57 protein-coding genes and 1 pseudogene (2 of these 58 cut by a window edge) are annotated in these 55,470 nt (G+C 69.9%); 31 read left to right on the plus strand and 27 right to left on the minus strand.

Annotated features, from left to right (window positions below):
• The 6 genes from AB0N06_RS06860 to AB0N06_RS06885 all read right to left on the minus strand — a co-directional run.
• Nucleotides 1-101, minus strand: the 5' end (the start) of a protein-coding gene (locus AB0N06_RS06860; protein ID WP_366133631.1) for an acyl-CoA dehydrogenase family protein. Its footprint begins 1,096 nt before the window's first position; 101 of the gene's 1,197 nt are visible here — the first part of the coding sequence; it begins with the start codon at nt 99-101; its stop codon lies off the left edge, out of view.
• Nucleotides 98-2,257 (minus strand): biotin carboxylase N-terminal domain-containing protein, encoded by a 2,160-nt coding sequence (locus tag AB0N06_RS06865; protein WP_366133632.1) that lies wholly within the window; start codon nt 2,255-2,257, stop codon nt 98-100. The genes AB0N06_RS06860 and AB0N06_RS06865 overlap by 4 nt, the downstream gene beginning before the upstream one ends.
• An 8-nt stretch (nt 2,258-2,265) precedes the next feature.
• On the minus strand, nt 2,266-3,864 hold the full coding sequence (locus AB0N06_RS06870) for a carboxyl transferase domain-containing protein (protein ID WP_366133633.1): 1,599 nt from the start codon (nt 3,862-3,864) through the stop codon (nt 2,266-2,268).
• The gene (locus AB0N06_RS06875; protein ID WP_366133712.1) at nt 3,861-5,513 is read right to left on the minus strand and encodes an acyclic terpene utilization AtuA family protein; all 1,653 of its coding nucleotides are present in this window, start codon (nt 5,511-5,513) and stop codon (nt 3,861-3,863) included. The genes AB0N06_RS06870 and AB0N06_RS06875 overlap by 4 nt, the downstream gene beginning before the upstream one ends.
• A 59-nt stretch (nt 5,514-5,572) precedes the next feature.
• The gene (locus tag AB0N06_RS06880) at nt 5,573-6,367 is read right to left on the minus strand and encodes a TIGR03084 family metal-binding protein (protein WP_366133634.1); all 795 of its coding nucleotides are present in this window, start codon (nt 6,365-6,367) and stop codon (nt 5,573-5,575) included.
• A 251-nt stretch (nt 6,368-6,618) separates the two neighbouring features.
• Complete coding sequence (locus tag AB0N06_RS06885) at nt 6,619-8,187, minus strand: LamG domain-containing protein (protein ID WP_366133713.1); 1,569 nt, start codon at nt 8,185-8,187, stop codon at nt 6,619-6,621.
• Nucleotides 8,188-8,948: 761 nt separating this feature from the next.
• Between AB0N06_RS06885 and AB0N06_RS06890 the strand changes: the two genes are divergently transcribed.
• The 4 genes and pseudogenes from AB0N06_RS06890 to AB0N06_RS06905 all read left to right on the plus strand — a co-directional run bounded on the left by AB0N06_RS06890 (nt 8,949) and on the right by AB0N06_RS06905 (nt 13,271).
• Nucleotides 8,949-9,338, plus strand: a complete 390-nt coding sequence (locus tag AB0N06_RS06890; RefSeq protein WP_366133635.1) for a hypothetical protein — start codon at nt 8,949-8,951, stop codon at nt 9,336-9,338.
• Nucleotides 9,339-9,619: 281 nt separating this feature from the next.
• Nucleotides 9,620-10,543, plus strand: a pseudogene (locus tag AB0N06_RS06895) (site-specific integrase); the annotation flags it as partial.
• Nucleotides 10,544-10,639: 96 nt separating this feature from the next.
• Entirely contained in the window at nt 10,640-10,975 is a 336-nt protein-coding gene (locus AB0N06_RS06900) for a helix-turn-helix transcriptional regulator (protein ID WP_351153276.1), read from the plus strand.
• A gap of 1,174 nt (nt 10,976-12,149) precedes the next feature.
• Entirely contained in the window at nt 12,150-13,271 is a 1,122-nt protein-coding gene (locus AB0N06_RS06905; protein WP_366133636.1) for a hypothetical protein, read from the plus strand.
• 66 nt (nt 13,272-13,337) lie between these two features.
• Here AB0N06_RS06905 and AB0N06_RS06910 read toward each other — a convergent pair whose 3' ends face one another.
• The 3 genes from AB0N06_RS06910 to AB0N06_RS06920 are packed head-to-tail and all read right to left on the minus strand — an operon-like array spanning nt 13,338 to nt 15,715.
• On the minus strand, nt 13,338-14,132 hold the full coding sequence (locus AB0N06_RS06910) for a MerR family transcriptional regulator (RefSeq protein WP_366133637.1): 795 nt from the start codon (nt 14,130-14,132) through the stop codon (nt 13,338-13,340).
• A 15-nt stretch (nt 14,133-14,147) separates the two neighbouring features.
• Nucleotides 14,148-14,909, minus strand: coding sequence for an ABC transporter permease (locus AB0N06_RS06915; protein WP_366133638.1), 762 nt, complete (start codon nt 14,907-14,909; stop codon nt 14,148-14,150).
• On the minus strand, nt 14,906-15,715 hold the full coding sequence (locus AB0N06_RS06920) for an ATP-binding cassette domain-containing protein (protein WP_366133639.1): 810 nt from the start codon (nt 15,713-15,715) through the stop codon (nt 14,906-14,908). Before AB0N06_RS06920 ends, AB0N06_RS06915 begins: the two co-directional genes overlap by 4 nt.
• A 226-nt stretch (nt 15,716-15,941) precedes the next feature.
• On the opposite strand from AB0N06_RS06920, the gene AB0N06_RS06925 reads away from it, so the two are divergent.
• On the plus strand, nt 15,942-16,337 hold the full coding sequence (locus AB0N06_RS06925; protein ID WP_366133714.1) for an NUDIX domain-containing protein: 396 nt from the start codon (nt 15,942-15,944) through the stop codon (nt 16,335-16,337).
• Between the two features lie 72 nt (nt 16,338-16,409).
• Here AB0N06_RS06925 and AB0N06_RS06930 read toward each other — a convergent pair whose 3' ends face one another.
• Nucleotides 16,410-17,378, minus strand: coding sequence for an EamA family transporter (locus AB0N06_RS06930; protein ID WP_366133640.1), 969 nt, complete (start codon nt 17,376-17,378; stop codon nt 16,410-16,412).
• 146 nt (nt 17,379-17,524) lie between these two features.
• On the opposite strand from AB0N06_RS06930, the gene AB0N06_RS06935 reads away from it, so the two are divergent.
• The gene (locus AB0N06_RS06935; protein ID WP_366133641.1) at nt 17,525-18,415 is read left to right on the plus strand and encodes a LysR family transcriptional regulator; all 891 of its coding nucleotides are present in this window, start codon (nt 17,525-17,527) and stop codon (nt 18,413-18,415) included.
• Between the two features lie 93 nt (nt 18,416-18,508).
• Here the strand turns inward: AB0N06_RS06935 and AB0N06_RS06940 are convergent, their stop codons facing one another.
• Complete coding sequence (locus AB0N06_RS06940; protein ID WP_366133642.1) at nt 18,509-21,334, minus strand: FAD-binding and (Fe-S)-binding domain-containing protein; 2,826 nt, start codon at nt 21,332-21,334, stop codon at nt 18,509-18,511.
• A 270-nt stretch (nt 21,335-21,604) separates the two neighbouring features.
• On the opposite strand from AB0N06_RS06940, the gene AB0N06_RS06945 reads away from it, so the two are divergent.
• The 6 genes from AB0N06_RS06945 (at nt 21,605) to serC (ending at nt 26,886) form a co-directional block, all read left to right on the plus strand.
• Nucleotides 21,605-23,083 carry an ATP-binding protein gene (locus AB0N06_RS06945; RefSeq protein ID WP_366133643.1) on the plus strand — a complete coding sequence of 493 codons (1,479 nt, stop codon included), beginning with the start codon at nt 21,605-21,607 and terminating at the stop codon, nt 23,081-23,083.
• On the plus strand, nt 23,080-23,517 hold the full coding sequence (locus AB0N06_RS06950; RefSeq protein ID WP_358856753.1) for a roadblock/LC7 domain-containing protein: 438 nt from the start codon (nt 23,080-23,082) through the stop codon (nt 23,515-23,517). Before AB0N06_RS06945 ends, AB0N06_RS06950 begins: the two co-directional genes overlap by 4 nt.
• The gene (locus AB0N06_RS06955; RefSeq protein ID WP_366133644.1) at nt 23,514-23,876 is read left to right on the plus strand and encodes a DUF742 domain-containing protein; all 363 of its coding nucleotides are present in this window, start codon (nt 23,514-23,516) and stop codon (nt 23,874-23,876) included. Before AB0N06_RS06950 ends, AB0N06_RS06955 begins: the two co-directional genes overlap by 4 nt.
• The gene (locus AB0N06_RS06960) at nt 23,857-24,468 is read left to right on the plus strand and encodes an ATP/GTP-binding protein (RefSeq protein WP_366133645.1); all 612 of its coding nucleotides are present in this window, start codon (nt 23,857-23,859) and stop codon (nt 24,466-24,468) included. The genes AB0N06_RS06955 and AB0N06_RS06960 overlap by 20 nt, the downstream gene beginning before the upstream one ends.
• Entirely contained in the window at nt 24,465-25,673 is a 1,209-nt protein-coding gene (locus tag AB0N06_RS06965; RefSeq protein WP_366133646.1) for a cytochrome P450, read from the plus strand. Before AB0N06_RS06960 ends, AB0N06_RS06965 begins: the two co-directional genes overlap by 4 nt.
• Before the next feature lie 94 nt (nt 25,674-25,767).
• A complete protein-coding gene (serC, locus tag AB0N06_RS06970; RefSeq protein WP_366133647.1) occupies nt 25,768-26,886 on the plus strand; it encodes a phosphoserine transaminase in 1,119 nt (372 codons plus the stop codon).
• A gap of 249 nt (nt 26,887-27,135) precedes the next feature.
• Here the strand turns inward: serC and AB0N06_RS06975 are convergent, their stop codons facing one another.
• From AB0N06_RS06975 to AB0N06_RS06985, 3 genes are all read right to left on the minus strand, one after another.
• Entirely contained in the window at nt 27,136-27,600 is a 465-nt protein-coding gene (locus tag AB0N06_RS06975) for a hypothetical protein (protein WP_366133648.1), read from the minus strand.
• 159 nt (nt 27,601-27,759) lie between these two features.
• Complete coding sequence (locus AB0N06_RS06980; RefSeq protein WP_366133649.1) at nt 27,760-29,571, minus strand: alpha/beta hydrolase; 1,812 nt, start codon at nt 29,569-29,571, stop codon at nt 27,760-27,762.
• Between the two features lie 9 nt (nt 29,572-29,580).
• Complete coding sequence (locus AB0N06_RS06985) at nt 29,581-30,042, minus strand: hypothetical protein (protein ID WP_366133650.1); 462 nt, start codon at nt 30,040-30,042, stop codon at nt 29,581-29,583.
• Between the two features lie 190 nt (nt 30,043-30,232).
• Between AB0N06_RS06985 and AB0N06_RS06990 the strand changes: the two genes are divergently transcribed.
• A complete protein-coding gene (locus AB0N06_RS06990; RefSeq protein WP_366133651.1) occupies nt 30,233-30,736 on the plus strand; it encodes a DinB family protein in 504 nt (167 codons plus the stop codon).
• A 107-nt stretch (nt 30,737-30,843) separates the two neighbouring features.
• On the plus strand, nt 30,844-31,455 hold the full coding sequence (locus tag AB0N06_RS06995) for a Uma2 family endonuclease (protein WP_366133652.1): 612 nt from the start codon (nt 30,844-30,846) through the stop codon (nt 31,453-31,455).
• Here the strand turns inward: AB0N06_RS06995 and AB0N06_RS07000 are convergent.
• Together AB0N06_RS07000 and AB0N06_RS07005 are read right to left on the minus strand one after the other, a co-directional pair.
• Entirely contained in the window at nt 31,430-31,957 is a 528-nt protein-coding gene (locus AB0N06_RS07000; RefSeq protein WP_366133653.1) for a GNAT family N-acetyltransferase, read from the minus strand. The genes AB0N06_RS06995 and AB0N06_RS07000 overlap by 26 nt on opposite strands.
• Before the next feature lie 69 nt (nt 31,958-32,026).
• Nucleotides 32,027-33,031, minus strand: a complete 1,005-nt coding sequence (locus AB0N06_RS07005; protein WP_366133654.1) for a WD40 repeat domain-containing protein — start codon at nt 33,029-33,031, stop codon at nt 32,027-32,029.
• Nucleotides 33,032-33,089: 58 nt separating this feature from the next.
• Here AB0N06_RS07005 and AB0N06_RS07010 point away from each other — a divergent pair, with 58 nt between their 5' ends.
• Entirely contained in the window at nt 33,090-33,785 is a 696-nt protein-coding gene (locus AB0N06_RS07010; RefSeq protein ID WP_366133655.1) for a GDSL-type esterase/lipase family protein, read from the plus strand.
• Between the two features lie 21 nt (nt 33,786-33,806).
• Here AB0N06_RS07010 and AB0N06_RS07015 read toward each other — a convergent pair whose 3' ends face one another.
• Both AB0N06_RS07015 and AB0N06_RS07020 read right to left on the minus strand, forming a co-directional pair.
• Entirely contained in the window at nt 33,807-34,424 is a 618-nt protein-coding gene (locus tag AB0N06_RS07015) for an XRE family transcriptional regulator (RefSeq protein ID WP_366133656.1), read from the minus strand.
• A 36-nt stretch (nt 34,425-34,460) separates the two neighbouring features.
• A complete protein-coding gene (locus AB0N06_RS07020; RefSeq protein WP_366133657.1) occupies nt 34,461-35,099 on the minus strand; it encodes a TetR/AcrR family transcriptional regulator in 639 nt (212 codons plus the stop codon).
• A gap of 306 nt (nt 35,100-35,405) precedes the next feature.
• Between AB0N06_RS07020 and AB0N06_RS07025 the strand changes: the two genes are divergently transcribed.
• The gene (locus AB0N06_RS07025) at nt 35,406-35,957 is read left to right on the plus strand and encodes a DinB family protein (protein WP_366133658.1); all 552 of its coding nucleotides are present in this window, start codon (nt 35,406-35,408) and stop codon (nt 35,955-35,957) included.
• Between the two features lie 115 nt (nt 35,958-36,072).
• On the opposite strand, the gene AB0N06_RS07030 is transcribed toward AB0N06_RS07025, so the two are convergent.
• Entirely contained in the window at nt 36,073-36,321 is a 249-nt protein-coding gene (locus AB0N06_RS07030) for a hypothetical protein (RefSeq protein ID WP_366133659.1), read from the minus strand.
• A gap of 42 nt (nt 36,322-36,363) precedes the next feature.
• Here AB0N06_RS07030 and AB0N06_RS07035 point away from each other — a divergent pair, with 42 nt between their 5' ends.
• The 8 genes from AB0N06_RS07035 (at nt 36,364) to AB0N06_RS07070 (ending at nt 44,681) form a co-directional block, all read left to right on the plus strand.
• Entirely contained in the window at nt 36,364-37,614 is a 1,251-nt protein-coding gene (locus AB0N06_RS07035; RefSeq protein ID WP_366133660.1) for an MFS transporter, read from the plus strand.
• 133 nt (nt 37,615-37,747) lie between these two features.
• Nucleotides 37,748-38,095: a site-specific integrase gene (locus tag AB0N06_RS07040; RefSeq protein ID WP_366133661.1), complete on the plus strand. Its 348-nt coding sequence runs from the start codon at nt 37,748-37,750 to the stop codon at nt 38,093-38,095.
• 65 nt (nt 38,096-38,160) lie between these two features.
• Complete coding sequence (locus AB0N06_RS07045; RefSeq protein ID WP_366133662.1) at nt 38,161-39,282, plus strand: tyrosine-type recombinase/integrase; 1,122 nt, start codon at nt 38,161-38,163, stop codon at nt 39,280-39,282.
• Nucleotides 39,282-39,623 (plus strand): helix-turn-helix transcriptional regulator, encoded by a 342-nt coding sequence (locus AB0N06_RS07050; RefSeq protein ID WP_366133715.1) that lies wholly within the window; start codon nt 39,282-39,284, stop codon nt 39,621-39,623. The genes AB0N06_RS07045 and AB0N06_RS07050 overlap by 1 nt, the downstream gene beginning before the upstream one ends.
• Nucleotides 39,620-42,106, plus strand: coding sequence for a site-specific integrase (locus tag AB0N06_RS07055; RefSeq protein ID WP_366133663.1), 2,487 nt, complete (start codon nt 39,620-39,622; stop codon nt 42,104-42,106). The genes AB0N06_RS07050 and AB0N06_RS07055 overlap by 4 nt, the downstream gene beginning before the upstream one ends.
• Before the next feature lie 461 nt (nt 42,107-42,567).
• A complete protein-coding gene (locus tag AB0N06_RS07060; RefSeq protein WP_366133664.1) occupies nt 42,568-42,726 on the plus strand; it encodes a hypothetical protein in 159 nt (52 codons plus the stop codon).
• Nucleotides 42,727-42,877: 151 nt separating this feature from the next.
• Nucleotides 42,878-43,777 (plus strand): NAD(+) diphosphatase, encoded by a 900-nt coding sequence (nudC, locus tag AB0N06_RS07065; protein WP_124286798.1) that lies wholly within the window; start codon nt 42,878-42,880, stop codon nt 43,775-43,777.
• Nucleotides 43,778-44,486: 709 nt separating this feature from the next.
• Nucleotides 44,487-44,681 (plus strand): hypothetical protein, encoded by a 195-nt coding sequence (locus tag AB0N06_RS07070; protein ID WP_366133665.1) that lies wholly within the window; start codon nt 44,487-44,489, stop codon nt 44,679-44,681.
• Nucleotides 44,682-44,935: 254 nt separating this feature from the next.
• On the opposite strand, the gene AB0N06_RS07075 is transcribed toward AB0N06_RS07070, so the two are convergent.
• The 7 genes from AB0N06_RS07075 to AB0N06_RS07105 all read right to left on the minus strand — a co-directional run bounded on the left by AB0N06_RS07075 (nt 44,936) and on the right by AB0N06_RS07105 (nt 50,208).
• Nucleotides 44,936-45,157, minus strand: a complete 222-nt coding sequence (locus AB0N06_RS07075; RefSeq protein WP_366133666.1) for an alkylphosphonate utilization protein — start codon at nt 45,155-45,157, stop codon at nt 44,936-44,938.
• A 131-nt stretch (nt 45,158-45,288) separates the two neighbouring features.
• Complete coding sequence (locus AB0N06_RS07080; RefSeq protein WP_366133667.1) at nt 45,289-45,714, minus strand: ATP-binding protein; 426 nt, start codon at nt 45,712-45,714, stop codon at nt 45,289-45,291.
• Entirely contained in the window at nt 45,711-47,447 is a 1,737-nt protein-coding gene (locus AB0N06_RS07085; protein WP_366133668.1) for a SulP family inorganic anion transporter, read from the minus strand. Before AB0N06_RS07085 ends, AB0N06_RS07080 begins: the two co-directional genes overlap by 4 nt.
• Complete coding sequence (locus AB0N06_RS07090) at nt 47,444-47,785, minus strand: metalloregulator ArsR/SmtB family transcription factor (RefSeq protein ID WP_366133669.1); 342 nt, start codon at nt 47,783-47,785, stop codon at nt 47,444-47,446. The genes AB0N06_RS07085 and AB0N06_RS07090 overlap by 4 nt, the downstream gene beginning before the upstream one ends.
• Before the next feature lie 294 nt (nt 47,786-48,079).
• On the minus strand, nt 48,080-48,376 hold the full coding sequence (locus AB0N06_RS07095) for a sulfurtransferase TusA family protein (RefSeq protein WP_366133670.1): 297 nt from the start codon (nt 48,374-48,376) through the stop codon (nt 48,080-48,082).
• The gene (locus tag AB0N06_RS07100) at nt 48,373-49,038 is read right to left on the minus strand and encodes a class I SAM-dependent methyltransferase (RefSeq protein WP_366133671.1); all 666 of its coding nucleotides are present in this window, start codon (nt 49,036-49,038) and stop codon (nt 48,373-48,375) included. The genes AB0N06_RS07095 and AB0N06_RS07100 overlap by 4 nt, the downstream gene beginning before the upstream one ends.
• Nucleotides 49,039-49,233: 195 nt before the next feature.
• The gene (locus AB0N06_RS07105; protein WP_366133672.1) at nt 49,234-50,208 is read right to left on the minus strand and encodes a hypothetical protein; all 975 of its coding nucleotides are present in this window, start codon (nt 50,206-50,208) and stop codon (nt 49,234-49,236) included.
• Between the two features lie 191 nt (nt 50,209-50,399).
• On the opposite strand from AB0N06_RS07105, the gene AB0N06_RS07110 reads away from it, so the two are divergent.
• The gene (locus tag AB0N06_RS07110) at nt 50,400-50,678 is read left to right on the plus strand and encodes a type II toxin-antitoxin system Phd/YefM family antitoxin (RefSeq protein ID WP_037692976.1); all 279 of its coding nucleotides are present in this window, start codon (nt 50,400-50,402) and stop codon (nt 50,676-50,678) included.
• 4 nt (nt 50,679-50,682) lie between these two features.
• Nucleotides 50,683-50,961 carry a type II toxin-antitoxin system RelE/ParE family toxin gene (locus tag AB0N06_RS07115; RefSeq protein WP_366133673.1) on the plus strand — a complete coding sequence of 93 codons (279 nt, stop codon included), beginning with the start codon at nt 50,683-50,685 and terminating at the stop codon, nt 50,959-50,961.
• On the opposite strand, the gene AB0N06_RS07120 is transcribed toward AB0N06_RS07115, so the two are convergent.
• On the minus strand, nt 50,946-51,395 hold the full coding sequence (locus tag AB0N06_RS07120) for a hypothetical protein (protein ID WP_366133674.1): 450 nt from the start codon (nt 51,393-51,395) through the stop codon (nt 50,946-50,948). The two genes, AB0N06_RS07115 and AB0N06_RS07120, sit on opposite strands and share 16 nt — an antisense overlap.
• A 117-nt stretch (nt 51,396-51,512) precedes the next feature.
• Between AB0N06_RS07120 and AB0N06_RS07125 the strand changes: the two genes are divergently transcribed.
• From AB0N06_RS07125 to AB0N06_RS07145, 5 genes are all read left to right on the plus strand, one after another.
• The gene (locus AB0N06_RS07125) at nt 51,513-52,289 is read left to right on the plus strand and encodes a helix-turn-helix transcriptional regulator (RefSeq protein WP_366133675.1); all 777 of its coding nucleotides are present in this window, start codon (nt 51,513-51,515) and stop codon (nt 52,287-52,289) included.
• The gene (locus AB0N06_RS07130) at nt 52,286-52,474 is read left to right on the plus strand and encodes a DUF397 domain-containing protein (protein WP_366133676.1); all 189 of its coding nucleotides are present in this window, start codon (nt 52,286-52,288) and stop codon (nt 52,472-52,474) included. Before AB0N06_RS07125 ends, AB0N06_RS07130 begins: the two co-directional genes overlap by 4 nt.
• Nucleotides 52,475-52,481: 7 nt before the next feature.
• Complete coding sequence (locus AB0N06_RS07135) at nt 52,482-53,084, plus strand: hypothetical protein (RefSeq protein ID WP_366133677.1); 603 nt, start codon at nt 52,482-52,484, stop codon at nt 53,082-53,084.
• Between the two features lie 72 nt (nt 53,085-53,156).
• Complete coding sequence (locus AB0N06_RS07140) at nt 53,157-54,437, plus strand: ATP-binding protein (protein ID WP_366133678.1); 1,281 nt, start codon at nt 53,157-53,159, stop codon at nt 54,435-54,437.
• Nucleotides 54,434-55,470, plus strand: the 5' portion of a protein-coding gene (locus tag AB0N06_RS07145; protein WP_366133679.1) for a tetratricopeptide repeat protein. 28 nt of this gene lie beyond the right edge of the window; only the first 1,037 of its 1,065 coding nucleotides appear in the window; the start codon lies at nt 54,434-54,436; its stop codon lies beyond the right edge, outside the window. Before AB0N06_RS07140 ends, AB0N06_RS07145 begins: the two co-directional genes overlap by 4 nt.

Below are 55,470 nucleotides of genomic sequence, written 5' to 3' on the forward strand. Positions count from 1 at the left end.
CGCACGACGGACGTCATGTAGTCACGCCCGTACCGCTTTCCGAGTGCGGCGACGGCGGCGCGCAGGGCTTGCTGCTCTTCGGTTTCGAGGACGGTACTCATGGGGTCGGTTCCTCCTGTACGACGGCGAGCAGGGCGCCGACCTCCACCTGGAGGCCGGGTGCGGCGTGCAGTGCGGTGAGGGTGCCGGAGGCGGGGGCGAGAATGCGGTGTTCCATCTTCATCGCCTCCAGCCAGATCAGCGGTTGCCCCGCCTCGACCGCCGCGCCCGCCACGAGTCCGTCCGCGAGCCGGACGACGGTGCCGGGCATGGGGGCGAGCAGGGAGCCGGGGTCGGTGCGGTCGGTGGGTTCGGTGAAGCGGGGCAGGGCGGTGAAGGTGTACGAGCCGGTGGCGCCGTCCACGTACACCCGGTCCTGGTGGGCGGAGAGGCGGAAACGGTGGGTGACGCCGTCGTCCGTCTCGACGGTGACGTGGTCGGGGGTGACGGTGAGGATCCGGGCGCCGGGGGCTTCGATCGCGCCGCCGCGGGTGGTGCGGTAGGCGACCTCGTGTTCGGTGCCGTCGGGTTCGCTGCGGTAGCGCCTGGTCTGGGGTTGCGAGGGGACATTGCGCCAAGCTCCGAAGCGGGAGCCCGGGTACGGGGTGGACGCCGCCGGGGGGCGTGGGGGGTTGGCACCGGTGTGTGGCTTCCACGGGGTGCCGGGGGAACCCGGGTACGGGGTGGACGCCGCCGGGAGGCGTGGGGGGGTGGCGCCGGTGTGTGGCTTCCACGGGGTGCCGGGGGAACCCGGGTACGGGGTGGACGCCGCCGGGAGGCGTGGGGGGTTGGCACCGGTGTGTGGCTTCCATGGGGTGCCGGGGGCGCGGTGGCGGGTGGCGTCGGCGGCGGTTGCGGCGAGGGCGGCGAGGCTCCGGTCCGTGGCGTCGTCGGGGGTGGCCGTGAGGGCGTCCAGATGGCGGTCGTAGAAGCCGGTGTCGAGGCGGGCGGCGGTGAAGTCGGGGTGGCGCAGGGACCGTACGAGCAGGTCGCGGTTGGTGACCGGTCCGTGGATGCGGGTGCGTTCCAGGGCGCGGGCGAGGAGCCGTACGGCCTGGGTGCGCGTGGGGGCGTGAGCGATGACCTTGGCGAGCATCGGGTCGTAGTGCACGCCGATGGTGTCGCCGCCGGTGTAACCGGTGTCCAGGCGCAGTCCGGGTTCGTCCGGTACGTCGAGGGTGTGCAGCGGCCCGGTCCGGGGCTGCCAGTCGCGGGCGGGGTCCTCGGCGTAGAGCCGGGCCTCGACGGCGTGCCCGTGCGGAGCGGGGGGCGCGGGGGCCGGGAGGGGTTCGCCTTCGGCGACGGAGAGCTGCAGGGCGACGAGGTCGAGGCCGAAGACGGCTTCGGTGACGGGGTGTTCGACCTGGAGGCGGGTGTTCATCTCCAGGAAGCAGGGGCGCCCGTCGGCGGTGACGAGGAACTCGACGGTGCCCGCGCCGCGGTAGCCGACGGCTCGGGCGGCGGCGGTCGCCGCGTCGTGCAACCGGGTGCGCAGCGCCTCGTCGAGGCCGGGTGCGGGTGCTTCCTCGATGACCTTCTGGTGGCGGCGCTGGAGCGAGCAGTCGCGGGTGCCGAGCGCCCATACGGTGCCGTGCTCGTCGGCCATGATCTGGACCTCGACGTGACGGCCGCGCTCGACGTACGGCTCGGCGAAGATTTCCCCGTCCCCGAAGGCATTCGCCGCCTCGGCCGCGGCAGCCGCCATCTCGCCGGGCAGCGCGCTCAGTTCCCGTACGACCCGCATCCCGCGCCCGCCGCCACCGGCCGCGGCCTTCAGCAGCAGCGGCAGATCGTCCGCGGTCGCCTTCGCCGGGTCGACGGGGGCGAGCAGCGGCACTCCGGCGGCGGCCATCAGCTCCTTGGCGCGGGTCTTGGACGCCATCATCTCGATGGCCTTGGCCGGCGGACCGACCCAGAGGAGGCCGGCGTCCTGCACGGCCCGGGCGAACCCGGCGTTCTCGGAGAGGAACCCGTAGCCGGGGTGCACGGCGTCGGCGCCCGTGGCGAGCGCGGCACGTACGACGAGATCGCCGCGCAGATACGTGTCGGCGGGGACGGTCCCCGGCAGCCGTACGGCCGCGTCCGCTTCCCTGACATGCAGCGCGTCGGCATCGGCGTCGGAGTGCACGGCGACGGTGGCGATGCCCAGGGCGCGGCAGGTCCGGAAGATCCGGCAGGCGATCTCGCCCCGATTGGCGACGAGCAGGGTGCTGATCATGGTCGTCCTCACATCCGGAAGATGCCGAAGCCGCCGCGGGCGCCATCGACCGGGGCGGTGTGGATCGCGGACAGGCAGATCCCGAGGACGGTCCTGGTGTCGCGCGGGTCGATGACCCCGTCGTCGTACAGCCGCCCGGAGAGGAACATCGGCAGCGACTCGGACTCGATCTGCTGCTCCACCATGGCGCGCAGCCCGGCGTCGGCCTCGTCGTCGTAGGGCCGTCCCTTCGCGGCGGCGGAGGCGCGGGCGACGATGGAGAGCACGCCCGCGAGTTGCTGCGGTCCCATGACGGCGGATTTGCTGCCCGGCCAGGCGAAGAGGAAGCGGGGGTCGTAGGCGCGCCCGCACATGCCGTAGTGCCCGGCCCCGTACGAGGCGCCCATCAGGACGGACAGGTGCGGGACCCTGGAGTTGGACACCGCGTTGATCATCATCGCGCCGTGCTTGATGATGCCGCCCTGCTCGTACTCCTTGCCGACCATGTAGCCGGTGGTGTTGTGAAGGAAGAGGAGGGGGATGTCGCGCTGGTTGGCGAGCTGGATGAACTGGGCGGCCTTCTGCGACTCCTCGCTGAACAGGACGCCCTGGGCGTTGGCGAGGATGCCGACGGGGTAGCCGTGCAGTCGGGCCCAGCCGGTGACGAGGCTCGTCCCGTACAGCGGTTTGAACGCGTCGAAGTCCGAGCCGTCGACGAGCCGGGCGATGACCTCGCGTGGGTCGAACGGGACCTTCAGGTCGTCGGGCACGATGCCGAGGAGCTCCTCCTCGTCGTACTTCGGCGGTTCGGCGGGTCCCGGATCGGCGTGTGCCTTGCGCCAGTTGAGCCGGGCGACGATCCGCCGCGCCTGGCGGAGCGCGTCGTGCTCGTCGACGGCGAAATGATCGGCGAGCCCGGAGGTGCGGGCGTGCATGTCGGCGCCGCCGAGGGACTCGTCGTCGCTCTCCTCGCCGGTCGCCATCTTCACGAGCGGCGGTCCGCCGAGGAAGACCTTGGACTGCTCCTTGATCATGACGGTGTGGTCGGACATGCCGGGGACGTACGCCCCGCCGGCGGTCGAGTTCCCGAACACGACCGCCACGGTCGGGATTCCGGCGGCGGAGAGCCGGGTGAGGTCGCGGAAGAGTGCGCCGCCGGGGATGAAGATCTCCTTCTGGGACGGCAGGTCCGCCCCGCCCGACTCGACCAGGCTGATGCAGGGCAGCCGGTTGGCGAAGGCGATCTCGTTGGCGCGCAGGGCCTTCTTCAGGGTCCAGGGGTTGGAGGCGCCACCGCGTACGGTGGGGTCGTTGGCGGTGATCAGGCACTCCACACCCTCGACGACGCCGATGCCGGTCACGAGCGAGGCGCCCACCGCGTACTCGCTGCCCCAGGCGGCGAGCGGCGACAGTTCCAGGAACGGGGTGTCGGGGTCGACGAGCAGCTCGATCCGTTCCCGGGCGAGGAGCTTGCCGCGCCTGCGGTGCCGCTCGATGTACTTCTCGCCGCCGCCCGCGAGGGCCTTGGCATGCTCGGTGTCGAGGTCGGCGAGCTTGGCGAGCATGGCGGTGCGGTTGGCGGCGTATTCGGGGCTCGCGGTGTCGAGCCCGGTGGCCAGGACGGTCATGCGTGCGCCTCCGGTGCGTCGGTGGATTCGAGCAGGCTCACGGGGACGGGGAGGTGCCGGGACCGCAGCCACTCCCCCACCGCCTTGGCCTGCGGATCGAAACGGGCCTGCGCGGCGACGCCTTCGCCGAGGAGGCCGTGGACGACGAAGTTCAGGGCGCGGAGGTTCGTCAGGACGTGCCGCACAACGGTCAACCCGGCGGTCTCCGGGAGCAGTTCCTGGAACCGCTCGACGGTGAGTTCATGCGCGAGCCAGCGCCAGGCGTCGTCGGTTCGGACCCAGACGCCGACGTTGGCGTCCCCGCCCTTGTCGCCGCTGCGGGCGCCCGCGATGCGGCCGAGCGGGGCGAGCCGGGTGATCCCGGTGGGCAGCGGCTCCGGAAGAGCGGGCTCGTCCACGCCCTCGAGTTCCCTCACCTGTACCGGTGTTGCCATGTCCTCCCGCCGCCCGTCCGGCAGTACGGCGACGTGGTCGACCTCTCCCGCCGGTACGTACCTCGCCTCGAACACCCCGTAGGGCGCGCCCTTGCCGGGCGGGGCGGTGACATGGAAGCCCGGGTAGCTGCCGAGGGCCAGTTCGATCGCGGCCCCGGAGACGGTGCGTCCCACCGTCTCCGGGTCCTGGTCGCGGACGACGAGACGGAGCAGGGCGCCGGCGGTCTCCTCGGTGTCGGCGTCGGCCCTGTCGGTCCGGGCCAGCTCCCACCGCACCTCGTCGGGTTCCGTACCGCTCCGGGTGAGTGCCTGCGCGAACTGGTCCTGCACCAGCTGTGCCTTGGCCTCGATGTCGAGTCCGGTGAGCACGAAGACGACCTCGTTGCGCCAGCCGCCGAGCCGGTTGAGCCCGACCTTGAGCGTGGGCGGCGGAGCCTCGCCACGCACTCCGGAGATCCGTACGCGGTCCGGTCCGTCCTGGGTCAGCCGTACGGTGTCGAGCCGGGCGGTCACGTCCGGTCCGGCGTACCGGGCGCCTTGGGTCTCGTACAGCAGTTGGGCGGTGACGGTCCCGGTGTCGACGAAGCCGCCCGTGCCGTCGTGCTTGGTGATGACGGACGTCCCGTCGGCGTGGATCTCGGCGAGCGGGAAGCCGGGCCGGCGGATGTCGTGGCCGCGGAAGAAAGAGTAGTTCCCGCCGGTCGCCTGGGTGCCGCACTCCAGCACATGCCCGGCGACGACGGCACCGGCGAGCGCGTCGTGGTCGTCGGGTTCCCAGCCGAAGTGGGCCGTGGCGGGACCCGTGACGAGGGCGGCGTCGGTGACCCGGCCGGTGACGACGACATCGGCCCCGGCGCGCAGGCAGGCGGCGATGCCCGCGCCCCCGAGGTACGCGTTGGCGGTGAGGAACCCATCGGGGACGGGCAGGCTGTCGCCCTCGACATGCGCGACGCACACCGGCACGCCCACCTTGTCCGCCAACTCCCGGACCGCTTCGGCCAGTCCGGCCGGGTTGAGCCCTCCGGCGTTGGCGACGATCTTCACCCCGCGCTCGTGCGCGAGCCCGAGACCCTCTTCGAGCTGGCGCAGGAAGGTGGTGGCGTACCCGCGGTTCGGGTCCTTGATTCGGCTCCACCCGAGGATGAGCATGGTCAGTTCGGCGAGATAGTCGCCGGTGAGGACGTCGAGGGGGCCGCCGGTGAGCATCTCGCGCATGGCGTCGAAGCGGTCGCCGTAGAAGCCGGAGGCGTTCCCGATCCGCAGCGGCGCGGCGGTCACCGCGCTCCGCCCTTGGGTGCGCGACCGGGACCGGGCGGCCCGGCGAAGGCCTGTGCGATGTCGAGCCACTGGTCGGCGTCGGCGCCGACAGCGCGCACGGCCAGGTCGTCGCGGTGGGCGCGCTGGGTGGCGAGCAGACAGAAGTCGTACAGCGGACCGGTGACGCGCTGCGTGGCACCCTCGGGTCCGTAGGCGATCAACTCTCCGCCGGGCGCGACCAGTTCGACCCGGAACTCTTCGCCGGGCGGCTTGATCCCTCGCGCGAGGAACGCGTAGTCACGGGCCCGCACCCCGATCCGGGCGACATGCCGCAGCCGGGCGGTCGGGGCGCGCACGGCGCCGAGGGCGTCGGCGATGTCCTGTCCGTGCGCCCAGGTCTCCATGAGTCGCGCGGTTGCCATGGACGCGACGCTCATGGGCGGGCCGTACCACGGGATGCGGGCGCCGGGCGGGGCGTCGCGCAGGGCGCGCGCGAGCCGTTCACGCCCGTCGCGCCAGCGCGCGAGCAGCGCGGCCGGCTCCGCGGCAACGATCTCCTCGGCAGCCTGATCGACAAAGCTGTCGGGGGACGCCTGGGCCTTGGCCGCCTCCACCGCGAAGGCGTCCGGATCGGCGACGGCGAGCAGGGCGACCTCGTCGGTCCAGGTCAGATGGGCGATCTGATGGGCGACGGTCCAGCCTGCGGCGGGGGTCGGCCCGGCCCATTGCCCGGCACTCAACTCTCCTACCAACAGGTCGAGTTCGTCACTCTCGCTGCGCAGATCGTCGAGCACGGCTGCGGCGTCGGACACGGTGCGCTCCCCTCGGGGCGTGGCGGTGTGCCGAGGAGCATGTCAGCGGACCAGGAAACAAGCAAGCATGCTTGCATTGTTTGATCCTCTTCATGCACTTAACTCAGTCGGGTGGCCAGGGGCCTGGTAGTCCGGCTCGCCCTTCCGTCCCACCCGGTGCCCAGCCCCCTCTCGCCTGGCCGCGAGGAGGGCCGCTCGCCCCGTGTCACGTCGATCGGCGCGCGAGCGGCCCTCGGAGGGATTGCCGTCTGCTAGCACAAGCAGGGATCGGTGCCCCAACCCAGCCCGAGGATGTCCTTGTCCCTCAGGGCGCCGGCGTACGCCTGGATCTCGTCGACGTCGCCGTGCAGGTACTCGCCCCAACCGTTTGCGGTGTGGGCGCGCCCCACCTGCAACGGGCCGGTGCTGTGCCAGCCGTTGGGAAAGTTCGCGGTCGCCTGCGCGTTGGTGTGCCCGTCGAGGTAGAGCCTGATCTTGTCGGTCGCGTCGTCGTAGACCACGGCCAGCCGGTGACCCTGGCCCTCGCCGCCGTCCGCCGCCTGGATCCGGGACACCACCGTCTCGGCCGCGCCCGCCTCGTCCTTTTCCGGCACGACCAACTGCCAGGCGTGCGTCGACGGCTCGTAACGCACCTTGAAGGCATCGGTGTGCTCACCGGCCTGGGACAACACGGTCATCGGGTGGGCCGGTTCGGAGTCCGCCAGCCGTACGACCACCCCGAGGGTGAAGCTGTCCCCGGTGTCCAGGACCGGCCCGTCGGTGGCGGCGTGTCCGCCCTCGCCATCCAGCCTCAGATGCCCGTCACCGACCAGCGCGGGCGGCACGTAGGGGCAGTCGGGATCGAGCTCAGGGATGCAGGAGCTTTCAGAGGCCCGGTGGATCGTCGCCCCCGGGGCGAGCCGAAGGGGCGCGCCACCTTTCTGCTCGGGGCTGGCGCCGCCCGTAGTGGTTTCCAGTGACCAGCGCCCGAGCAGCTTGGGCGTCCGGCGTGCGAGCTCGGCCGCCTCGTCCGGCACCACGACCCGGTCGTGGACCCGGACGTCACCGATGTCGCCGTGCCAGCGATCGCGGTAGACGGATCCGGTCCGTACGCGGCCGATCTGGAACGCGCCGGTCGCCTCGGCAGGTGCGGCCTCGACCTTGGTGCCGACCTCGTAGCCGTTGACGTACAGCTGGGCTCGGCCGGTCTCGGCGTCGTAGAGCCCCAGCAGATGGGCCCACTCACCGGTTTCCGGAGCGCCGCCCGACACCTGCGCGTCACCGATGGCGAACGACCAGGCGGCACCGGAGCCGCCGCTGCGCAGTCCGAGGGCGAAGCCGGCCCCCCTGCCCGTGTCCTGACTGGCGACCGTCATGGTGCGGTCGGTCTGGGCGGGGCGCACCCAGGCGCTGACGGCAAAGGTCCTGCGGGTGTCGACGGCCGGGGCGCCCGGGGTGAGGAAGCCGTGGCTGCTGCCGTCGAGGCCGGCCGTGGAGTTGACGCGGGTGCCCTCGGGTGCCGGACTGCCGAAGGTCACACCGGTACCGGCGCGGGCGGCGGTGCCGACCTCGGCCGCGGCGGTCGTGGATCCCGCCGCGTCGTCCAGTTTCCAGTGGGCCACGGGGGCGCGGCCGGACTTCACCATGAAGGAGTACGTGGTCGTCCCGCTGCTGCGTCCCGACCGGTCGATCGCACGGACGCTCAGGCGGTCCGGAGCGGGCCTCAGCGGCAGGAAGCGGATGGTGGCGGGCCCGCCCATCTCGTCGGGACGCGCGGTCGCGTACGTGTCACCGAGGAAGTTGTAGCGGTACTCGACGACGTCCGGCGACGGGGATACCATGGTGAAGCTGCCGTAGACGCCGACGCCGTCCTGGAACTGGTCCTCCGGGTAGTCCGGCGAGGTGACGACTGCTTTCGCCGGGCTCTCGTCGTCATACACGAACTGGCAGACCGATCCCTCGGCGTCGGAGCTCCACGCGGAGCTCGCGGTGCCGTCGTTCGCGCGGACGTGCCAGGAGACGACGGTGTTCGCCGGGATGTCCTGCGGCATACGCCAGATCTGCCGGACCCCCGACAGCGTCGCGGGCGTGGTGTACGTGCGGCGCTGCTCGACCCCGGCGGAGTCCGTCCACCAGGCCTCGAAGTCGCCCTTGACCAGGTTGGCCTCGGCAGGCTGGTTGTCCTCCTCCGGGTCGTACAGCACAGCGGTGAGCGTGGGCGGTTCCGCGACGTAGACCTTCTCGTCACCGGCCGCGCACGCCTCGCTGCCCGTCTGCAGATCCTGGACGAGCGGCTGCTTCGGCGGCAGATTGTCCGCCGCGTACGCCGGGCCGGACGCGGACGCCACGACCGCCGCCACACAGCATCCCACCGCCAGCCCTCTGCCACCCAGCCTTCTATTTTCGGACAAGTGTCCCCCCTCTATGTGAACTTGATGCCCATGGATCACACGAGCCACCGGAGGCTAACAGGGGCCGCTGACACCGCCGCAGCGGTTTTCCCGCCGGGATGCCGGGGTCTCAGTCCAGTACCGGCAGCAACCGATGTGCAGTTGACAGACCATCCCCGGCCGGGCCGGGACCCGGCTGCTAGCCTCCGCCGATGACTGACGAACCTCGCACCGCGAGCGTGCGTTTCGACGACAACAGGCTTGTCCTGGAGCGGTATCGGGACGAGAACGGCATCTACTACGCCTTCCCGGACGACGGCCGGACCGCCGCCGGACCATCGGTCGCCCTGTCCCTGACCGAGGCGCTGCACGCCCGGGTCCGTCCGGTCGGCACCGCGGAGAGGGTCCTGCGCGCCTGGTCGCAAGGGTCGCTCACGCAGGGCGCGGCCGCCCTGGACGACCCGACCGCGGCCGCGCCGACCCGGGTCCGCGGCGGGGCGATCGTCATCCGTGACCGGCGGATGCTGCTCATCAGCCTCGACGAGGGCGGCCGGACCCGGTACGAGATAACTGGAGTACGGGCGGGTTCCCTGAGGGGCTGATCCGCGCGTCGTTCCATTTCAGCTGGCAGGAGGGTCGATGGGCTCCTGCATCGGCCTCTCAGGATGTTGGGCCGTTCTCCTGAATTTCAGGACTCTCTGCTGTAATTTCAACGTCCGTGGCAGATCCCGGGACTCGAGTGCTCTCCCTCGTACCGCCTCTCAGCGAACCGTCGACCGCAGAGGCGGAGTTGCTGGGAGGCGAGCCAGGGCTGAGCGATGTGCTGTTGCTGCAGCGCCGGTACGCAGGCGGGGCGGACGAGGAAGACGAGCAGCTGTTCTTCATGGACGCGCTGGTCGAGTACCAGTGGGCGCGAGATGTGGCGGGTCTGGCGTCCTCCACCCTGGACGGGCTGACGAAGCCAGTGATCGAGGTGTGCGACCACTACGGTGTCGTGCCGTGGCGGCTGACGCCCCGCCACGTCGACGGGTACTTCGCCGGAGTCGGCAAACGCCAGGCACCGACGGTGCGATCGAAGCTGAACAGGATCGACCACTTCTTCGCATTCCTGGAGCAACGCTACGCGCACGAGATCTTCCAGCGGTTCGGGGCGGCGGTCGAGTCGCCGGTCGATCCGTTCAACCGACACGCACACCGCGGTGATTTCGGCCTGCGGGTGCCACCGTCGGCCCGGGCGGTCAACGAGTTCTTCGCCCGTTGGCGGCGGGAGCTGGCGCACGCCCGCAAGGAGGCGGTGGCGTGCAGGGACTACGTGATGGCGAAGTTGATCTACATCTCCGGGGTGCGGGCTTCGGAGCTGTGCCAGATGCGCATGAAGGACCTGCACTGGGAGGCCGGCGACTTCGGGCGGTTCGTCGTCCAGGGCAAGGGCGCCCGAGGGTCGGGGCCGCGGCAGCGAGAGGCGTTTCTGTTCGCCGAGGGACGTGAGTTGCTGTGGTGGTACGTGGAGGAAGTCCGCGGGTTGTTCTCGGACGACCCGGAGCACCCTGAGTCGCCGGTGTGGCCTTCTGAGCGCCTGGCGCGAGATCTCGGCGGCATGCCGAACCCCGTCGGCCCGGCGGTGACAACATCGACGCTACGGAAGGCACTGGTGAGAGCCTCGGAGGCCCACCTGGCAGGTCCGGTCGAGCGGATCTTTCCTCATCTGCTTCGGCATGCTTGTGCCACACACCGTTACGAGGCGGGGATGTCGCTGTGGGAGGTGCAGAAGTTGCTCGGCCATGACTGGACGACGACCACGGTTCGGTACATTTTGTCAGCTCAGAGCGATCCAGAGATGGCCAGCCGACGTTCGTCGGCGCGGGCCGCACAGCGACTGCGCGTGGACACGGGGGGGTCTGTCGTGAAGTGGAACCTGCGGTGGGCGGCGGCCAACCGAGGCATCTGGAGGCCCAGTGACCTGATGCCCGTGTTCAAAGAAGTCGGTTTCACTCCGTCGATGTCGAAGGTGTCCGCGCTCTGGTCGGGCACACCGGTAACGGTGCGGTTGGACGACCTGGACCTGATCTGCGCTGCTCTTCAGTGCACGGTCGCGGACCTGCTCGTCGCCGAACCTGTAGCCGGGAAGACGCCGGTGGCCCAGGACGAGGGACTCGCGACGGCCGCAGGTGAGTCGCCCAGGCCAGTGCCGCGCCGGTCCACCGGGGCGGGGCGGCCCCGGTCACTCCCACCGAACTGAGGTGGCCCCAAGACGAAAGCGCCCCAAGCGCCTGCCCTCGCTGGGGCAGTGCGCCGGCTGCCTCGGCTGGGGGCTGCGGGTCCAGTCACCGTTCTGCTCCCCCTGCCACCAGTGGCGCTCCAAACGGAACCATCCGGAGGGCGAGTGCAGACGGTGTAAGCGGCTGTGGCGCATCAACGATGAAGGCTTCTGCCGGGCGTGTGTCGTAGCTGTCACCGAGTACGACGCGGCCTGGTACTTCGAACCCGCAAGGGCCGCAGAGCAGCCGGCATGGACCCAGCTCGCGTTCTGTCTGCCCGCTTCCGTCCGTCGGCCTGCCTTGCCCACCGGTACCTACCGCCTGCAGACTGACGGCCGCTACCACGCACCTGGCTGGGCACGCGCTCAGCGCCCCACCCTCGTCGGGGACGATGAGCGGATCTGCCCGCCGGCAGTGCGTGGACAGGTGGCCCTGTTCCCTGCGCCGTACCGGCTGCTGGAGCGCCACGCCGTCGCGATTCGCAGCCGATTCCAAGACGATCTGATCCGACTCAAACCGCTGGTCGGTCAAGTGCAGGCCGAGCACTGCCTGGGGCGTGCCTGGCGCGTCAGTGCCGTGAACATGTTGGCCCTTGCGCTGGCGGCGCGCGATGCCGCCGGTCAGGGCGTGGTTGACGCCGCGATCCTTGACGCCCTGCCTCACCGGCCCGTCGGAGTCACCCGGGTCCTGAACAAAGTCGGCTGGCTTGCCCCCGGCCTAGACCGCGAGGTGGTCCTGCTGCCGCACGCCCAGCGGGCCCGCCCCCAATCTGAGCCACGAAGTTGCGATCACTGCCTTTCGTGGGGCCGAAACCAGATATGCGATGCCTGTAGAAACTGGCGTCGTGTATACGCTGACCAGCAAGGATGTTGCGGTCGGTGTGGCGCCGGGCCGCTTCCCCTGCGGAACGGTCGATGCCGCGACTGCACTCGACAGCGCCTTCGCCTGGGTCCTGACACCGACGCCTCTACCTGGCGACAACTACGTTTTGCCGGACCGTCCCTGGCGAACGGCAGCGCGGCCCGTCGCGAGCACCTCGCGGATCGCCCGCAGCTCAGTTCGCCAGCCGTACTTGAAGGTCAGGCGACCCTCTTTGAGGTCGAGCGGGACTGGCGCCCGCTGGCCGGAGCCCTGCTGCCGGCCCCGCTACCGCCGGTGAAGGCCCTGCTGTCGGACTTCGCCCGATACACCACCGAGAACCGCTGGCACCAGAAGGTCCACGAGCCGATGGCTCGGGTACTGCGAGTGGCCGCCACTTGGCTGGGCGCCGACACCGTCTTTCGCGAGGATGAGCTCCGGGCGCTGCACCGCGTGGCCGGCGGCAAGGGTCGTATTCGCGGGCTTCTCGCCTTCCTGGACCAACGCGAACAGCTCGTCACCTCGCCGCCGCGGCGCAACCGCCACGAGGCTTTCGTCCAGCGCACCATCGCTGCCTTTCCTCCACGAATCAGCGACGAACTCGGCACGTGGGTCGGGGTCTTGCGTGGCGCCAGCAGGTCCCACCACCGCGTCACCGACTACGCCACTATGCGCCGCTACCTCGTCTACCTGGCCGCGCCACTCGCTGACTGGACCACCCGCTACACCACCTTGCGTCAGGTGACGGAGGCTGACGTCACGGCCGCTGTCACCGCGGTCAAAGGCCCACGCGCCCACGAGCGCGCTGTGGCGATCCGGTCGCTCTTTCGAGCCCTGAAACACGCCAAGCTCGTCTTCGCCGACCCCACCCGTGGCCTCCGCATCACCCGTCAGGAACTGCTGCCCACAACCCTGGCCCCCGACCGGCTGGCCGGGCTCTTGGAGACCAGCTCCAACCCGGCTACCCGTCTGGTTCTCGCCCTGGTCGCCCTCCACGCAACCAGCGGCACCGACCTGCGCAACCTCGACCTCTCCGACGTGCTGCTCACCCGACGGCAACTTCTGATCCGCCGCCTCCACGGCCGTCACGTCGTCCACCTCGACGACACCACAGATGCCCTACTGCATGCCTGGCTCCGCTACCGCCATCAGCGTTGGCCACGCACCGTCAACGCGCACCTCCTGGTCACTCAACAGACCGCCAGCGCGACCGATCCTGTCTCCGCTGACTACGTCTACAGGCGCTTCGGTCCCGCCGGTCTGACTCTGCGCGCAGTTCGCGCCGACAGAATCCTGGACGAGGCCCGCGAGACCGAAGATCCCGTCCACCTCGTCCGTGTCTTCGGAATCTCCATCACCACTGCCATGAAGTACATCCACGCTGCCCACCCCCACCGCCTCGGCCCTGTTCCTCACTGAGGCAGACGGCCGCCCCCGGGAAGCACGTGCCCCCAAATAGCGTCACTCCAGGGCGCTGACCTGCCTTCACGATGGCGGCAGCTCAGTGTTGAGTCTGTCGGCAGGAACTCGCTCGATGCGGGTCCAGCCCCGCCAGCCTCGCTCCTCCAGGATCGCCAACAGCGACGCGGCGTGCGGTGAGGACTCGACCATGGTTGAGTCCAGCAGGTCGACAAACTGATCGTCGATGCCGTCATCGGCACCCACCTCGCCGACCTCCACAGCGCGAACCATCAAGCGCTCCATGATGTCGGCGACCTCGACTACCCGCGGATCGTCGGCCGGCCAGTCGAGTGCCCCGCTGAGAAGGCTGTAAAGCTTCACCATGTCGGGGTCGTCCAGCTCCTCGTGCTTCTTGGCGATCACGGCGTCGATCGAGTCCGGCACCTGCGCGGCGATCATGATCCAGGCGTCCCGCTCCATCTCGATGTAGCGCTCCTCGACTCCGAGACCGCGCAGCCGGTCGAGGTAGTCCACAACACTCTGCGGAAGCGCCAGGTGCTCTCCGGCGGCGAGCCTGGCGAGTCGGCTGCGAGTGTCCTGCAGCCGCCGGATCTCGGCACGCAGGGCCTTGTCGATCTCCTGGACGCCGCCAGTGAACTCCTCCGGGCCGGCGTCGAGGAGTTCCTGAACCCGAGCCAGCGGCACGCCGGCGTCTGCGAGGGTGCGGATCCGGATCAGTCGCACGACCGCGGCAGCGTCGTAGGTCCGGTATCCGGACCGGTCGCGCTCGGGCTCCGGCAGCAACCCGATCCGGTGGTAGTGACGTACCGCCCGCACCGTCACCCCGGCGTACGCCGCAAGCTGGCTGATGGTGAGCATGGGTCTCAGCCTGCCTCAGGCGATCTTCCGGCGATAGGCGGCCATCGCGAAGAGGTACGCCACGACGAGGATGCCGACGCACCACGCGAGGGCGGTCCAGATGTCGTCCCCGACCGGCTGCTGGGCGAACAGGTTGCGGATCGTGTTGACGATCGACGTCACCGGCTGATGTTCGGCGAACCAGCGCACCGGGCCGGGCATCGTCTTTGTGGGCACGAACGCCGAACTGACGAACGGCAGGAAGATGAGAGGGTAGGCGAAGGCGCCAGCGCCCTCGACCGACGACGCAGAAAGCCCGGGGATCACGGCGAGCCAGGTCAGCGCCAGGGTGAACAGGAGCAGGATGCCGGTGATCGCGAGCCATGCCGACACTCCTGCCCCTGAGCGGAAGCCCATGAGCGCAGCGACCCCCACGACGAGCACGAGCGCGATCAGGTTGGCGACCAAAGAGGTGACGACGTGGGCCCACAGCACACCCGACCGCGCGATCGGCATGGACTGGAATCGTTCGAAGATCCCGCTCTTCACATCGGTGAACAGCCGGTACGCGGTGTAGGAGATGCCTGAGGCGATGGTCATGAGCAGGATGCCGGGCAGCATGTAGTTCACGTACGGAACCGACCCGGTGTCGATGGCGCCGCCGAACACATAGACGAACATCAACATCATGGCGACCGGCGTGATGGCGGTCGTGATGATGGTGTCCATGCTGCGTGTGACGTGGCGCAGGGTCCGCCCCGTGAGCGCGGCAGTGTCGTTGAAGAAGTACGTGGTCATCCTCGTCCCCCAGTTGTCGTGCCAGTGACGTCGCTCTTGTCGTTGCCGCCGATAACTGCGAGGAAGATCTCCTCGAGAGTCGGCTGCTTCTCGACGTACTCGACCTTGGCGGGTGGGAAGAGCTGCTTGAGCTCGGTGAGGGTGCCGTTGACGATGATCCGCCCCTGGTGGAGGATCGCGATCCGATCGGCCAGCTGCTCGGCCTCGTCCAGATACTGCGTGGTGAGCAGCACCGTCGTTCCGTGGCCGGCGAGCTCCTTGACCGCGTCCCACACCTCGATGCGCGCCTCGGGGTCAAGACCGGCCGTCGGCTCGTCCAGGAAAATCACCGGCGAATTCCCGATGAGGCTCATCGCGATGTCCAGTCGGCGGCGCATCCCACCCGAATACGTGGACACTCGCCGCGCGCCCGCCTCGCTCAGCGAGAAACGCCTCAGCAGGTCATCCGCGGTCGCGCCGGGGTCCTTGATGTGGCGCAGCCTGGCGACCAAGGCGAGGTTCTCCCGACCGCTGAGGATCTCGTCTACGGCCGCGAACTGTCCGGTGAGACTGATGGACTCCCGCACGTTCGCCGCTTGCGTGGCGACGTCGAAGCCATTGACGCTCGCCACCCCCTCGTCGGCCTTCAGGAGCGTGGCGAGGATCCTCACGGTCGTGGTCTTGCCCGCCCCGTTGGAACCGAGCAGGGCGAAGATGCTGCCCGGCACCACGTCGAAGTCCACACCGCGCAGCACTTCGAGCTTCCCGTACGACTTCTTGAGACCTTGCACGCGAATCGCCGGACCGGCGATCGATTGGGCTGTCATGGTCATCTGCCTCCTTCGCGGAGCTGTTCCAGGCGACTGCGCGGAAGCTCCTCCCGGAAGGATGGAGGGTTGACCCAGCGTCAAGGTCAAGCCCGTTCCGCTCACGGCACTCAGATCGCCGACCGGCCGGACACACCGCAGCGATGACGGGCCGCTCGTGCCGAGCTCGTTCGGCCGCGAACCCGCCATACTCATAGCTGTCGGTGAACCACTCACGCGTCGGTTCCTGCGACTCACCGGCCAGAAATCGACGAACACGCCTGCTTCCCCGGGCGGCGGTGTCGAGGCAGGTGAGACGCCGGAGACGGCGGCGGTCCGTGAGCTCCGGGAGGAGACCGGCCTGCACGGGACGGTCGTGCGCGAGGTGGCCCGGATCTGGCGGCGCGGCACGCGGGGCCACTACTTCACGATGGAGGCCGAGGGCGAGGTGGGCGCACCGGAGACCCTGGACAACTACGGCGGCTTCCCCGTCTGGGTTCCGGTCCCCGAGCTGCCCACCACCCCGCTGTGGCCCCGTCGGCTGTCCTGGCGGATCGCCCACTGGCACACCTTCGGCTGGCCAGCGCCTCCGGCGGAACTCGCCGACTCGGTGGGGGATCTGGATGCGGCCTGCGCGTGGTGAGGGTGCGGACCGCGGGGCCTGACGAGAGCTCCCGCACGGGGGCCCGGGCGGCGGCTCACCGCGCAAAGGTCCCTAAGGAGTGTCCGGCCTCGCGCGGCGGGCGCCGCCGACCTGGCTGCGGATCGCTCCCATGCTCGCCCCGATGACCAGGGCGATGGCGAGCGCGTCGGTGGCGGTCAGCGCCTGGTCGAGGATCAGGAAGCCGGCCGTCGCCGCGATGGCCGGTTCCAGACTCATCAGGACCGCGAACGTCGCCGCGGGCAGTCGGCGCAGCGCCATCAGTTCCAGTGTGTACGGCAGCACCGAGCTCATCAGGGCCACCGCCGCACCCATCGCGAGCGTCGACGGGACCGCGAGCTTCGCGCCCGACTCCAGGATGCCCAGCGGGAGCGACAGGACCGCGGCGACCGCCATCGCCAGGGCCAGTCCGTCGGCCTGCGGGAAGCGGCGGCCGGTGCGGGCGCTGAAGACGATGTACGTCGCCCACATCGCCCCGGCGCCGAGGGCGAAGCCCGCGCCGACCGGGTCCAGGCGGTCGAAGCCGCCACCACCCAGCAGGAACACCCCGCCCAGCGCGAGCCCCGCCCAGACGAGATTGATCAGCCGGCGGGAGGCGGCGACCGAGAGCGCGAGGGGGCCGAGGACCTCCAGGGTGACGGCCGCGCCCAGCGGGATGCGGTCGAGCGCTTGGTAGAAGAGGATGTTCATGGCGCCCATCGCGACGCCGAACGCGACCACCGTCCCCCAGTCGGCCCGTGAGTGGCCGCGCCACTTCGGGCGGCAGACCATCAGCAGGACGGCCGCGGCGACGGCCAGCCGGATCGTGACCACGCCGAGCGCGCCCGCCCGCGGCATCAGCAGCGCCGCGACCGCGGAGCCGAACTGGACGGAGAGTCCGCCGGCGACCACCAGCGCCACCGGAGCGAGCGCCGCCCTGCGGCCGCCCGGTCGCGCGGGGCCCGCCCCGTCGAGAGCGGACACCGCCTCCGGTACGGCGACGGCTGCTGCGGCCGGCTCCACGGCACTGCGCTGGTCATTCACGGGCGGCCTTCATCCTCGAATAGTTCACTGTGTTGCACTTGATAAGTGAAGATACTGCACTTTTGCGGTGCGGCTCGTTTCTTCACCGTAGAGACGTCCGCGCGGCGCGTGAAATGCCGATTGCGCTCCCGTTATGCTCCACACGCATGAGCACAGGACCGGGCCCGGGTCGCACCGTCGAGCTGCGTCACCTGCGGGCCTTCCTCGCCGTCGCCGAAGCGGGCAACGTCACACGCGCCGCCGCCGCGCTCCGGCTCACCCAGCCCGCCGTCTCCCGCACCCTGGCCGCCCTGGAGCAGCACCTCGGCGTCCGGCTCGTCGACCGCTCCACCCACCACCTCTCCCTCACCGCCGAGGGCGTCGTCTTCCGCGACAAGGCCGCCGCGGCGGTTGCCGCCTTCGACGAGGCCGTCGACCCCGGCGGTCTGCGCCGCTGGCCGTTGCGGCTCGGACACGCCTGGGCGGCGCTGGGCCCGTACACCACGCCGCTGCTCCGCAGCTGGCAGCAGCGGCACCCGGAGACGCCGCTCGAACTGCTGCGGATCGACGACCGCACCGCCGGGCTCACCCGCGGCGAGGTCGACGCGGCGCTGCTGCGCGGCCCCGTCGACGCGCCGGGGCTCGTCACCGAGGTGCTGCTCAGCGAGGACCGGGTGGCGGCGGTGACCGCGGACGGGCCGCTCGCCGCGCACGCCACACTCCGTCTCGCCGATCTCGCGGGCGGCCCGATCGTCCTCAACACCGTCTCCGGCACCACCACCGTCGACCTGTGGCCACGTGGAGCGCGGCCCGCCGCCACCGTCACCGTCGCCAACACCGACGACTGGCTGACCGCCATCGCGGCCGGGCGCGGCTCCGGGGTGTCGGCCGCCTCCACCGCCGACACGCATCCGCACGCGGGGGTCGCCTACCGCCCGCTCGTCGACGCCCCACCCGTCCCGCTGCTTCTCGCCCGGCGCGACGCCCCCGGCCACCCGGCGCTGCCCGAACTCGCCACGCTGGCCCACGAGATCATCGGGCAGAACACCGCCCCGTGAGGGAATGCCCGGGGCGGCGGGCGCGCAGGCGTCCGCCGCCCCGGGCAGTGGGCCGACGCCCGCTCGCCTGAGGGCCCCGGCGGACCGCTTGCGTCAGTTGCCGTCGGGCGAGGTATCGGCGCCGTCCAGTCCCTCCGCCAGCAGCTCCGCCAGGTGCCTCGCCCGCACACCCGCCAGCTGTGCCAGCTGGGTCCGGCACGAGAAACCGTCCGCCAGGATGTCCGTGCCGGGCTCCGCGCCCCGTACCGACGGCAGCAGCTGCTCCTCCGCGCACGCCACCGACACATCCCAGTGGCCCCGCTCGAAACCGAAGTTCCCCGCAAGACCGCAGCACCCTCCGCTCAACTCGCCCGCCAGTCCTGCTCGTTCGCGCAGCCTGCGTTCGGCCGCGTCACCGAGGACCGCGTGCTGGTGGCAGTGGGTCTGGCCCGCGACCCGGCGGTCCAGGCGCGGCGGCCGCCAGTCGGGGGCGTACTCCTCCAGGTACTGCGCCAACGTCCGAACCGAACCGGCGAGTTCGGCGGCGCGGGGGTCGTCGGGAAGAAGCTCCGGCAGGTCTGTACGGAGGGTGGCGGCGCAGCTCGGTTCGAGGACGACGAGCGGGCCACCGAGGAAGAACCCCATCCGGTCCAGGGTGCGGCGCATGACCGCGCGGGCCTTGTCCAGCTGGCCCGTCGACACGTAGGTGAGTCCGCAGCACACGCTCCGTTCCGGGTACAGGGCTGTCCGGCCCGCCGCCTCCAGGACCCGGACGGCCGCCTTCCCGACTTCCGGGGAGAGGTGGTTGGTGAAGGTGTCCGGCCAGACGGCCACCACCTGATCGCTCGACAGGATCACCGTCCCGCGGCCCCCGCGCTTTCGGGCCCACCGGGTGAACGTCTCCCCCGCCAGCACCGGAATCGTCCGCTCCGCGGTGATGCCCGCCAGCCGCTTCGCCAGTGCGGCGAACGGGCGGATCCGGGCGAGTGCGTTCAGCACGGGCGCGATCGGGGCCACGAGCCGCAGCCACTGCGGCAGCCGGCCCATCACGTAGTGGGCGGCGGGGCGCAGCCGCCCCCGGTAGTGGTGGTGCAGGAACTCCGCCTTATAAGTGGCCATGTCCACGCCGACCGGGCAGTCGCTGCGGCACCCCTTGCAGGACAGGCAGAGGTCGAGCGCGTCCCGCACCTCCTCCGACCGCCAGCCGTCCGTGATCACCTCGCCGGCGAGCATCTCGTGCAGCAGGCGGGCCCGGCCGCGGGTGGAGTGGGCCTCCTCGCCGGTCGCCCGGAAGGACGGACACATCACGTCCGCGCCCGCCGGCTGCGCCGTACGGCATTTCGCGACGCCGACACATCGTCGTACGGCCGCCGTGAAGTCGCCGCCGTCGTGCGGGTAGCCGAAGGTGACGTCCACGGGGCGTGTCGGCAGGACGTCGAAGCGGATGTTCTCGTCGAGGCGGGCGGGGCGGGCGAGGATGCCGGGGTTCATGCCGCCGTCCGGATCCCAGAGGTCCTTGAACCGGCCGAAGAGCGCGACGAGTTCGTCCCCGTACATCCGGGGCAGCAACTCGGCCCGCGCCTGCCCGTCGCCGTGTTCCCCGCTCAGCGAGCCGCCGTGCGCGACGACGAGCGCGGCGAGTTCCTCGGAGAAGCGGCGGAAGCGGGCCACACCGTCGCCGCTCAGCAGGTCGAAGTCGATCCGCACGTGAATGCAGCCGTCGCCGAAGTGCCCGTACGGCGTGCCGCGCAGCCCGTGTGCGGTGAGCAGGGCGCGGAAGTCGCGCAGGTACGGGCCGAGGCGGGCGGGCGGCACGGCGCAGTCCTCCCAGCCGGGCCAGGCCTCACTGCCATCGGGCATCCGGGTAGCGGTGCCGGCCGCGTCCTCCCGGATGCGCCACAGGACCCGCTGTCCGGCCGGGTCGGTGACCACGGTCGCGTCCACCGCGTCGGCCGCCCGCAGGATCCGTTCGGCGTGCGCCCGCGCCTCGGCCGGGGTGTCCCCGCCCGTCTCGACGAAGAGCCAGGCTCCGCCGCGCGGCAGCCCGGCCGGTTCCCGTACGAGATCGGCGGCCATGCCCTCGACCGTCAGGGGGCGATACGGAAGGAGGCCCGGAGCCGCTTCGGCGGCCGCGGACTCGTCGGCGTATCCGAGTACGGCGAGGGCGCGGCATCCGGGCGCCTCGACCAGCCGTACGGTCGCCTCCGTCACCACGCCGAGCGTGCCTTCACTGCCGCAGAAGGCCCGGGCCAGGTCCGGGCCGCGCTCGGGGAGCAGGGCGTCGAGGGCGTATCCGGAGATGCGGCGCGGGAGTTCGGGGAAGCCGGTGCGCAGGAGCGCAAGGTGGGAGCCGACCAGTTCGCGCAGGCCGACGGGGGCGCCGTCCCACCTCCCCCGGTCGAGCCGGAGCGTGTCGCCGCCGTAGCGGGCGACGGTCAGTGCGTGGACGTTGTCGGCGGTGGTGCCCCAGGCCACCGAGTGGGAGCCGCAGGCGTTGTTGCCGATCATCCCGCCGAGCGTGCACCGGCTGTGCGTGGAGGGGTCGGGGCCGAAGGTGAGACCGTGGGGTGCGGCGGCGGCGCGCAGGTCGTCCAGGACCACGCCCGGCTGGACGACGGCCGTCCGGGACGCGGCGTCCAATTCGACGATCTTCCCCAGGTGGCGGGTGAGGTCGAGGACCACACCGGTCCCGGTGGCCTGCCCGGCGATGGAGGTGCCGCCGCCCCGCGGCACGACGGGCACCGCGTGCGCACGGCAGACGGCGAGCGCGGCGACGACGTCGTCGGCGTCGCGCGGGGTGACGACGCCGAGCGGCACCCGGCGGTAGTTGGAGGCGTCCATCGTCGTCAGCGCCCGCGCGGTGGTGCCGAACTCCACCTCTCCGCGCACGGCGCTGCCGAGGGCCCGTACAAGAGCGGTCCGGTCCTGTCGTTCAGCCATGGTCCCAGCATGCCGCTGGTCGGGGCAGTGGGCCCGTCGCCCCCTCGCGTTTCCCCCGAATACGTCAATCCGTCGGAATACGTCGGATGCGTAGTCACATACGTGACAGAGAAGACCACAAGGTCTTCCCAAACAGATCGTCAATTCTCATATAGTGGCGACGACTTGATTAGGAATTATCAACTCCGGTTGACCTCTTTCGCCCCCTGCCGTACTGAAGTGTCCGGATCCGCCCCCCCGTCCGTAGCCGTCCGCCCCCGAGGACTCCGCTTGCGCCCCACATCCCGGCCGACCGCACTGGCCCTGCTGGTCTCGGCGGCCGTCACCGGTTCCTGCTGTCTGTGGGCGGTCCTCGCCGCTCCCGCTTCGGTCAGAACCCCGCTGTCCTGGGGGGCGGGCGCAGCCGCCCTGCTGCTGTCCGTCGCCGTGGCGACCGCCGTCCACGCCCGGGCCACCACGCGCCTGCTGCGCGCGCACAACGCCGCCGAGGCCCAGCGGTTCACCGCCGAGACGTCGCGGCTGGTGTCGACGTCCGCGGCCGACGCCCAGCGGTTCACCGCGGAGACGGCCAGGATCAAGGCCGCGGCAGCGGCCGAGAGCGCCCGGATCACCGAGCTGGCCGCCGCGGAGACCGCCCGGCTGGAGGACGAGGTCAAGCTGCTGGAGGACCGGCTGCGCGACGAGGTCGAGCGGCTGGGCGCGCGCGTGGCCCGCAGCGAGACCGAGCGCTCCGCCGCGATCGCCGCCTGCGCCAACGCCGCCGGACGGATGCAGGCGCTCGCCACCAGCATGCTCGCCGACCTGCGCGAGATGGAGCACCGGCATTCCGCCGAGGACATCCTCGGCGATCTGCTGCACCTGGACCACCGCACCGCCCAGGCGGGCCGGCTGGCCGACTCCATCGCCGTGCTGACCGGCGCCCGCTCCGGGCGGCGCTGGGCGAAGCCGATCGTGATGGAGTCCATCCTGCGCGGCGCGATGGGCCGGATCAGCGGCTATCAGCGGGTACGTCTCCACTCGACCAGCGACGTCGCGATCGCCGGTCACGCAGCCGAGGGCGTCATGCACGCGCTCGCCGAACTCCTCGACAACGCCGCCAACTTCTCGCCGCCCACCGCGGAAGTCCATGTGTACGTGGAGGAGGTGCCGGCCGGCATCGTCCTCACCGTCGAGGACAGCGGTCTGGTGATGAGCGATGTGCAGCTGCGGCGCGCCGAGCGTGCGGTGTCCGCCGACAACCAGGACCTGGCCGGTCTGTCCGGCACCCGCCTCGGTCTCGCCGTCGTGGGCCGGCTGGCCCGTAAGCACGGCCTGACGGTGTCGTTCCGGCCGTCCGCGCGCGGCGGCACGGGCGCCCTGATGATGCTCCCGCAGGAACTGATCACCCGGACACCGGTGACCGCCCTGGCGCCCGCCCCGGTCGCGGAGCCGGCCGCGGAACCGGAGCCCGTCCACACCCCCGCCCCGGCCGCCCGGCCCGCCCCCGCGAACGCGGAGACCGGCTCCGGCTCCGCGTCCGAGACCACCGGCAGCCTCCCCCGGTTCGGCGAGAGCGGCCTCCCCAAGCGCACCCGGGGCCGTACCCTCGCCGCCGCCGAATCCCGTAACAACGCGGGCGGCGCCACCCCCGGTGCCGCCGCGACTTCCCGGCCCCGTACTTCCGACCCCAAGGAACAGGCAGCCCGCTTCAGCAGCTTCCGCCAGGCAGTACGGCCCAATCCCCCGCACCCGGAAGGCAACACCCGATGACCGCGACCACCGACGAGAAACTCAACTGGCTGCTGGAGGGGCTCCTGGAGCGCACCCCCGGCGCCCGGCACGCCCTCGTCCTGTCCAGGGACGGCCTCAAGCTCTGCCGTACCCCCGAGCTCTCCGTCGATCAGGCCGACCAGCTGGCCGCGATCTCGGCCGGCATCCAGAGCCTGTCGCACGGCGCCTCCGTCGAGTTCGGTGACGGCACCGGCGGCGTACGGTCCGCGATGGCCGAGTTCTACGGCGGCGTGCTGTTCATCGTCGAGGCGGGCGCGGGAGCCCATCTCGCGGTCGTCGCCTCGGAGGACTCCGACGTCGGCCTCATCGGCCACAACATGACCGAGCTCATCGAGCAGCTCGGCGAACACCTCAGCGCCCCGCCGCGCTCCTCCGCGACCTCCGAAGCCGCCGACGCGACCGCAGCCGTATGACCCGCCCCCGTCCCGGCCGGGACGACGACCCGGACCGGCTGTACACCCTCACCGGTGGCCGCAGCCGGTCCGATTCGGACGTGTTCGACCTGGTGACGCTGGTGGTCTCCGAATGCGAGCCGGCCCCCGGCATGCAGTCGGAGCACGTCACGATCCTGCGGATGTGCCAGAGCCCCACCGCGGTCGTCGAGATCGCGGCAGGCCTCAGGCTGCCCGTCAGCATCGTCCGGATCTTGCTGTCCGATCTGCTGGACACCGGCCGGATCAGCGCCCGTCACCCCCGTACCGCCCGTGTCGCGGACCGGCTCCCCGACCCCGACATCCTGGAACAGGTGCTCGTTGGACTCCGCAACCTCTGACCGTGCCGCCCTGCAGGCGACGGCCGACAACGGACTGAAGATCGTCGTCGTCGGCGGCTTCGGGGTCGGCAAGACCACCATGGTCCGCTCCGTCAGCGAGATCCGTCCGCTGAACACGGAAGAGACCATGACCCGCGCGGGCGAAGCCGTCGACCACCTGGACGGTGTGCAGTCGAAGACGTCCACGACCGTCGCCTTCGACTTCGGCCGGATCTCCCTCGACGAACGCTCGGTGCTGTACCTCTTCGGCGCACCAGGTCAGGAACGCTTCTGGTTCCTGTGGGACCGGCTGTTCTCGGGCACGCTCGGCGCCGTCGTCCTCGTCGACACCCGACGGCTCGCCGACTCCTGGTACGCGATCGACCGCCTGGAGCACCACGGCACGCCGTTCATCGTGGCGTGCAACGACTTCGGCGGCCCGCTCCACACCGAACAGCAGATCCGTGAGGCGCTCGACCTCTCGGACGACGTGCCCCTGGTGGAGTGCGACGCCCGGGACCGCTCGTCCAGCAAGTACGTACTGATCACGCTGGTCGAGCACCTTCATGCCCTCGCCGTCGGCACCGCATCCGCCCTTGGAGGCCAGAGATGACCCGTATCCCCCTCGACCCCTTCGTCGCCGATCTCGACGGCGAGAGCGCCCGGCTGCGCGCGGCGGGTCCCCTCGCCGAGGTGGAGCTGCCGGGCGGGGTGCACTGCTACGCGGTCACCCACCACGCCGAGGCACGCCAACTGCTCACCGACAGCCGGATCGTGAAGGACATCAACGTCTGGGGCGCCTGGCAGCGCGGCGAGATTCCCATGGACTGGCCACTGATCGGCCTCGCCAACCCGGGCCGCTCCATGCTCACCGTCGACGGCGAGGACCACCGCCGGCTGCGCACGCTGGTCGCGCAGGCGCTGACCGTGAAGCGGGTGGAACGGCTGCGGGCCGGTATCGAGGCGCTGACCACGGCGAGCCTGGACCGGCTGGCGGCGCTGCCCCGGGGCGGGCAGGTCGACCTGAAGGCCGAGTTCGCGTACCCGCTGCCGATGAACGTGATCAGCGAGCTGATGGGTGTGGACGGCGCCGACCACCCGCGGCTGAAAGAGCTGTTCGAGAAGTTCTTCTCGACGCAGACGCCGCCGGAGGAGGTCCCGCAGATGATGGCGGACCTCGGCACGCTCTTCACGAGGATCGTCGACTCCAAGCGGGAGAACCCGGGCGACGACCTGACGAGCGCCCTGATCGCGGCCTCCGAGGGCGGCGACCACCTCACCGACGAGGAGATCGTCAACACCCTTCAGCTGATCATCGCGGCGGGCCACGAGACCACGATCAGCCTGATCGTGAACGCGGTCGTCGCGCTCCAGACCCACCCGGAGCAGCGCAAGCAGGTGCTGAGCGGGGAGGTGCCGTGGGAGAACGTGATCGAGGAGACCCTGCGCTGGAACACGCCCACCTCGCACGTGCTGATCCGGTTCGCCACGGAGGACGTCGAGGTCGGTGACAAGGTGCTGCCGAAGGGCGAGGCGCTGATCGTCTCCTTCGGCGCGCTGGGCCGCGACGAGGCGCAGTACGGGCCGACCGCCGGTGACTTCGACATCACCCGCTCCCCCAACCGCCACATCGCCTTCGGCCACGGCCCGCACGTGTGCCCGGGCGCTGCGCTGTCCCGGCTGGAGGCGGGGGTGGCGCTGCCTGCGCTGTACGAGCGGTTCCCGGAGCTGGAGCTCGCCGTCCCGGCGTCCGAGCTGCGGAACAAGCCGATCGTCACCCAGAACGACCTGTACGACCTGCCGGTCGAACTGGGCTGACCTCGCCATCCGGAGAGGTCCACACGCCGGAGCGGGTGTCTCATCCGACGGACACGGCGCTCGGTCGTGCCCGTGAGGCACTACGCTCCGGTTCGTGGCCGATATCCAGATTCCCGCTGACATCAAGCCCTCCGACGGACGCTTCGGCGCCGGTCCTTCCAAGGTGCGGACGGAGGCGCTCGAAGCGCTGGCCGCCACCGGAACGTCTCTTCTCGGTACGTCCCACCGCCAGGCCCCGGTCAAGAACCTGGTCGGCTCGGTGCGTCAGGGTGTACGCGACCTCTTCTCCCTCCCCGAGGGATACGAGGTGATCCTGGGCAACGGCGGCTCCACCGCCTTCTGGGACATCGCGACGCACGGTCTCATCGAGACGAAGTCCCAGCACCTCACCTTCGGTGAGTTCTCGTCGAAGTTCGCGAAGGCCGCCAAGCTCGCCCCGTGGCTGGCCGACCCGACCGTGATCGCCTCCGACCCGGGCACCCACCCGGACCCGCAGGCCGAGGCGGGCGTGGACGTCTACGCGTTCACCCACAACGAGACCTCGACGGGTGTCGCCGCGCCGGTCAAGCGCGTCGCGGGCGCCGACGAGGGCTCCCTGGTCCTGGTGGACGCCACCTCGGGCGCGGGCGGCCTGCCGGTCGACATCACAGAGTCGGACGTCTACTACTTCGCCCCGCAGAAGTCGTTCGCCTCCGACGGCGGCCTCTGGATCGGCGTGTTCTCCCCGGCCGCCCTGGAGCGCGCCGCGCGCATCCACGCGTCGGGCCGTCACATCCCGGAGTTCTTCAGCCTGCCCACGGCGATCGACAACTCCCTCAAGAACCAGACGTACAACACCCCGGCCCTGGCCACGCTGTTCCTCCTGAACGAGCAGCTGAACTGGCTGAACAGCCAGGGCGGCCTGGACTTCTCGGTCCGCCGCACGGCCACCTCGGCGCGGCACCTGTACGGCTGGGCGGAGGAGTCCAAGTACGCGACCCCGTTCGTCACCGACCCGGCGAAGCGCTCGCAGGTCATCGGCACGATCGACTTCTCGGACGAGATCGACGCCGCGGCCGTCGCCAAGGCGCTGCGCGCCAACGGCATCGTCGACACCGAGCCGTACCGCAAGCTGGGCCGCAACCAGCTGCGTGTCGCGATGTTCCCGGCGATCGACCCGGCGGACGTGCTGGCCCTGACGGCCTGCATCGACTACGTGATCGAGAAGCTGTAACGGGTACGCGGGTCACGCATCCGGAGGGCCCCACGCACATCAGGTGCGCGGGGCCCTTCGCCATTCACTACCCCCTCCGCCCACTCTTCGTCCCCACGTCGTCGCACAGCTCGCGCACCATCGGAGAATTCGCCCATCACCCGGTCGAGCGCCCGCACATCGAGGGGGCTCAGGTCCGTCGAACGAACCGGGTGGCGCGGGCGGCGGACCGAGCCATCGCGCATCCACGCGTCACGCAAGCAGCAACCTTCAGAACCGCTCGACCTTCTCGCCGTCCGGCACCTGATAGCAGCCGGAGACGACCATCAGGCTCAGCTTGGGCGGGTCATTCTTGGGCATCTGAACAATCTTGACGCTGTACTTTTTCTTGTCGTTGTCGGCCGTGAGGTTGATGTTCTGATTCTTGCTTGTGTCCGGCCCGTAATCGACGACCTTCCAGCCGTGCTTGGGCAGCTCCGTCTTGAGCTGCTTCATCGCCTCGTCAAGGTCGCTCGCTGATGCCGGGTAGAAGCTCCATGGGTGGAAGATCTGGAAGTACTTATCCCGGTCCTTGCCGGAGCACTCCGTGACTCCCGGACGGCTGTCGGACGCCTTCCCCTTGATGCCGATCAGATCGTAGAGTCCGCTGGAGACCTCCTCCATCTTGTCGGCGGCGGCGAGCGAGGTGCTGGTGCCCGCGAGCGGGATGTCGTCGGAGTTGTCGGTGTCGGTCATGCTGCATCCAGTGAGGGTCGCGAGGGCGAGGGACACGAGGAGCGCCGGGGCGCTCAGTTTGCTCTTCAAGTCGAGGGGCCTCGATGGGTTGGACCGGGACACGGCCCGGTCATGTCGTCAGGTACTTCGTGGGTCGGTCGTCGGACGGGCACCGGCCCCCTACTTCACATGTGCCCAGTGGTCCGGCGGCGGCTTCAACTTCACTGCGTCACTATGGCCTGCCACAACCTGGCCCTGGTTCCACAGGCTGTCGGTGTTCTCTTTCCAGTAGTCGCTGTGGCCCTCGGTGTCCGTGGTCATCTGGTTGGCACCGAAGCGTTCGTCGCTGGGGATGGTCCAGGGGCCGTCCCAGTCGGTTCCGCCGTGCCCGTAGCGGCCGATGTCCGGGACGGGATCCCCGTCGGCCTCCTGGTTCCAGACATGTCCCGCGGGCACGTCCAGCTGCTCGGCCTTGGGCACCTGAACACCGGGGCTGCCTGCGAGGATCACGTCGTCCGCGTTCAGGTCACCCTGCCGGGCCGCGGAACCGATGAGGGTCGTGCCGTACGAGTGGCCGATCGCGGTGCGGTGTGGTTCCGAGTCGCCGGTGTGTGACGCGTCGAGTCCGTCCATGAACCGGTTGAAGGCCGGGGCGCCATCGTTCGCGTAGTGGCTGAACGGCGAGTCCTTGACGATGTTCTGCGGGGCGTCGTACCCGAGCCAGGTGATCGTGGAGACCGACTTGCCGTCGGCCGCGTCGTTGGCCACATTCCAGACATTGACCATGCGGTCGATGTCCCCGCCGATGCCGCCCAGGTTCGACGTCGTGCCCGGCACATAGACCGCCTGGTGATCAGCCGTGTCCGGATTTCCGTTGGCGACGATCGCCCGGCCATTGCCTTCCGCGTTGAATCCCAGCAGGTAAGCCTCGGGCAGGCCTTTGATACCGGTCGAGTCGAAGCGTTCCTGGATGCTCTGCATACCCTTGAGGGACTTGTTGAGCTGCTCGTACCGGTCTCCGTACTTGTTGTGCCACGCCATCCATTCGTCGGTGTGCACCTTGGACGGGTAATTACCTGCGTTGATCCACGTCCACTCGTTGGTCGGCGGCTTCGGGATGGAGTCCAGCTCTATCTGGAGCTCGCCCCGCTTCTCCTCGAGAACGACGCGATTCACCTCGTCACGAACCGTGGAAGGCAGCCCGTCGAGCGCCCCCACGGCGTCGGGCCGGAGGGAGAGCCACGCTGCCTGCTCCTCCGGGCTGAGCCCGTTCCACCACGATGCGTTGTCCTTCGGACTGCCGTCCTTGGGAGGCTCCGCCAGGGAGTCGAGATAGCTCTTGCCCGCCTCGCGGACCCCGCCCATGTCCGACTGCGCGTCGGCCCAGTCCTGCTTGGAGACCTTCAGGTCGTCGTCGGCTTTCAGCGCGCGCAGCTTCGGCGCCCACTTCTCGTCGACATCCGTGGCCTCCTTCAACGCATCGGTGACCCGGTTCGCATATCCCATCGCCCTGCCGTAGTTCGGGTTCGGGTGGATGCTCGCTGCCTGGCGCTCCAGGGCACCGGACGTCTGGCTGCCCCCAGCACTCCCGGTCACCGTCCCGCCGTCAGCGATCTTCTCGTCGCCGGGCTTCTTGCCTGCCGGATAAGTGACCGAGCCGTCCGGGTTCACCGTGCAGTGGTCCGCGCGAGCGTCCTCGATCGCCGCGTCCAGCTTCTGCTTGGCCACCGCCATGTCGAAGGCGAAACCATTGAGCGCGGCGCTTGCCAGACCGCACTCGGTCTGCACGTAGTGGAAGTTCTTCGACAGCTCGTGGAGCTCCCGGAGGGCCGCCGTCGCCGTCTCGCCCCGGAGCCGATTGCGCACCCCCGCGCAGATCTGGTTGTCGATCGAATCCTTGGCCGCACTGGCCATGTCACCGGTCACCCGGTAGCCATCCGCGGATTCCTCGTACTCCGACGGCTTGAAGGCTTTCAGCGTCGCAAGATCCATGGCCGCGAATCACTTCTCCTTCGCCTGGCCGCCGACGGCCTCGGTGTCCTCGTACTCCAGCTTCAGCTTGTCCAGCTCTTCCCTGACCGTCTGGTCGGACTTCGACAGATCGTGACCCGACCTCTCCAGAAGCCCGCCCAACTCGTCACAGCGGCTGCTCACATCACCGACGTACTTCTTCCAGGAGTCGTACAACTCCTTCTGCGCCGCCGCGCTCTGACACCCGCCGGTGTCACCCAGCCCCGCCTGCCCGTCGTCCAGCTTCGCCAACGCCTTGCCGATGCCGTCCTTCAGGCCTTTGACACCCTCGCCGGCCTGCACCCATGCCTTCTTGTCCGACTTCAGATCCTCCGAAGCCACACCCGTCGGAGCCCCACCCCCCTGATCGGCCGGATACTGGTTCAACTGCATCCGTGCGGAACCGCGCGCCACCGCATCGGTCTTGAGCTGCTCCCACTCATCCCACGCCATCCGCAAGGCCCTCCCCGTATCCCCGTTCCCGGGCAACCCCGGCCGAGCCACCAAAACTTCCGGCTCCGAGGTACGAAGTCAAACGCTCACACGGCCCGCTGCGCCCCGCTCCCAGCGCCGTTCGCCATCGCACCACTCCTCCGTGGGCACCAGCCCCGCCGCGGCCAGTGCCCGTTGTTACGGTCCTCCCATGACGAAGACCGTGCCGTACACCGGCGGCGAGAAGGAATCCCTGCACATCGCCCTCGACCGGCACCGCGACGCGGTGCTGTGGAAGCTCGACGGCCTTGACGACGAGCAGCTGCGCCGCCCGATGACCCCGACGGGCACCAATCTGCTGGGCCTGGTCAAGCATCTGGCGACCGTCGAGTACGGCTGGTTCTGCACGCCGTTCGGCCGTGAGACGGAGAAGCTCTGGTTCGACGCGTCCACGGAGGACATGACGGTCGCCCCGGACGAGACGACCGCCGGCATCCTGGCCTTCTACGCGCGCGCCCGCACCGCCGCGGACCGGGCGATAGACGAGATCCCGCTCGACACGATCGGTACGGCGTGGGACGGGCGGAAGGTGTCGATGCGCTGGATTCTCATCCACATGCTGGAGGACGTCGTACGGCACGCCGGGCACATGGACATCGTCCGCGAACTGATCGACGGGGCGACGGGCACCCACCCGCAGAGCGCCTCCGCATAGGCTCGGCCGCCTCGTTCACTCGACCGAGTGGACGATCACCAAAAGGACATGTGGGGGGGCGCCGTCCTACGATGATGCTCTCGACACCACCCACCAGGAGGCCCGCAATGTCTGCAGCAGCAGTCGAGCACCCCGGTGATGGTGAGCCGGAATCGCAGCTCGACGTCGCCAACAGGCTCATGGAGCAGCATCCGGGTTACCGCGTCGAGATCATCGGAGGCGTTATCACCGTGGCCCCACCTGCGGACGGCGATCACGCCGATGTACTGACGGACCTCATGGTTCCGTTCCTCGCCGCAGGTCTGCACGGCAAGGAGACGAGGCTTCTTCAGGGCATCGGCATCTGGTTGCCGGGCGGCCCGGAGGACTACGCCATCCCAGACCTCGCATTGATCGATGCCGACTTCAAAAACCACGTCATCGAGGCCAACTGCTTCGACCCGGTGATCTTCCATCTCGTGCTGGAAGTCACGTCGAGCAACTACAACAACGATCTACGCACCAAGGTCACCGCGTACGCCGAGGCCAAGATCCCCGTCTATGTGATCGTCGACCGCAAGCACGGCCGGGTCCACGTCCTGACTGAGCCCCTCGCCGACGGGTACGCCAGCCATCAGGTGTACGCCCCCGGCCAGCAGGCCACCCTCCCCGCCTCCATCGGCGCCGAGGTCACCCTCGATGTCGCGGACCTGCTCAAAACCGGGCAGCGCCAGCGGTGACGTCCGTGCGGCGCCACCGCCGCTCCCCGTCCTCCCACTCGTCGGTGGCCACGAGCCCCGCCGCGGCGGCCACCGCGGCGGACGCGGTGTGGTCGGGGTGGATGTGGGCGACGACCGTTCGGACCGTTCCCCCGGCCAGCAGGTGCGCCACCAGCCCGGCCGCCGCTTCCTTCGCGTAGCCCAGGCCCTGCCACTCGGTGCCGACGACCCAGGCGATCTCGGCCCGGGGGCCCGCCACCGTGGCCTGGACCCAGCCCACGAGACGACTGTCGGCGCGTACCCGGAGTGCCCAGTTCCACCAGTGTTCGGCAGGGTCGGGCGAGCCGGCTTCCCAGCGGGTGTAGCGGGCCCGGAGGGTGTCCGGGTCCTCCGGGGCGCCGCCCGTGTACGTGTGCAGGGCCGGGTCGGCGAGGACCGCCGCCATCTCGTCGGCGTGCGCGGCTCGCAGCGGCAGTGCGTCGAGCCGCTCGGTGGAGAAGGCCTCGGGCCCGTGGTTCGTCATGGCGCCCGACCCTACGTGCGGCGCGCCAGGTCATGACTCCGGGCCCGGGGCGTGCACCGGCGGGGTCGGTCAGCCGCGCTTGCGGCGCCGGTTCATGAGGACGAGTGCGCCCACGGCGGCGAGCACCACCGCTCCGAGCAGCGTGCTGCCTTTCACCTCGCTGCCGTCCCCGCCCGTCCCGCCGGCGGCCGACGCACCGCCGCCGTCCTTCGACGGCGACTTGGCGTCGCCGCCGTTCCTGTCCGCGCCTGCGATGTCCACCCGCACCACGTCGCTCCGGGCGCCCTCCGAGCCGAACATCAGCGCCGAGCCGTCCGCCGTGTACGTCACCGACTCGGCCTGCCGCTGGAGCGGTGCCTGGACCGCGTGGTCGGCGCCGAGCCGCCCGTCCTTGAACGCGTAGCCACGGGCGCTGAAGTAGGACCGCAGCACCAGCTCCTTGCCGTCCGGCGAGAACGCCCCGTCCGTCACCCACGGCACCTCGCCGACCCGCCGGAACACATTGGTCCGTCCGGTGGAGAGCTCGGCAGGCCCTTCGTACAGTCCGCCGCCGTCCTCGTTCTTCGAGGCGATGTAGACCCGGCCGGTCTTCGGGTGGACCATCAGTGCCTCGGCGTTGCGCGCCCCGTCCGCGTACTTCACGTCGAACTGGGTCGCCCGGACCGTCGCGTCCTTCAGCACCTTCGGCTCCGGGAACCGGTAGATCCAGACGTGGTCCCAGCTGCCGTTCAGGTTGTCACCGATGTCGCCGACGTACAGATTGCCGTCGGGTCCGAGTGAGATCGCCTCGACATCGCGCGGCCGCCCCACCCCTCGCATGGTGATGGTCGCGACGGTCTTCCCGGTCCGGGAGTCGACGGCGTAGACGTAGGGGCCGTCCTCGCTGTCGTTGTGCGTCCAGTAGATGCCCGGGTGGGCGCGGCTCGCGGCGAGGCCACTGGACTCGGTGATCCGGGGGTCCTCGATCGTGAAGCTGCGGTCGGCGGACCCGTCGTCGGCCATGGCCGGGGCGGCTGCCGCCCCGGCGAGGACGAGCAGCGCGGCGGCACCGGTGACTGTCAGATACGAACGCATGGACCAAGTGTCCATCGTCACGTCGCAGCTCCGCGCGTTGATCCGCCATGATGGCGCCATGCGTTTTCTGTTCGTCGGCGATTCCATGACCATCGGCCGCGCCGGCGACGTCACCTGGCGCTACCGCATGTGGCAGCACCTCGAAGCGGCTTTCGACGGTCCGTACGAGATCGTCGGTCCCCGGACCGAGCTGTACGACACCGCGACGAACACCCCGGACTCGTACGCGTACGGCGCCCCGGATTTCCCCGCCCGGGCCCGCCGCCATCTGGCGGGCTGGGGCGAGGGATGGCTGCACATGGCCCCGGTGATCGCGGACACGGTCACCACGACGCGTGCCGACGTGCTGCTCGTCTCGCTCGGCCTGATAGATCTCGGCTTCTACACGGACAGCGGGCAGACCGCCGAGAACGCCCGCGCGTTCGTCGCGGCCGCCCGCACCGCGAACCCGCACATCAAGGCCGTGCTCCTGCCGGTCATCCCGAACATACGGGCCGAGTCGGACGCCCCGTTCGCCGCCGAGTGCGACCGTTTCAACGAGCTCCTCGCGAAGGCGGTCGCCGACCTCGACGAGCCGATGTCACCGATCCTGCTGGCGTCGCACCCGGCCGGGTACGACATCCACACGGACACGTACGACGGCACGCACCCCGGTCCCACGGGCGAGGAGAAGCTGGCCGCGACGTTCGCCGACGCGATGCACCAGGCGTGGGGCATGGGCGGGCCGTACGCGGGCGGCCGCACGGAAGCGTGACGCCCGGCCGTCCCGGTGCCCTCACTTCTTGGTGGGCCGGGCCCGCACATGCATCCGTTCGCCCTGCGGCCCGAAGAGGCTGAGAATCTCGACCGGTTCCGGCCCCGCGCTGGACCAGGCATGGGGCGTACGCGTGTCGAACTCGGCGACCTCCCCGGTGGTCAGTACGACATCGTGCTCGCCCAGCACCAGCCGCAGCCGCCCCGCCAGCACGTACAGCCACTCGTAGCCCTCGTGCACCCGCTGCTCCAGGGGCCCGGTCGCCCCTCGCCGGCCGGGCAGCACCATCTTGTACGCCTGGAGGCCACCGAGGTGCCGGGTCAGCGGCATGAACTTCCTGCCGCCGCGGGTGAAGGGGCGCAGATGGACGCGGGGGTCGCCGGTGGCGGGGGCGCCGACGAGTTCGTCGAGCGGGACCCCGTACGCCTTGGCCAGTGGCAGCAGCAGTTCCAGGGTGGGTTTGCGGCCGCCCGACTCCAGGCGGGAGAGGGTACTGACCGAGATCCCGGTCGTCTCGCCCAGCTGGGCGAGGGTCGTGCCGCGCTGCCGGCGCAGGGCCCTCAGACGCGACCCGACCCCGGTCAGAACGGCGGCGAACTCATCGCCGGCATCCGCATCCGCCTTCGCTCCGTCTCCCATCTCCCCATTATTCGCCGTACAGGAGAGCGGGGGCGGTCAGGGCGAGCCGAGCATGGTCAGGGACAGCCGCGTGAGCTCTTCGGTCAGCCAGTCGGGCGTGACCTGACGGGGGCGGCGGGCGTGGTGGGCGAGGAGTTCCTCGACCGAGTGGGTCATCACCGTGACCGCGACCCGCTGGTCGCCGTCACCCACCTCACCCCGCTCGGCGGCACGCTCGGCCTCGCAGGTCAGGAACTCGGACCACATCGTCCGCCACATCGCGAGATGGTCGTCGACGGTGCGGCTCACGCCCAGCGCCTCGACGAACGCCACCCGCGCGGCCCGCGGATCAGCGGTGACCCCGCGCACATAGGCGGCGAAGAGGCGACGGAACCGTTCCTCCGTCCCGCACTCCTCCATGTCGTCGGAGAGCATCGCCTCCTCGGACGCGCGCAGTCCGCTGGTCGCCACCTCGTCGTACAGCGCGATCAACAGCGCCTCCCGCGAGGTGAACTGCTGATGGAACGCGCGAATCGGCACGCGCGCCTCGGCGCAGAGTTGCTCGACGGTCGTGCGCGCGTAGCCGTACGCGGCGAACAGGTCCCGACCGGCCCGCAGGAGCCGGCCACGCCACTGCGCCCGGTCCTCGGCGGACTCGGTCATCCCTGTTCCGCGGTTCACCACGGCATTCACCACAGGTCCTCCTTCGTCGGCCCGGAGTCGCTGTCATTGTCCTCGCTCCGCCCCGGCGACGGTGGATTCGCCACACCACGGACGGAGACACACGGTCGTCTGCCGAAGCTCGTTGACCAGCAGGGGTGTTGGGCGGACCACCGGAGAGCGATGTACGGGATCTTGTTCAGGTTTCGAACGGGGCGACGGGCGACTGCCCGCGGTGAGGCCCCGGTTCGACGGGCGGCAGTCCGCCGCAGGGGGCGATCGTCGCCGCTCGGGCAGTCCTCCGGGTCGACCTGTCGGAGTCGTTCGCTAAGGTCTGCGCCCATGACTGACACCACCGCGGATGTCTGGCCCGAACCCCCGATAGCCGGCACCGAGGCGGCGGCTGTCCTCGGCGCCCTCGAACGCCAGCGGGCCACCCTGGCCTGGAAGTGCTCCGGACTGGACGGAACCGGTCTGAACGCCACGGTCGGCGCGTCCACCATCACGCTCGGGGGCCTGCTCAAGCACCTGGCGCACGTGGAGGACAGCCACTTCGCCCGGCTGTGGCTCGGCGCCCCCGCCGGTGCTCCCTGGGACGCCGTCGACTGGGACGTCGCCCCCGACTGGGACTACCGCTCCGCCGCCGCGGACACCCCCGAGCAACTGCTCGCCCTCTGGCAGGAGTCCGTGGCCCGCTCGCGTGCCATCGTCGACAAGGCCCTCACCGGAGGCGGCCTGGACCAGCTCGGCGCGTACACCACGCGCGGCGGCGAACGACCCAACCTCCGCCGCATACTCCTCGACCTCGTCGAGGAGTACGCCCGTCACGCCGGCCACGCCGACCTCATCCGCGAGTCCGTCGACGGCCTCACGGGCGAGGATCCGGGGAGATGAGCCGCGGTTCCCCGCAGGGAGACCGACGAGCCTTCCGGGCTCGTGTCCGGCTCCGGCCGCACGCGCGAGGCGTGTGCGGTCCGGGCCTGGAGCAGCCGCCGGGCCTCCCCGGAGCTCAGATCTGCGGGGCGGTCCGCCTGCCGCCGGCGGGAGCCGCCACCGGGAGCACGGTGTCCAACCGCCGCACGCAACCCCGCCGTTGGACGACCGAGAGCCCCGCGACCGCTGCCCCGAGCACGAGCCAGCCCGCCGGGCCGGCGGTCAGCACGGCACCGGTCAGCAGTTGCTGCGGCGCCGCGTTTTCACGCACCTCGGCCTGGCCGAGCGCGACGGTCGAGGGGCCCGCGAGGAGACGGGAGATCATCTCGCAGACACAAAGGTGTAAGCACCAATACTGTGATCTTTCATGACCATTGCCGATGCCGCCATAACGGCGCGCGCAAAACTGCCACGAACGTATCTCCTCTGGCTCAGTGGAGCGTTCACGTCCCAGCTCGGGGATGCCGCCATGTATTTCGCCCTGGGCTGGGCAGCCACTGCGCACGGGGGCGGCACCGGAGGGCTCGTGCTCACTGCCGTTGCCCTTCCGAGAACCCTGCTTCTTCTCATTGGAGGGGCAGTCGCAGACCGGTTCTCCCCCAGGCGCATCTTGATCATCGGTGACTCGGTCATGCTCGCCATGGCCCTTGTCGTGGGCTTCATCGCGGCCGCGCAAGGATCCACACTGTGGCTGCTGCTGGGGGCCGGAGTGGTCATGGGAACCATCGATGCCTTCTACCTCCCGGTGTCGGGCTCGATGCCGCGACGACTGGTGGACCCGGACCGTCTCGACCGTGCGGTCGGTCTCAGTCAGACCGGCAGCCAGCTGATCTCGCTGGTCGGGGGTTCGCTGGGCGGTGCCTTGGTAACGGCCGGCGGTCTGGCCGGCGCAGCTCTCTTCGACGGCCTGACGTTCGCCTTCGCCGTGATCGTGGCCGCGCTCATTCGCCCCCGCTTCGAGGTTGCCCCGCCCGCTCAGCGTGCGAGCCTGTTGCGTGAGGCGGGCCAGGGGGTGACGTTCTCGCTGCGTCACCCGGTGCTCCGGCCGGCGCTGATCCTGACCGGCGCGGTCGCCGGCTTCGCCATCCCTGTCGGGTCGCTCCTCGTTCCTCTCCTCGCACGGGAGAACCACTGGGGCGCACGGGCCGCCGGCGTGGTGCTGGGCGGCCAGGCACTCGGCGCCCTCCTCGTGGCCCTGCTCGTGGCGCGCCGGGGAGCCCTCCGCTTGCCGGGCTTCGTCGCAGCCCTGAGCGTCGTTCCCATGGGCCTCGGCATCTGGGTGCTCGCACTGACTGAGCGGGCCCCGATCGCCGTGGCGGCAGCCACCGCGATCGGCCTCGGCCTGGGCCTGTTCGTCACTCACCTCGGCCCGCTGATGCTGGGAGCCAGCCCGGCCAGTCACCTCGCCCGAGTCCAGTCGCTCATCACTTTGGTGCAGAGTCTGGTCCTGGTGGTCACCCTGAACCTGCTCGGCCAACTGGCCGATGCCCTCGACGCCTTCACCACGGCGGTGGTGTGCGCGGCCGTACTGGCCGGCGCGGGCCTGCTGGCCTTGGCGTCCGCTCCGCTACGGAACGCCACCATGCAGCAGGAGGAGGTGGCGGCGGCGGCGGCGTGAAGAGCTCCTCCTCTGTCGCGGAACACCTGGGAAGCGCAGAAGGGTCGTCGCAGGCCGTTTGGCAGCCGGTCCTTCCCCCGGACCACCTCTCAGAGACTCCTACGACAGCCACGAACGCGTCTGGAACCCGCCGGTGCCGCTGCTGTTCCAACGGCATGTCGGAGTGGAGAACCGGCCCATCCCGCCTTCCGGGATACGGCAGCTACTCAACGAAGCACTTTCTCGCACCGGACTCACCGACACCGTCGGCCGGCCTCTGGCCTTCAGCCCGCACGACATCCGCAGGCTGTTCATCACAGACGCGATCACGAACGGCATGCCGCCCCACATCGCCCAACTCGTGTTCGGCCACCGCGACATCAACACCACCATGGGATACAAGAAGGCTCGGGAATTGCATCAGACGGGCGCGAAGCCGCAGGTCACCTGTTCACGGCGACGGCCTGACGGACCCCAACGCTACTACGAACTGGCCTTCTGAACAGGCAGTTTGCCAGGCACATCCCGTCTGATGCAAGATCTGCCCTCCAGAAGGGATGGTCTGGAGTGGCGCAAGAACGGAAGGTGGCCCTGGCTGGGGCGGCTCATCTGGAGCTGGTCTCGGGGGTGATCCAGCTGCGTCCGGAGGACGCGATGGTCGACGCGATGCTGCGCGGCTGGCGGGCCCAGCAGATGTCCCGGGGCCTGAAGGAAGACACGATCGCCGGGCGGGAGCGACTGATTCGCCGCTTCCAGGAGTTCACCAACGAGTACCCGTGGTCGTGGTTGCCGGGCCACATGGACGAGTGGTCGGCCTCGCTGACGGGTGAGCGGCACCTGGCGCCGTCCACGATCCGCAGCTACCAGGGCGACGTGCGGCAGTTCACCGAGTTCCTCATCGACGGCCGCTACGGCTGGGCGGTCGCCTGCGAGGACGCCTTCGGTACCCACCCGGTGGCGATCTGCCACGAGTGGAACACCATCGCCCACCTCAACGACTACGAGGGCGACCCGGAGGCCCGGCCGTTCACCCGCGAGGAGCTCCAGCGGTTCCTCGACTACGCCGACGACCAGGTCGATCGGGCGGTGCGGTCCAAGCGCAAGGGCGCCCTCGCCGCCTACCGGGACGCCACCTTGTTCAAGGTCATCTACGGCTGGGGACTGCGGCGCACGGAAACCTCGAAGCTGGATCTGGCCGACTTCGGCCGCAATCCGAAAGCCCGTCAGTTCGGACGGTACGGCACGCTGAACGTGCGTTACGGCAAGGCGAAGAAGGGGCAGCCGCCGCGGCGCCGGAACGTGCTGTCGGTCATGGACTGGGCGGTGGACGCCGTCCAGGACTACGTGGAGAACGTCCGCCCGCAGTTCGGCTGCGAGGACCACCCAGCGCTGTGGGTGACCGAGCGGGGCGGGCGGGTCAAGCCGTCGGAGATCAACGCCCGGTTCGTCGCCTACCGCGCGGCGCTCAAGCTCCCCGAGGCATTGGTCGTCCACTCGCTGAGACATTCCTACGTCACGCATCTGACTGAGGATGGGGTGGATCGGCGGTTCATCCAGGAGCAGGTCGGTCACGAGTGCGATAGCTCCACCGCCATCTACACCCACGTCAGCGACGACTTCATGAACACTGCTCTGAGCAAGGCACTGAACCCGGCGTTCGACGAGGCGCCGACCAGGAAGGACCGATGATGGCCGCCAAGCTCGACTACCGCTGGCACCTGCGTCACCTGATGGCGGACCGCGGAATGTTCTCCACCACGGACCTGCTGCCGCCGCTGGCCGAACGCGGCATCACCCTGTCCTCCAGCCAGGTCTACCGGCTCGTCGCCGAACGCCCCGAGCGGCTCAGTCTGAAGATCCTCATGGCCCTGCTGGACATCCTGGACTGCACGATGGACGACCTGATCGAACCCGTTGCCGCAGCCAGCGCCGCGCAGAGGCCGAAGAAGGCGGCCGCGGGCGGAACGACGGCCGAGGGCATCGGCGGCCTGCGGCCCAAGCGGGCACGGATCGCACCGGTGGACCGGTGAACGGGCTCTCGGAAGAGGTGCTGGCCGACCCGGTCGGCCTGGTCGTGCGCCTGGTCGGCAACGTCGAACGGCACCTGGAAGCCGACCGCATCCGCGAGATCGTCTGCACGGTCATGCGCGAGCGGGCTGGTCGCCGGCGCCTCGCCCAGGCCCTGCACGAGGATCCGTCACTGCTGCGGACCGGACGACCTCCGGCACCGTTCTGCGTCGCACGACTGCTGATGGCCCTTCACGAAGCCGGCGCACAGGACATCGCCCTTCCCCGCTGCGGTGAGTGCGGCCGCGCACGCCCCTACGTCGGCAGCCGCAGCGGCGGCCGATGGGGCTGCTCGCCCTGCTTCGACAAGGCCGCCGACTGCGCGGGCTGCCACCAGCAGCGGCGCGTCGTCAGCCGCGACCGCCACGGCAACCCCCGGTGCGCGAAATGCCCCGATACGGACGGCGATCCATTCGCCATGCTCGCCGGCCTCATCACCACGGTCGATCCCACGCTCGACGCGGGCGCCGTTCAAGCAGCGCTCGACCGCGCCACCGTCCGAAAGGCCGGCCAGCGCCGCCTGGCCTGGGCGATCACCGCCCAACCCGACCTGCTGACCGGTGCTGGCTACGACGCCCCAACCCCCGCCGTCCTACGGTTCATCGACGCACTCGTCCAGGCCGGAGCCACCAGGGTCGTCAATCCGGCCTGCTACCGCTGCCATGAGGTCAAGTCCCTGTCGAAGGTGCTCGACGGCAAACGGGTCTGCCGCAACTGCTTCGCCCGCAACGCGGCTGTGCCCTGCACCCGCTGCGGCTCCGTCCGCGAGCCCGCTGCCCGCGACGCCGAGGGGCGGCCGCTGTGTCCCAACTGCCTGGTCAGTGACCCCGTCAACCTGGAGGAATGCCGCGACTGCGGGCGCCGCCAGAAGGTCGCCGCTCGGCTTCCCGACGGACCACGTTGCGCCAACTGCCGGCCCAGGACCGCCGCCCAGTGCGGCATCTGCGGACGGACAGGAGTCTGTGAGATCTCCCGTGTCACGGGCGAACCCTGGTGCAACCGGTGCCAGTTGCGGTGGGCGCCCTGCAGTGGCTGTGGAGCCGTCGACCACGTCCGCAGCGGCACGTGGGATGCACCCCTGTGCGCGAAGTGCACCAACCCGGACCCGGACTACTGGGGCCGCTGCCCCGTCTGCCGCACCACCTGGCAGCTCAGCACCCGTCCCTGCCAGCGATGCGCGCTCGACCGGCAAGTACGCGACCTCCTGGCCGGCAACACGGGCACGATCCGGCAGGACCTCGTCCCTCTCTACAAGGCACTGTCCGGAGCCGAACGCCCCACAAGCACCATGTTCTGGCTATCGGGCTCGAAGGTCGGCGGCCTGCTCCGGCAGATAGGCCGTGACGAACGGCCCGTCACCCACGACACGCTCGACGAGTTGCCCGCGAGCAAGGTCCTCGCACATCTCCGCAGCGTCCTGGTCGCCACCGGCGCCTTGCCGCCTCGCGACGAGCGGCTGGTCGCCCTGGACCAGTGGATCACCTCGGCGCTCCAAGCACGCACCGATCTCACCGAGCGCCGGATCCTGCACGGCTACGCGGTCTGGCACCACCTACGTCGACTCCGGCGACGCCTCGGCCAGGAGCACACCACGCACCTGCAGGCGCTGAACGTACGCTGCCACGTCACCGCAGCAGCGAACTTCCTCGACTGGCTGTCCGACAGCGCTCTCACGCTGGGCACGTGCACCCAGGTTGACCTGGAGCGATGGATTGCCGACCCCAAGGCCACCTACCGGGACGAGACCAGCCACTTCGTCCGGTGGTCCGTCCAGCACCGGCATGCCAAGGGACTCACCTACGGCACCGTGCGCTGGACAGGACCCTGCGGGACGATCGACAGCGAGAAGCGCTGGGCCGACGCCAGGCGCCTCCTGCACGACGACACGCTGGCGACCTCGGATCGAGTCGCCGGCCTGCTGCTGGTCCTCTATGCCCAGCAGATCGCCACCATCAGCCGCCTGACGGTCGACGACGTCCACCTCGACAACGACAAGGTCGGGATCACGTTCGGCACCTCACCTGTCGTCCTCCCCGAACCGCTGGCCGGCCTGGTGCGCGACCTCATCGCCACCCGGCGCGGCAAGGCCAGGATCGGCGCCCCCGACGACGCGCCGTGGCTATTCCCCGGCGGCCGTCCCGGACAGCCCATCGGTGACGACCGGCTCGGCCTCCGCCTCCAGAAGATCGGCCTCCAGCCGCGCCAGGACCGCTCCACCGCCCTGTTCACCCTCGCCACCGAGGTCCCCGCCGCCATCCTTGCCCGGATGCTGGGCGTCCACATCCAGGTCGCCGTCCAGTGGCAGAAGGCATCGGCCGGCGACTGGGCCGCCTACGCCGCCGAGGTCAGCCGCCGTGCCCCCACTCCGGCGGGCGAAGCCCAGACCAACGAGGTTCCCGATGGCCAGCACCCAAGAACAACAAACCCTCCGGGGCTAACGACGTGAAGAGCCACGTTGATCTTGCCGCGATTCCTACACCGAACGAGAGGTGCAACCCATGACCGACCATCTGTCTGCCGTCTTCACGATGCTTGGGCCGGGAGGCCGACGCTTCGCCGATCCCGAAAGCTGGGCGCGTCTTGAGTCGGAGGTCGGCACAGAACTCCCCAGCGACTACAAGGAGTTCATCGACGAGTACGCGCCGATCACGGTCAACAGCCACCTCTATTTCAAGCACCCGGCGACCACACGTTGGAACCTTCTCAAGGACATCCGGGAGACCGAGCAAGCCTTCCGCGATGCCGACTGGGACGGCCTTCCGCACCCGGAGACCGGTGCTGGCGGAGTTCTGATTCCTGCCTTGTCGACCCTTCGGCTTCCACGTCTTCCTCAGCCGCAGCCCACGGACGCCCGACTGGAGCGTGGTGGTACACGACCGGGACGAAGGCGGGTACTGGGAGCATGCCATGAGCTTCGCCGAGTGGCTCTACCGGCACCTCATTGGCGAGGAAGTCATCCATCCCAATGGAACGTATTTCTACCCCGGTCCGGTCAATCTCGAACACCTGCCCATGAGTCCGGACGATCGCCCCGTTCCCTGGCACGGACCTGACCGCGGGATGTGACGGTGGTTATCTAGTGTTGTCAAGCCATCGAGCCAGTTCATCCCAGATCTGATCCGGTAAGGCATGTTAGGCAAGCTCTAGCTGCGGAGGGCGTCGGCGGACGTATCCGCTAGTGTCGAGGACAGGCAGACACTGTGATCCAGGAGGAGCGGTGTACTACAGCGGGTTGGGGCTCGACCGTGTCGTTGATCGGCGGGGAGACTCGGACTGGATCGAGGCACTGCTGACCAGGGCCAGTACCCAGGTCATTCCCCTGTGGCAGGACCAGTGCCTGGTGCGAAACGAAACGCCGTTGCGGCTGCCCTTGGCCCAGGCGAGGGACATCCTCGTCGCGGCTGGCGACCGGGTGCTGCTCGGCCTCGAAGGCGAGAGGGCGGTGTTCGCGGCTGATGTGTCCGGGCTCGAACGGGAGAGCGCCGTCGAGCTGGCCGGCGCGGACAGGATGCTGGACGTGCGGGCGATGGTTCCCACCATCACGCCGGACGAAGCGGGTCTGCTGGCGTACGCGCGGGGAATTCTGCACTGGAACCGCAATCAGCGGTTTTGTGGCGCCTGCGGGGGCCCGGCCCGGTCCTGCAATGGTGGCCACCTGCGGACCTGCCAGAACTGTGGGAAGCTGCTGTTCCCGCGGATCGAACCGGCCGTGATCGTGCTAGTCGAGCTTCCGGGCACGCCCCGGCGCTGCCTGCTCGGCCGCCATGCGGCATCCGGCCCGAACCGCTTCAGCACCCTAGCCGGGTTCGTCGAGATCGGCGAGAGCTTCGAGGACACGGTGCGCCGCGAGGTGCGGGAGGAAGCCGGCGTCACCGTGGGTGCGGTGACCTACCAGGGTTCCCAGGGGTGGCCGTTCCCGGCCGGGGTGATGATCGGGTTTCGCGCCGAGGCCCTTTCCGACGCGATCGATGTGGACAACGTGGAAGTGGTGGAGGCACGCTGGTTCACGGCCGCGGAACTGCGCGCGCGGCTGGCGGACGCTGCTCTCGGCGGCCCGTACCGGGTCGATTCGATTGGCAAGGCGCTCATCGACCAGTGGCTGGCCGACACAGACTGAACCGATGCGGTGCGAAGACAGATTTTACGCTGCCTCGCTCATCTTCTGCTTCAACTCGGCCACCGCCTGCGTCCGTTATCTGGGGTTGAGTAGCCAAAAGCGCAGCTCAGAGGCCATGGGGCGCTGTAAGGCATGAGGGCAGCCCGCTCGCAGGTTTGGACATCTGTCTGACGAAGAGTCTCGATCGAAACTCTTTGCCGCCCTGGTCAGAGGGCCTGCGCACCCGCCGACTGAGCTGCGGAGTGAAAACCGCAGCGACGGGGACCAGCGTACAACCGCATGCCTTACAACCCTTACGGCTTACAGCAACCCACGATAACCTCGGGGCCGAGGCATTCGGAGAGTTCCAATACCCGACTCCACCATTAGCGGCCTATCCCGAGGAGGTCGTCAACGGCCACCGCGCGGAGGCGCCTGCCGCAGCGCGGCCTCGGTCGCGCCGTGCTCACCCGGATCGGCGGATACGAGACGACCTGATCCCCGTCAGGTCGTCTCTGTTGAGCTCGCGGCGAGGGCGGCGACGCGGTCCCGCCTAATGGGCACTCCGACACGGGCACCTCGTGCAGCCGACGGACCGCGTCCGCACAAGTCCTCCTTCGTCGGCCCGGAGTCGCTGTCACTGTCCTCGCTCCGCCCCGCCGGCGGCGGATCCGCCACACCCATGGGCAGCGGCGCGTCGCCGGACGACGGCATCTGTCATCGTGGATCCATGGCCTGCCCCGACATCGACGGTGACGACATCGACCCCGACGCCACCGAGGCGTTCATGAAGCCGGCGGGCAGCTCGGTGTACGACGCCTACGAGGCGCTCTTCACGTCGGCACTGCCCAGGGCCACCTGCACAAAATGCTGCTGTTGGCCGATCACGGGCGGCTGCTGGACTTCGACCCCCGTGCCCCTGTGATCGTCACGGGGGTGGCATCGCTGGAGCGCGACGACAGGCAAGCGGCGTACTGGCGCGGGCGGCCGGCGCCCTGGGTTCACGGACTGATGGATCAGGTCGTGTGGATCCGTCCCGAGGTGGTATCCGGCTACCGTCCGGTCGCCGTCCCCGCGCTCTGATCCACGCCACACCGGCGGCGGAATCCCGGATACACGCGGCCCCGTCCGTGCAGCTGAGAACGGGGCCGCTGGTCACACGGCGTGTACCGCGCCGGGTCAGGCTTTCTTCAGGAACTGGGTCTTCAGGACCAGGCCCTTGACCTTCTTGGTGTTGCACTCGACCTCGTCCGGCTTGCCGGTGAGGCGGATGTTCTTCACCAGGGTGCCGCGCTTGAGGGTCTCGGACGTTCCCTTGACCTTCAGGTCCTTGGTCAGCGTGACGGAGTCGCCGTCCTCCAGGGCGGTGCCGTTGCTGTCCTTCACCACAATGTCGCTCATTGGTCGTTCCTTGCTGATCGGGTTGTATCGGGTTCTTGGGCCGGCGCGGTGCACGCGTCGGGCCACTGGTCGCTGCACCACTGCCGTTGGGTGGTGCAGCGCCACTCGATGGTCATGACGGGGCTCTGCTTCTACAGCGGCAGGGTGATCCAGATGCTCTTGCCCTGCCCATCGGCGTCGCCGCGTACGACCGCGGTACCGCCGAGACCGAGGGTGAGTTCGACGACGGTGGCCAGCCCTCCCGCGCCGGTGCCGGTCACGGCGGCGTACAGGGCGGGCTGGTAGGGGTGGCGGTCGTGGACGGCGAATGCGAACGTGTCCGCTCCGGCCGCGAAGATGACCGTGACGTTCGGGGAGAGTACGGCGGCGTGCCGGACGCTGTTGGTGACCAGCTCGGCCAGGATCAGCAGCGCCGGATCGATGCTGGGGTGGCGGCGGCTGACGCCCCATTCCGTCAGTACCTGTTCGGTGGTCTCGCGGGCGATGCGCACGGAGGAGCCCATCGCGGGCAGGGTCAGCACATGCCGGTACGGGAGGGCTTCGAGCTGGGTGGTCACTTCGCCTCCGGGTGGGCGAGGCGGAACCCGGTCACGCTCTGGGGGACGGCGGGCAGCAGCCCGGCCTTGTGCAGGTGGGCCCGGGCCCCGGCGATCGCCTCCGGCGTGGTGGCGTACTCCCGGCCCTCCAGTCGAAGCAGGTCCAGGGCTCCAACGGAGTCCAGGGCGCGTCGCTGGCCGGGACGGATGCCGGAGGTCATGACGGCGATACCGCGCCGGTTCAGCTTCTCAACGGCGTCCTTGAGGACGAGAGCGCCGGTGGCATCCAGGGTGGTGACCCGCGACATGCGCAGGATCACCACGCGCACATCGGCGACCTCGGACAGTTCGAGAAGGAAGCGGTGGGCGCCGGCGAAGAACAGCGGGCCGTCGATGCGGTAGGCGACGATGTGCTCGGCCAGCAGCGCATGCTCTTCGTCGCTGTGCTCGCCTGGCATGTCGGGGCGGAAGTCGACCTGGTCCATGCGGGCCTGACGGGCCACCGCCCGCAGCGCCAGCGCCCCGGCGACGACCAAACCGATGATGACCGCGTACACCAGATCCAGGGCGAGGGTCGCCACGGCGGTCAGCACCAGGACGATCGCGTCCGCGCGGGTGGCCTTCGCCATCGCCCGCAGGGAGCCGACCTCGACCATGCGGATCGCGGTCGCGATCAGTACCCCGGCCAGCGCGGCGAGCGGGATCTTGGAGACCAGCGGGGCGGCGGCGAACACGATGACCGCCAGCACGGCGGCATGGACCAGGGCGGCGAGCCGGGAGGAGGCGCCAGTGCGGACGTTGACCGCGGTGCGGGCAATCGCGCCGGTCGCCGGCACGCCGCCGAACAGCGGGGCGGCGATGTTCGCCAGGCCCTGCCCGAACAGCTCCTTGTCCGGATCGTGCTTCTGACCGACCGTCATGCCGTCGGCGACCTGCGCGGACAGCAGCGATTCCAGCGCCGCCAACGCGGCGACCGCGATGGCCGGGGCCAGCAGCGAGCCGAACACGGACACGTCGACGAAGCCGAGCGAGGGCGCGGGCAGGCCCGCCGGCAGGTCCCCGATCGGGGCGGCCGCGTCCAGGTGGAAGAGCTGTGCGACGAGGGTCGCGGCGATCACCGCGACGATCGAGAACGGGATGGTGGGCCACCGACGGGCCCCCACCAGCATCACCACAACCACCCCGGCCGCCAGCGCCACGGCGGTCCAGTTCGGCGACTGGATGAACGCCTCGATGGCGTGCCAGGTCACCACCAGGACCTTGTCGCCCTCCGGCTTGACTGCCCCGAGCGCGTTCGGCACCTGCTGGAGGCCGATCACGCAGGCGATGCCCAGAGTGAAGCCCTCCACCACCGAGGCGGGAATGTAGGCCATGTACCGTCCGGCCCGCGCGACGGCGAGGCCGATCAGCATCAGCCCGGCGATCAGTCCGACCATCAGCACGCCGCCGGTGCCGTACTGGGCGACGATCGGCACCAGCACCACCGTCATGGCCCCGGTCGGCCCGGACACCTGGAGGTTCGAGCCGCCGAACACGGCGGCGAGCGCGCCCGCGACTACGGCGGTGGCCAGCCCGGCCTCGGCGCCCAGGCCGGAGGAGACACCGAAGCCCAGCGCGAGCGGCAGCGCCACGATCGCCACCGTCAGCCCCGCCAGCAGGTCACGGCGCGGACTGCGGCCCATCACCGCCAGATCGGTGCGCGAGGGCAGCAGGGAACGCACCCGGGTAAAGCCCCTGGCCACAGGCGTCCTCACTGGGACGCGACCTCGGCTTCCCGCAACTCGGCCAGCAACTCGTTCTGCCCCGCCAGCATCTCGGTCAGGATCCGCCGCGCGGCCCGCATCAGCTCCGCCACGTCCCCGCCGGCCAGCTCGTACACGACGGTGGAGCCCTCCCGAGTGGAGGTCACGATGCCGGAGCGGCGCAGGACCGCCAGCTGCTGGGACAGCGCGGCGGGCTCGATCTCGATCTCGGTGAGCAGGTCGCGTACCGGCATCGGGCCGTCCTGGAGGAGCTCCAGCACCCGGATGCGCACCGGATGCCCGAGCATCCTGAAGAACTCGGCCTTGGCCTGGTAGAGCGGAACTGGCACGGTGTCGAACACTCCTCTTCACCCCGGTCACCCGGGGTATCACCCGGTGCTGGGTCCTCAGCTGCCTACGGACCCAGTCACCACATCATGTAGTGAATTGCATACTTTTGCAATTCATTGATTCGATGCCGGCTCTGCCGCAACGTGCCCCGGGGTCCTCGACGCGCCACTGCGGGTCTCCGACCGCCCCCTCGGAGCGGCGACCGCCCGCCAGTTACTGACACACACAGCCGGTGTCCCGCTGCGGGCCCGGTTGAGAAACCTCTACGGGATCAGCGAGGACGATGTGTTGTGTCAGTGCTCGGCCGGGTGCCAGGGGGCGTCTGGTCGGGTGGCACGCGCGTGGGCGGCAAGCCGTAGGGCGTACACCGGCCGGTCGCTGCCGGGGACGGGGCCGAGGTAGGTGTGGCCGGTCATGTGGCACCAGGCGGGCAGGTCGAGCGGGGCGGCCGGGTCGGTGGCGATGACGTGCACGACCGTGTCCGGCTCGGCGGCGTCGATCTGCTTGCGCAGCCGGAGCAGGAGGGTGACGCAGAGCAGGCCGGTGCCGTCGACGGTGAGGTCCGCCGCGGGTATCTCGCCGGCGGTCATCGGGGCACCGTCTGCGTGACGCGCCACAGGCGACGGGGCAGGTCGCCTTCCTCGAAGGCGTGGACCTCGTCCAGGGTCCAGCCGTCGGCGAGCGAATCGACCAGGTCGTGGGAGAAGAAGTGCACGGCAAAGCCGCCGTGTTCATAGATGTCGTCGCTGTGGGCGGTACCGACGCCGTAGTGGGCGTCGCCGGTGTGGCGGACGGTGTAGACGAAGTGTCCGCCGGGGCGCAGGACGCGGCGGACCTCTCCGACCAGGGCGTGGATCTCCTGGGTGGACAGGGCCATGCACAACAGCATGTGCGCGAAGACCGCGTCCACCGAGGCGTCCGGCAGGGGGAGCGGATCGCGTACGTCGTGCGTCGTGGTCGTCACCCGTCGGCCCACGCCCTGGGCGCGGGCCGCGTCCCGCAGCTGCTCCAGGCCGGTCGGGCTGAAGTCGGTGGCGTGGACGGTGAAGCCCTCGCGGGCGAAGTACAGGGCGTCCCGGCCGTGCCCGGCACCGAGCTCCAGGACGTCTTTCGCTCCGGCCGCGCGGAACAGTCCGGCGGCGTGGACGGCGGGCGCCGAGGGCTGTGCGCCGTACATGCCCGGGTGGTCGGTGTATGTGTTCTGCCAGTGCCGCCGCTGCGCGTCGCCCAGGCCCTGCTCGCTGTCCGCCACGTGCTCGCTCTCCTCGTACGACGGCCGGTGCCACCGCCAGCCTAGAGGGCGCAGGTCAGGGCCTGCCGCAGCTGGTCGGGCCCGGGGAGCCCCGCCAGACCATCGGGTGTTTTGTATACCCGGCAGGCGATCCCCCGGCGCGCGGCCGGGCTCGGCGAACGGGTCGCGGCCGTCGATCAGGATGGCGAGCTCCGGTCACCCACCGTTCAGACACTCGCCGGCTTCACCCGGACTCGCCGCGAGGGCGGCGACCCGTTCACGCCAGGGGACGTGGGGAGGCTGGGTGGCGACAGCTGCCGCATGGGCGGGCCAGAACCGCCGCGCGCCCTCTCCGCGACACGGACCACAGTGCGTCTCGTCCTCCACGGGCCGGAATAGGTGATCGTCGCCGGGGCCCTTGCAGACCACCAACTCGGCGACCCGTGGCGCGGGCCGGGTCTCGACGGTGGGTGGTGGTACCGCCTCCGGGAGCTTCTGTACGAGCCGGTGCCGCAGGAACCCAACCGCGGACCGCACCCCGCCCTCGGGCAGCCCACTGGTCAGCGCCCGCCGCAGATCGGCAGCCGTGACTCCGCGCCGCAACCACTCGGCGGCGGCCTCCGCGAGGCCGCGCGCCTCCCGCGCCCCCAGATGCAGCTCACGGTGCGCATGCCGCAACGAGAGCAACACCCGCTCCCCCTCGGCCACTTCCGGCGCGGATGCAGCTTCGGGCTCCGCTTCGGTGGGTGGGTGGGATGAGTTCTTCCCCAGTTCTTCCTCTACCGGTGTACAGCCACCGGCCACCCGACTCCTCGGCTGATCGACCGCCCGTTTCTGCGCACTCGGTGGCACCTCGGCACCCCGCCCATCCCGGAGCCCGGCCGCCGCCGCACCCGTGACCGGGTAGTTGACGAAGAGCTGAACGGTCACCCACCGGCCTCGGTCGTTCTGCTGATGCCACTCGTGCAGGAACCCGTCCTCGACCAGCATCCTCTTGGCCCGCTGATAGGCCCGTCCCGTGATGCCCAGCTGCCGCGCATGCTCGCTCAGCGGCTTGTCGGCCAGACCCTCGGGGAGCCCCTGCACGTAGAGGAGCAGAATCTTCGCGTCACTGTTCAGATGCGGATGACGCACCACGTCGTGCGAAGCCTTCGTGAAGCGCCGAGACGGCGCGATAGCATGCCAAAGCATCCCTGTGGACCTCGGTATCCACTCGTGGTGAAGGCCTCCGGACTGGTGTTGGTAGCACCGCCGGGGGCCGCCCCGTATGCGGATGCATACAGAGCGTGATGATGATGTCACCGTACCGCACCCGGCTCCCGCTCCACCACGCACAAGCCAATTTCCCCATGTAGCAGATGTACATCTGCTACATTGACTACATGAGCGAACCCGTTGTTGAGTCGATGGCTGAAGTTCGCCGCCACCTCGCGGACGTGATCGACCGCGCACGGCGCGACGAGACTCCGACGATCATCACCCGCCGGGGCAAGAGTGAGGCTGTACTGATCGACATCGACGAATATCGCCGACTGCGGGAAGTCGCCGAACAGCTTGAGGACGAGTGGCTCAACCGGCTGGCCGACAGGGCTGAATCCGAGGGCACGGACGGTTCCGTCTCCCTGGAAGAGATGGCCGCACTTCTCCGATCCGCCCCCTGACCCCATGGGCCACGTCACGCGGTTCACGCCGCACGCTCAGCGGGACTTGCTCAAGATCCCCCGCCAGGACGCTCTGCGCATCCTCATGCGCCTCACCGAACTCCAGAAGGCGTTGGACACCGGCGATGTTGCAGCCTTCGACATCAAAGCTCTCCAAGGGCATCACGCCCGTTGGCGTCTGCGGATCGGCGACTATCGGGCCGTGTACACCGTCGAGGACGGTCAGCTGATCCTGTGGGTGCTGACCGTGGGCAACCGCCGCGACGTTTACCGCGGCCTGTAGTCGACCGAGCGCCCGTCCGCCTCGTCCGCCAGGACTCCCACCGTCAGCTCGTGCAACAGCGCCGCATCCACGAACGGCGTCTCGGCGGTCGGCAGCGAGCGCCAATCCAGCGGCCAGGTCAGCCCATGCATCGCGGGCACCCCGACGAATGCCGCCGCCCGCCTGTCCCGGCTCATCGCCTCCGCACCGGCCGGCCAGCGGTAGGCACGCGCGGTTTGCGGCGGCAACAGGAAATACATGCTCCGCGCCCCGATCCGCGAGCGCACGATGGGGCCTGCCCGGAAGTCGGTGAACTGCATCAGCTCGTACGCGACTTGCTCGCCCTGCAGGCCACCGATCCGTACGGCGTCGAAGTGGATGCCCGCATACCGAAGGGCGTGGCCGCTCGCAGGCACCCACGAGGGCGCCGGGTCCAGTGAACTTTTCCGTTCCATACGGAAAGCGTCGCGCCCCACACGTACCGTGACCAGGGACACAAGGCGTCTGTGCACTGTTGTGCACTCGGGAGGTGAGTTGTGCACTCCGGTGGCCAAGGGGGCGGTAACGCCCAGATGTTCGGGACGCTATTGCGCTTCTTCCGGGAGCGGGCGGAGCTGTCGCAGGAGGCCCTGGGGCTGAAGATCGGCTTCTCGAAGTCGCAGGTGGCGATGGTGGAACGGGGGCAGCGGCCGCCGAAGGGCGACTTCATCGCGCGGGCGGACGAGGTGCTGGGTGCACAGGGTGCACTGCTGGCTGCGGCGAAAAAGCTCACGTTCAGCCACTTGGCTTCCTGGTTTGAGCCGTTCGCCGAGGAGGAAGCCACGGCATCTGCCAGGCACGAGTACGAGACGCATGTAGTACCCGGCCTGTTGCAGACGGAGGACTACGCCCGTGTCGTCTTTGGCGGTGCCCATCCGCCCATCGACGATGAAGAGGTCGAGGGCAGAGTGGCGTCCCGCTTGGCACGCCAGAGCCTTCTGAGCCGAAAACCCACGCCGGACATCAGCTTTGTTCTGGAACTCAGTGCGCTCACCCACCCGCTCGGCGGCCGCAAGGTATACAAGCATCAGCTCCAGCACATCCTCGATGTCGGGCAGCTACGGCACGTTCACATGCAGGTGATGTCACCGCATCGGGAGACCCATGCCGGGCTCAGTGGACCGTTCGTCCTCCTGGAGACCGTGGAGCGCCGCCAGCTCGCCTACCTCGAAGTTCAGAACCGCAACTTCCTCATCAGCGAACAACCGGATCTGGGAAACCTGTTCGGCAGGTATGGCATTCTGCGGGCGCAGGCTCTCAGCCCCGAAGAGTCCAGGAAGCTGATCGAACAGGTGGCGAAGGAACTATGAGCACCGACCTCAACTGGTTCAAGTCCAGCTACAGCGGCGAGGGCAGCGGTAACTGCGTCGAGGTCGCCGCCTGCCCCCGCACCGTCCACGTCCGCGACTCCAAGGACGTCACCGTCCCCGCCCTCGCCCTCTCCCCCGCCGCCTGGACCGCCTTCCTCGGGTACGCCGGCGAGGGCGACGCCTGACCGGCTGATGGGCAACTCCCGGGCGTATCCCGTCTACCGCAGCAGCGACCCCCTCGACGCGTACGCACAGGCGCAACGGCTGTGCGCGCTCCTCGACTCGCGGGACGCCGATGCGCATATGGGCGCGGAACTGCGGACGGTGGCCGACGTGCAGCGCATGGTGAAGCTGTTGCCGGATATGTCCTACGACCCGGACCGAGCGCCCACGGACCCGGTCACCGGCGACTATGTCTTCTTCACGGGGCGGACGCTGCCCGTGGACCCCGTCGAGCTGGAATCCTTGCTGCCGTTGTTGCTGAACGATGAGTTCGCGAGCGAAGGCGTCGAGGCGTCAGTCGAGGCGTCATTCGTGCACGCTCTGGGCAAGGGACCGGCAACGATCGGCTGGAGGGGCCGATGGCCGGACGACCCTGGGCCCGGGTCCCTGGGAAGCCCGAGGTACGACGGTGTCCAAGCCGTGTTCAACAGCGACGACAGCGACTGGGAACAGTGGGCCGACACCCACACCGTCTTCGTACACGTGACGAAGTTCGGCGACCTCGACCGGGCTCGGTGGCTGGCCGCGCAGATCGGCGGCGAAGTGCTGGGCGAGGCCGTGACCGGCTGGTGAGCGCGCGTCGGCGTGGCCGGGCGGTGACAGCCCTGTGGCCCGCCTGTCCCACCGGCTCAATAGGGTGTTGGCATGTCCAACGAGTCCCCGCTGATCCAGAGTCTGCGTACCGCTGTTGCCGCGGCGCCCTCCGACGTACCGCTTCGGCTGCATCTCGCCGAGTTGTTGCTCGGCGAGGGGCTGAACGACGCGGCTGTCACCGAGGCTGCCGTCGCGCTTCAGCATGCGCCGGGTGACTCCGCCGCGCGGGCGCTCATGGTCCGGGCGATGGGCATGCCCGCACCTGCCCCGGAAGCACCCAAGGCCCCCGAAGAGCCCGCGGCACCCGCAGCACCCGCGGCACCGGCCGGGTTCGACTGGCGTGCCGCCGAGGACGAGGTCAGGGGCGCCGTGCCGCCCCGCTTCGTCACATCCGAGACTCCCGAGACCCCGGTCCCGGTGGACGGTCAGGGTGCGCCAGGCGACGCCGCCACCTGGGAGGTCGACACCCCCGGTTCCGTGACGCTCGCCGATGTCGGAGGCATGCACGAGATCAAGGAGCGCCTCGAAGCCGCGTTCCTCGCTCCCATGCGCAACCCCGAGCTCGGCAGGCTGTACGGAAAGAGCCTGCGCGGCGGGCTGTTGATGTACGGGCCGCCCGGGTGCGGGAAGACGTTCATCGCGCGGGCCGTCGCGGGTGAGCTCGGCGCGAGCTTCATGTCCGTGTCGATCAACGACGTGCTCGACATGTGGATGGGCAACTCTGAGCGCAACATGCACGAGGTCTTCGAGACCGCCCGCCGTCAGGCGCCGTGCGTGCTGTTCCTCGACGAGGTGGACGCGCTGGGCGCCAAGCGGAGCCGTATGCACCACGGCGGGATGCGCAACACCGTCAACCAGCTGCTCACCGAGCTCGACGGCGTCGACGGGGCCAACGAGGGCGTGTTCGTGCTCGCCGCGACCAACGTCCCCTGGGACGTGGACATCGCGCTGCGTCGTCCCGGCCGGCTCGACCGCACCCTGCTCGTCCTGCCGCCGGACGCGCCCGCGCGCGAGGCGATCCTCCGCTACCACCTGCGCGACTGGCCGATCGAATCCGTCGACCTGGGCAAACTGGTCAAGGTCACCGAGGATCTGTCCGGCGCCGATCTGGCGCACCTCTGCGAGTCCGCGTCCGAGCGGGCGTTGCTCGACTCGACCCGTACCGGCACGGTCCGGATGATCAATATGAAGGACCTGCTGGCCGCGGCGAAGGAAGTCCGGCCGTCCACCGACCCCTGGTTCGCCTCGGCGCGCAATGTGGCGATGTTCGCCAACGAGGGCGGTATGTATGACGAGTTGTTGGCCTATCTGAAGAGGAAGCGCAAGCTTTGACCACCGCCGGGCAGGACCTCACCGAGCAGGCGTCCGCGCTGCTCATGCTCAACCGTGTCGACGAAGCGAAGGCGCTGCTGGCCAAGCGGCTCGCCCAGGACCCCGAGGACGTCCGCGCCTGGTCCCAACTGGGTCGCTGCCATGAGCGCGCCAAGGAGTACGAGAAGGCCGTCGAGGCGACCGGGGCGGCGCTCGCGATCGACCCGGAGTACGTCAACGCGCTGATCACCCGGACTTACGCGTTGCGTCGGCTGCGTCGCATCGACGAGGCGTTGGCGGCGGCGCAGGAGGCGGTGCGGCTCGCCCCGCATTTCTGCCAGTCGTACGTCGCGCTCGCCGAGGCGCTCAACGCCTGGCAGCCGCGCTGGCCCGAGGCGCTGGCGGCAGCGCAGGAGGCGGTCCGCCTGGCGCCGGAGGACACCTGGGCGTACGCCTCGCTGTGGAAGGCCGCGGTGCTCAACGGCAGGAGCGACATCAGCGAGTTGGCGGTGCGCGAGACCCTGCGCATCGACCCCAACGACGCCTGGGCGCTGGGCCTGCAAGCGGACAGTCAGGCCGCCGCGCCCGGAGCGGGGCCGAAGCAGCGCGCCGAGGTGTACGCGTCGGCGCTCGCCGCCGACCCGGCGTCGGACCGGATGCGCCTGGGGCTGGACCGGGCCGTGTTCCAGATGCTGCGCGGCACCCGGTGGCTCGCTGTGCTGAGTCTGGTGCTGGTGGGTGGAGCGATCAACCTGTTCCCGTCCGACGGGGACGGACCGGAACTGCCACTGCCGCTCGGCACTCGGCTGTATGTGCTGGCGCTGATCGGGGTGGTCTGGGCGTTCGGCGCGTGGCGGCGCTACCGGAAGCTGCGTGCGGGGGTGCAGCTGAGCGTGCGGTCGCTGGTGCAGCGGATGTTCTGGGCGCGGCTGGTACTCGTGCAGGCGGTGCTGGGGACGCTCTGCGCGGTGGCGATCGCGGCGGTGCCGTGGACGGACCGGGGCGTTCCGCAGGTGGTCTTCTGGGTGGGACTCGCCCCGACGCTGCTGACGAT

The organism is Streptomyces sp. NPDC051020, assembly GCF_040683105.1.
Lineage (GTDB): Bacteria > Actinomycetota > Actinomycetes > Streptomycetales > Streptomycetaceae > Streptomyces.

Bases quoted from the DNA above. Each gene is read 5' to 3' on its own strand.
- AB0N06_RS06865 (WP_366133632.1), bottom strand. From the start codon at position 2,257: ATGATCAGCACCCTGCTCGTCGCCAATCGGGGCGAGATCGCCTGCCGG.
- AB0N06_RS06870 (WP_366133633.1), bottom strand. From the start codon at position 3,864: ATGACCGTCCTGGCCACCGGGCTCGACACCGCGAGCCCCGAATACGCC.
- AB0N06_RS06875 (WP_366133712.1), bottom strand. From the start codon at position 5,513: ATGCGCGAGATGCTCACCGGCGGCCCCCTCGACGTCCTCACCGGCGAC.
- AB0N06_RS06885 (WP_366133713.1), bottom strand. From the start codon at position 8,187: ATGGTATCCCCGTCGCCGGACGTCGTCGAGTACCGCTACAACTTCCTC.
- AB0N06_RS06890 (WP_366133635.1), top strand. From the start codon at position 8,949: ATGACTGACGAACCTCGCACCGCGAGCGTGCGTTTCGACGACAACAGG.
- AB0N06_RS06910 (WP_366133637.1), bottom strand. From the start codon at position 14,132: ATGCTCACCATCAGCCAGCTTGCGGCGTACGCCGGGGTGACGGTGCGG.
- AB0N06_RS06915 (WP_366133638.1), bottom strand. From the start codon at position 14,909: ATGACCACGTACTTCTTCAACGACACTGCCGCGCTCACGGGGCGGACC.
- AB0N06_RS06920 (WP_366133639.1), bottom strand. From the start codon at position 15,715: ATGACAGCCCAATCGATCGCCGGTCCGGCGATTCGCGTGCAAGGTCTC.
- AB0N06_RS06935 (WP_366133641.1), top strand. From the start codon at position 17,525: ATGAGCACAGGACCGGGCCCGGGTCGCACCGTCGAGCTGCGTCACCTG.
- AB0N06_RS06940 (WP_366133642.1), bottom strand. From the start codon at position 21,334: ATGGCTGAACGACAGGACCGGACCGCTCTTGTACGGGCCCTCGGCAGC.
- AB0N06_RS06950 (WP_358856753.1), top strand. From the start codon at position 23,080: ATGACCGCGACCACCGACGAGAAACTCAACTGGCTGCTGGAGGGGCTC.
- AB0N06_RS06955 (WP_366133644.1), top strand. From the start codon at position 23,514: ATGACCCGCCCCCGTCCCGGCCGGGACGACGACCCGGACCGGCTGTAC.
- AB0N06_RS06965 (WP_366133646.1), top strand. From the start codon at position 24,465: ATGACCCGTATCCCCCTCGACCCCTTCGTCGCCGATCTCGACGGCGAG.
- AB0N06_RS06975 (WP_366133648.1), bottom strand. From the start codon at position 27,600: ATGACCGACACCGACAACTCCGACGACATCCCGCTCGCGGGCACCAGC.
- AB0N06_RS06980 (WP_366133649.1), bottom strand. From the start codon at position 29,571: ATGGATCTTGCGACGCTGAAAGCCTTCAAGCCGTCGGAGTACGAGGAA.
- AB0N06_RS06985 (WP_366133650.1), bottom strand. From the start codon at position 30,042: ATGGCGTGGGATGAGTGGGAGCAGCTCAAGACCGATGCGGTGGCGCGC.
- AB0N06_RS06990 (WP_366133651.1), top strand. From the start codon at position 30,233: ATGACGAAGACCGTGCCGTACACCGGCGGCGAGAAGGAATCCCTGCAC.
- AB0N06_RS06995 (WP_366133652.1), top strand. From the start codon at position 30,844: ATGTCTGCAGCAGCAGTCGAGCACCCCGGTGATGGTGAGCCGGAATCG.
- AB0N06_RS07000 (WP_366133653.1), bottom strand. From the start codon at position 31,957: ATGACGAACCACGGGCCCGAGGCCTTCTCCACCGAGCGGCTCGACGCA.
- AB0N06_RS07005 (WP_366133654.1), bottom strand. From the start codon at position 33,031: ATGCGTTCGTATCTGACAGTCACCGGTGCCGCCGCGCTGCTCGTCCTC.
- AB0N06_RS07010 (WP_366133655.1), top strand. From the start codon at position 33,090: ATGCGTTTTCTGTTCGTCGGCGATTCCATGACCATCGGCCGCGCCGGC.
- AB0N06_RS07015 (WP_366133656.1), bottom strand. From the start codon at position 34,424: ATGGGAGACGGAGCGAAGGCGGATGCGGATGCCGGCGATGAGTTCGCC.
- AB0N06_RS07025 (WP_366133658.1), top strand. From the start codon at position 35,406: ATGACTGACACCACCGCGGATGTCTGGCCCGAACCCCCGATAGCCGGC.
- AB0N06_RS07030 (WP_366133659.1), bottom strand. From the start codon at position 36,321: ATGATCTCCCGTCTCCTCGCGGGCCCCTCGACCGTCGCGCTCGGCCAG.
- AB0N06_RS07035 (WP_366133660.1), top strand. From the start codon at position 36,364: ATGACCATTGCCGATGCCGCCATAACGGCGCGCGCAAAACTGCCACGA.
- AB0N06_RS07050 (WP_366133715.1), top strand. From the start codon at position 39,282: ATGGCCGCCAAGCTCGACTACCGCTGGCACCTGCGTCACCTGATGGCG.
- AB0N06_RS07060 (WP_366133664.1), top strand. From the start codon at position 42,568: ATGAGCTTCGCCGAGTGGCTCTACCGGCACCTCATTGGCGAGGAAGTC.
- AB0N06_RS07070 (WP_366133665.1), top strand. From the start codon at position 44,487: ATGGCCTGCCCCGACATCGACGGTGACGACATCGACCCCGACGCCACC.
- AB0N06_RS07075 (WP_366133666.1), bottom strand. From the start codon at position 45,157: ATGAGCGACATTGTGGTGAAGGACAGCAACGGCACCGCCCTGGAGGAC.
- AB0N06_RS07095 (WP_366133670.1), bottom strand. From the start codon at position 48,376: ATGACCGCCGGCGAGATACCCGCGGCGGACCTCACCGTCGACGGCACC.
- AB0N06_RS07105 (WP_366133672.1), bottom strand. From the start codon at position 50,208: ATGCTTTGGCATGCTATCGCGCCGTCTCGGCGCTTCACGAAGGCTTCG.
- AB0N06_RS07110 (WP_037692976.1), top strand. From the start codon at position 50,400: ATGAGCGAACCCGTTGTTGAGTCGATGGCTGAAGTTCGCCGCCACCTC.
- AB0N06_RS07115 (WP_366133673.1), top strand. From the start codon at position 50,683: ATGGGCCACGTCACGCGGTTCACGCCGCACGCTCAGCGGGACTTGCTC.
- AB0N06_RS07120 (WP_366133674.1), bottom strand. From the start codon at position 51,395: ATGGAACGGAAAAGTTCACTGGACCCGGCGCCCTCGTGGGTGCCTGCG.
- AB0N06_RS07125 (WP_366133675.1), top strand. From the start codon at position 51,513: ATGTTCGGGACGCTATTGCGCTTCTTCCGGGAGCGGGCGGAGCTGTCG.
- AB0N06_RS07130 (WP_366133676.1), top strand. From the start codon at position 52,286: ATGAGCACCGACCTCAACTGGTTCAAGTCCAGCTACAGCGGCGAGGGC.
- AB0N06_RS07135 (WP_366133677.1), top strand. From the start codon at position 52,482: ATGGGCAACTCCCGGGCGTATCCCGTCTACCGCAGCAGCGACCCCCTC.
- AB0N06_RS07140 (WP_366133678.1), top strand. From the start codon at position 53,157: ATGTCCAACGAGTCCCCGCTGATCCAGAGTCTGCGTACCGCTGTTGCC.